The 56,240-nt window shown below is 70.0% G+C and carries 56 protein-coding genes (2 of these 56 running past the window's edge); 37 read left to right on the top strand and 19 right to left on the bottom strand.

Annotated elements, in window-relative coordinates; translation table 11 throughout:
- From rplN to ACSGDB_RS05035, 19 genes are all read left to right on the top strand, one after another.
- A protein-coding gene (gene rplN, locus ACSGDB_RS05125; RefSeq protein ID WP_026549116.1) for a 50S ribosomal protein L14 crosses the window boundary here: on the top strand, positions 1-172 show its 3' end. Its footprint begins 197 nt before the window's first position; the window shows 172 of its 369 coding nt (coding positions 198-369); its start codon lies beyond the left edge, outside the window; its stop codon occupies positions 170-172.
- Between the two features lie 3 nt (positions 173-175).
- A complete protein-coding gene (gene rplX, locus ACSGDB_RS05120; protein ID WP_434993365.1) occupies positions 176-550 on the top strand; it encodes a 50S ribosomal protein L24 in 375 nt (124 codons plus the stop codon).
- Positions 550-1,125, top strand: a complete 576-nt coding sequence (gene rplE / locus ACSGDB_RS05115; RefSeq protein WP_434993364.1) for a 50S ribosomal protein L5 — start codon at positions 550-552, stop codon at positions 1,123-1,125. Before rplX ends, rplE begins: the two co-directional genes overlap by 1 nt.
- Before the next feature lie 87 nt (positions 1,126-1,212).
- Positions 1,213-1,611 carry a 30S ribosomal protein S8 gene (rpsH, locus tag ACSGDB_RS05110; protein ID WP_043440638.1) on the top strand — a complete coding sequence of 133 codons (399 nt, stop codon included), beginning with the start codon at positions 1,213-1,215 and terminating at the stop codon, positions 1,609-1,611.
- A gap of 18 nt (positions 1,612-1,629) precedes the next feature.
- Positions 1,630-2,166, top strand: coding sequence for a 50S ribosomal protein L6 (rplF, locus tag ACSGDB_RS05105; protein ID WP_434993363.1), 537 nt, complete (start codon positions 1,630-1,632; stop codon positions 2,164-2,166).
- 2 nt (positions 2,167-2,168) lie between these two features.
- Positions 2,169-2,552, top strand: coding sequence for a 50S ribosomal protein L18 (rplR, locus tag ACSGDB_RS05100; RefSeq protein ID WP_434993361.1), 384 nt, complete (start codon positions 2,169-2,171; stop codon positions 2,550-2,552).
- A gap of 29 nt (positions 2,553-2,581) precedes the next feature.
- The gene (gene rpsE / locus ACSGDB_RS05095) at positions 2,582-3,301 is read left to right on the top strand and encodes a 30S ribosomal protein S5 (RefSeq protein WP_434993562.1); all 720 of its coding nucleotides are present in this window, start codon (positions 2,582-2,584) and stop codon (positions 3,299-3,301) included.
- Entirely contained in the window at positions 3,301-3,519 is a 219-nt protein-coding gene (gene rpmD, locus ACSGDB_RS05090) for a 50S ribosomal protein L30 (RefSeq protein ID WP_104166365.1), read from the top strand. The genes rpsE and rpmD overlap by 1 nt, the downstream gene beginning before the upstream one ends.
- A complete protein-coding gene (rplO, locus tag ACSGDB_RS05085; protein WP_434993360.1) occupies positions 3,519-4,010 on the top strand; it encodes a 50S ribosomal protein L15 in 492 nt (163 codons plus the stop codon). The genes rpmD and rplO overlap by 1 nt, the downstream gene beginning before the upstream one ends.
- Positions 4,011-4,234: 224 nt before the next feature.
- Positions 4,235-5,545, top strand: a complete 1,311-nt coding sequence (gene secY / locus ACSGDB_RS05080; RefSeq protein ID WP_434993359.1) for a preprotein translocase subunit SecY — start codon at positions 4,235-4,237, stop codon at positions 5,543-5,545.
- Between the two features lie 5 nt (positions 5,546-5,550).
- Positions 5,551-6,114: an adenylate kinase gene (locus tag ACSGDB_RS05075; RefSeq protein ID WP_434993560.1), complete on the top strand. Its 564-nt coding sequence runs from the start codon at positions 5,551-5,553 to the stop codon at positions 6,112-6,114.
- A 10-nt stretch (positions 6,115-6,124) separates the two neighbouring features.
- Positions 6,125-6,952: a type I methionyl aminopeptidase gene (map, locus tag ACSGDB_RS05070; RefSeq protein WP_434993358.1), complete on the top strand. Its 828-nt coding sequence runs from the start codon at positions 6,125-6,127 to the stop codon at positions 6,950-6,952.
- Between the two features lie 283 nt (positions 6,953-7,235).
- The gene (infA, locus tag ACSGDB_RS05065) at positions 7,236-7,457 is read left to right on the top strand and encodes a translation initiation factor IF-1 (RefSeq protein ID WP_019481515.1); all 222 of its coding nucleotides are present in this window, start codon (positions 7,236-7,238) and stop codon (positions 7,455-7,457) included.
- Between the two features lie 21 nt (positions 7,458-7,478).
- Positions 7,479-7,592, top strand: coding sequence for a 50S ribosomal protein L36 (rpmJ, locus tag ACSGDB_RS05060; RefSeq protein WP_043440658.1), 114 nt, complete (start codon positions 7,479-7,481; stop codon positions 7,590-7,592).
- A 163-nt stretch (positions 7,593-7,755) separates the two neighbouring features.
- On the top strand, positions 7,756-8,133 hold the full coding sequence (rpsM, locus tag ACSGDB_RS05055; protein ID WP_434993357.1) for a 30S ribosomal protein S13: 378 nt from the start codon (positions 7,756-7,758) through the stop codon (positions 8,131-8,133).
- Positions 8,134-8,285: 152 nt separating this feature from the next.
- Complete coding sequence (gene rpsK / locus ACSGDB_RS05050; RefSeq protein WP_043440662.1) at positions 8,286-8,687, top strand: 30S ribosomal protein S11; 402 nt, start codon at positions 8,286-8,288, stop codon at positions 8,685-8,687.
- A gap of 149 nt (positions 8,688-8,836) precedes the next feature.
- Entirely contained in the window at positions 8,837-9,847 is a 1,011-nt protein-coding gene (locus ACSGDB_RS05045) for a DNA-directed RNA polymerase subunit alpha (RefSeq protein WP_434993356.1), read from the top strand.
- Between the two features lie 67 nt (positions 9,848-9,914).
- Positions 9,915-10,538, top strand: a complete 624-nt coding sequence (gene rplQ, locus ACSGDB_RS05040) for a 50S ribosomal protein L17 (protein WP_434993354.1) — start codon at positions 9,915-9,917, stop codon at positions 10,536-10,538.
- A 22-nt stretch (positions 10,539-10,560) separates the two neighbouring features.
- Entirely contained in the window at positions 10,561-11,547 is a 987-nt protein-coding gene (locus ACSGDB_RS05035; protein ID WP_434993352.1) for a tRNA pseudouridine synthase A, read from the top strand.
- Here ACSGDB_RS05035 and ACSGDB_RS05030 read toward each other — a convergent pair.
- Positions 11,544-12,167, bottom strand: coding sequence for a prepilin peptidase (locus ACSGDB_RS05030; protein ID WP_434993351.1), 624 nt, complete (start codon positions 12,165-12,167; stop codon positions 11,544-11,546). The genes ACSGDB_RS05035 and ACSGDB_RS05030 overlap by 4 nt on opposite strands.
- A complete protein-coding gene (locus ACSGDB_RS05025) occupies positions 12,168-13,856 on the bottom strand; it encodes a sensor histidine kinase (protein WP_434993350.1) in 1,689 nt (562 codons plus the stop codon).
- A gap of 194 nt (positions 13,857-14,050) precedes the next feature.
- Here ACSGDB_RS05025 and ACSGDB_RS05020 point away from each other — a divergent pair, with 194 nt between their 5' ends.
- A complete protein-coding gene (locus tag ACSGDB_RS05020; RefSeq protein WP_434993349.1) occupies positions 14,051-14,824 on the top strand; it encodes a response regulator transcription factor in 774 nt (257 codons plus the stop codon).
- Positions 14,825-14,836: 12 nt separating this feature from the next.
- On the opposite strand, the gene ACSGDB_RS05015 is transcribed toward ACSGDB_RS05020, so the two are convergent.
- From ACSGDB_RS05015 to ACSGDB_RS04975, 9 genes are all read right to left on the bottom strand, one after another.
- The gene (locus ACSGDB_RS05015) at positions 14,837-15,214 is read right to left on the bottom strand and encodes an Hpt domain-containing protein (RefSeq protein ID WP_434993347.1); all 378 of its coding nucleotides are present in this window, start codon (positions 15,212-15,214) and stop codon (positions 14,837-14,839) included.
- Positions 15,215-15,282: 68 nt separating this feature from the next.
- On the bottom strand, positions 15,283-16,164 hold the full coding sequence (locus ACSGDB_RS05010) for a type II secretion system F family protein (RefSeq protein WP_434993345.1): 882 nt from the start codon (positions 16,162-16,164) through the stop codon (positions 15,283-15,285).
- 10 nt (positions 16,165-16,174) lie between these two features.
- Positions 16,175-17,110, bottom strand: a complete 936-nt coding sequence (locus ACSGDB_RS05005; protein WP_434993344.1) for a type II secretion system F family protein — start codon at positions 17,108-17,110, stop codon at positions 16,175-16,177.
- Between the two features lie 4 nt (positions 17,111-17,114).
- The gene (locus tag ACSGDB_RS05000; RefSeq protein ID WP_434993343.1) at positions 17,115-18,554 is read right to left on the bottom strand and encodes a CpaF family protein; all 1,440 of its coding nucleotides are present in this window, start codon (positions 18,552-18,554) and stop codon (positions 17,115-17,117) included.
- Complete coding sequence (locus ACSGDB_RS04995; protein ID WP_434993342.1) at positions 18,551-19,747, bottom strand: AAA family ATPase; 1,197 nt, start codon at positions 19,745-19,747, stop codon at positions 18,551-18,553. Before ACSGDB_RS04995 ends, ACSGDB_RS05000 begins: the two co-directional genes overlap by 4 nt.
- Positions 19,744-20,508, bottom strand: coding sequence for a Flp pilus assembly protein CpaB (cpaB, locus tag ACSGDB_RS04990; RefSeq protein WP_434993341.1), 765 nt, complete (start codon positions 20,506-20,508; stop codon positions 19,744-19,746). Before cpaB ends, ACSGDB_RS04995 begins: the two co-directional genes overlap by 4 nt.
- Before the next feature lie 20 nt (positions 20,509-20,528).
- Positions 20,529-21,563, bottom strand: a complete 1,035-nt coding sequence (locus tag ACSGDB_RS04985) for a pilus assembly protein TadG-related protein (RefSeq protein WP_434993340.1) — start codon at positions 21,561-21,563, stop codon at positions 20,529-20,531.
- Positions 21,551-21,937, bottom strand: a complete 387-nt coding sequence (locus ACSGDB_RS04980) for a TadE family protein (RefSeq protein WP_434993339.1) — start codon at positions 21,935-21,937, stop codon at positions 21,551-21,553. The genes ACSGDB_RS04985 and ACSGDB_RS04980 overlap by 13 nt, the downstream gene beginning before the upstream one ends.
- A gap of 81 nt (positions 21,938-22,018) precedes the next feature.
- On the bottom strand, positions 22,019-22,258 hold the full coding sequence (locus tag ACSGDB_RS04975; RefSeq protein ID WP_434993338.1) for a Flp family type IVb pilin: 240 nt from the start codon (positions 22,256-22,258) through the stop codon (positions 22,019-22,021).
- Between the two features lie 239 nt (positions 22,259-22,497).
- On the opposite strand from ACSGDB_RS04975, the gene ACSGDB_RS04970 reads away from it, so the two are divergent.
- The 4 genes from ACSGDB_RS04970 (at position 22,498) to glmM (ending at position 27,692) form a co-directional block, all read left to right on the top strand.
- Positions 22,498-25,005, top strand: coding sequence for a putative bifunctional diguanylate cyclase/phosphodiesterase (locus tag ACSGDB_RS04970; protein WP_434993337.1), 2,508 nt, complete (start codon positions 22,498-22,500; stop codon positions 25,003-25,005).
- A 237-nt stretch (positions 25,006-25,242) separates the two neighbouring features.
- Entirely contained in the window at positions 25,243-25,686 is a 444-nt protein-coding gene (rplM, locus tag ACSGDB_RS04965) for a 50S ribosomal protein L13 (protein WP_043440690.1), read from the top strand.
- 40 nt (positions 25,687-25,726) lie between these two features.
- Positions 25,727-26,224 (top strand): 30S ribosomal protein S9, encoded by a 498-nt coding sequence (gene rpsI / locus ACSGDB_RS04960; protein WP_043440692.1) that lies wholly within the window; start codon positions 25,727-25,729, stop codon positions 26,222-26,224.
- A gap of 112 nt (positions 26,225-26,336) precedes the next feature.
- Entirely contained in the window at positions 26,337-27,692 is a 1,356-nt protein-coding gene (gene glmM, locus ACSGDB_RS04955) for a phosphoglucosamine mutase (RefSeq protein WP_434993334.1), read from the top strand.
- 83 nt (positions 27,693-27,775) lie between these two features.
- Here glmM and ACSGDB_RS04950 read toward each other — a convergent pair whose 3' ends face one another.
- The 3 genes from ACSGDB_RS04950 to nirD form a co-directional block, all read right to left on the bottom strand.
- Positions 27,776-28,453 carry a M23 family metallopeptidase gene (locus tag ACSGDB_RS04950; RefSeq protein WP_434993333.1) on the bottom strand — a complete coding sequence of 226 codons (678 nt, stop codon included), beginning with the start codon at positions 28,451-28,453 and terminating at the stop codon, positions 27,776-27,778.
- Positions 28,454-28,579: 126 nt separating this feature from the next.
- The gene (locus tag ACSGDB_RS04945; protein WP_434993332.1) at positions 28,580-29,401 is read right to left on the bottom strand and encodes a sirohydrochlorin chelatase; all 822 of its coding nucleotides are present in this window, start codon (positions 29,399-29,401) and stop codon (positions 28,580-28,582) included.
- A gap of 18 nt (positions 29,402-29,419) precedes the next feature.
- Entirely contained in the window at positions 29,420-29,779 is a 360-nt protein-coding gene (nirD, locus tag ACSGDB_RS04940; RefSeq protein WP_434993331.1) for a nitrite reductase small subunit NirD, read from the bottom strand.
- 225 nt (positions 29,780-30,004) lie between these two features.
- Here nirD and nirB point away from each other — a divergent pair, with 225 nt between their 5' ends.
- Genes nirB through ACSGDB_RS04925 form a run of 3 tightly spaced genes read left to right on the top strand, consistent with a single transcriptional unit; the run spans position 30,005 to position 34,851 of the window.
- Positions 30,005-32,686, top strand: coding sequence for a nitrite reductase large subunit NirB (gene nirB / locus ACSGDB_RS04935; RefSeq protein WP_434993330.1), 2,682 nt, complete (start codon positions 30,005-30,007; stop codon positions 32,684-32,686).
- 3 nt (positions 32,687-32,689) lie between these two features.
- Positions 32,690-33,733, top strand: a complete 1,044-nt coding sequence (gene cobA / locus ACSGDB_RS04930) for a uroporphyrinogen-III C-methyltransferase (RefSeq protein WP_434993329.1) — start codon at positions 32,690-32,692, stop codon at positions 33,731-33,733.
- Positions 33,730-34,851 (top strand): uroporphyrinogen-III synthase, encoded by a 1,122-nt coding sequence (locus ACSGDB_RS04925; protein WP_434993328.1) that lies wholly within the window; start codon positions 33,730-33,732, stop codon positions 34,849-34,851. Before cobA ends, ACSGDB_RS04925 begins: the two co-directional genes overlap by 4 nt.
- Before the next feature lie 34 nt (positions 34,852-34,885).
- Here ACSGDB_RS04925 and ACSGDB_RS04920 read toward each other — a convergent pair whose 3' ends face one another.
- The 3 genes from ACSGDB_RS04920 to ACSGDB_RS04910 are packed head-to-tail and all read right to left on the bottom strand — an operon-like array spanning position 34,886 to position 40,029.
- Positions 34,886-36,454, bottom strand: coding sequence for an FAD-dependent oxidoreductase (locus tag ACSGDB_RS04920; protein WP_434993326.1), 1,569 nt, complete (start codon positions 36,452-36,454; stop codon positions 34,886-34,888).
- Entirely contained in the window at positions 36,451-38,613 is a 2,163-nt protein-coding gene (locus ACSGDB_RS04915) for a molybdopterin oxidoreductase family protein (RefSeq protein ID WP_434993325.1), read from the bottom strand. The genes ACSGDB_RS04920 and ACSGDB_RS04915 overlap by 4 nt, the downstream gene beginning before the upstream one ends.
- Positions 38,614-38,616: 3 nt before the next feature.
- Positions 38,617-40,029 (bottom strand): MFS transporter, encoded by a 1,413-nt coding sequence (locus ACSGDB_RS04910; RefSeq protein ID WP_434993324.1) that lies wholly within the window; start codon positions 40,027-40,029, stop codon positions 38,617-38,619.
- 177 nt (positions 40,030-40,206) lie between these two features.
- On the opposite strand from ACSGDB_RS04910, the gene ACSGDB_RS04905 reads away from it, so the two are divergent.
- Positions 40,207-40,941, top strand: coding sequence for an SDR family NAD(P)-dependent oxidoreductase (locus ACSGDB_RS04905; RefSeq protein ID WP_434993323.1), 735 nt, complete (start codon positions 40,207-40,209; stop codon positions 40,939-40,941).
- Between the two features lie 32 nt (positions 40,942-40,973).
- On the opposite strand, the gene ACSGDB_RS04900 is transcribed toward ACSGDB_RS04905, so the two are convergent.
- Positions 40,974-41,531 carry a M15 family metallopeptidase gene (locus tag ACSGDB_RS04900; RefSeq protein WP_434993322.1) on the bottom strand — a complete coding sequence of 186 codons (558 nt, stop codon included), beginning with the start codon at positions 41,529-41,531 and terminating at the stop codon, positions 40,974-40,976.
- 282 nt (positions 41,532-41,813) lie between these two features.
- Positions 41,814-42,776 carry a type I pantothenate kinase gene (coaA, locus tag ACSGDB_RS04895; protein ID WP_434993559.1) on the bottom strand — a complete coding sequence of 321 codons (963 nt, stop codon included), beginning with the start codon at positions 42,774-42,776 and terminating at the stop codon, positions 41,814-41,816.
- Between the two features lie 76 nt (positions 42,777-42,852).
- Here coaA and glmS point away from each other — a divergent pair, with 76 nt between their 5' ends.
- From glmS to mgrA, 9 genes are all read left to right on the top strand, one after another.
- Complete coding sequence (gene glmS, locus ACSGDB_RS04890) at positions 42,853-44,793, top strand: glutamine--fructose-6-phosphate transaminase (isomerizing) (RefSeq protein ID WP_434993321.1); 1,941 nt, start codon at positions 42,853-42,855, stop codon at positions 44,791-44,793.
- A gap of 54 nt (positions 44,794-44,847) precedes the next feature.
- Positions 44,848-45,219 (top strand): holo-ACP synthase, encoded by a 372-nt coding sequence (locus tag ACSGDB_RS04885; protein WP_434993320.1) that lies wholly within the window; start codon positions 44,848-44,850, stop codon positions 45,217-45,219.
- Between the two features lie 44 nt (positions 45,220-45,263).
- Positions 45,264-46,826: a bifunctional ADP-dependent NAD(P)H-hydrate dehydratase/NAD(P)H-hydrate epimerase gene (locus ACSGDB_RS04880; protein ID WP_434993319.1), complete on the top strand. Its 1,563-nt coding sequence runs from the start codon at positions 45,264-45,266 to the stop codon at positions 46,824-46,826.
- 141 nt (positions 46,827-46,967) lie between these two features.
- Positions 46,968-49,154 (top strand): glycogen debranching protein GlgX, encoded by a 2,187-nt coding sequence (gene glgX / locus ACSGDB_RS04875; protein ID WP_434993318.1) that lies wholly within the window; start codon positions 46,968-46,970, stop codon positions 49,152-49,154.
- Between the two features lie 52 nt (positions 49,155-49,206).
- Positions 49,207-51,519, top strand: coding sequence for a malto-oligosyltrehalose synthase (treY, locus tag ACSGDB_RS04870; protein WP_434993317.1), 2,313 nt, complete (start codon positions 49,207-49,209; stop codon positions 51,517-51,519).
- Positions 51,516-53,270 (top strand): malto-oligosyltrehalose trehalohydrolase, encoded by a 1,755-nt coding sequence (gene treZ, locus ACSGDB_RS04865; protein WP_434993315.1) that lies wholly within the window; start codon positions 51,516-51,518, stop codon positions 53,268-53,270. The genes treY and treZ overlap by 4 nt, the downstream gene beginning before the upstream one ends.
- A gap of 153 nt (positions 53,271-53,423) precedes the next feature.
- The gene (locus ACSGDB_RS04860) at positions 53,424-54,635 is read left to right on the top strand and encodes a GGDEF domain-containing protein (RefSeq protein ID WP_434993313.1); all 1,212 of its coding nucleotides are present in this window, start codon (positions 53,424-53,426) and stop codon (positions 54,633-54,635) included.
- A gap of 243 nt (positions 54,636-54,878) precedes the next feature.
- The gene (locus ACSGDB_RS04855) at positions 54,879-55,646 is read left to right on the top strand and encodes an EAL domain-containing protein (RefSeq protein WP_434993312.1); all 768 of its coding nucleotides are present in this window, start codon (positions 54,879-54,881) and stop codon (positions 55,644-55,646) included.
- Positions 55,647-55,673: 27 nt separating this feature from the next.
- Positions 55,674-56,240, top strand: the 5' portion of a protein-coding gene (mgrA, locus tag ACSGDB_RS04850) for an L-glyceraldehyde 3-phosphate reductase (RefSeq protein ID WP_434993311.1). 480 nt of this gene lie beyond the right edge of the window; only the first 567 of its 1,047 coding nucleotides appear in the window; it begins with the start codon at positions 55,674-55,676; the stop codon falls past the right edge of the window.

Here is a 56,240-nt window from a genome sequence, read left to right as displayed (position 1 = left end):
GAAGGAACGCCGCCGCGCGGACGGGTCCTACATCAAGTTCGATGAGAACGCAGCAGTGATCCTGAAGAACGACGGCGACCCTCGCGGCACCCGTATCTTCGGCCCTGTCGGTCGCGAGCTCCGCGACAAGCGTTTCATGAAGATCATCTCGCTGGCGCCGGAGGTGCTGTAGTCCATGGCACAGAAGACAAAGCTCAAGATCAAGAAGGGTGACCTCGTCCAGGTCATCACCGGGGGCAAGCAGGAGCGCGGCGGAGACCGCGGCAAGCAGGGCAAGGTCCTCAAGGTGTTCCCCGAGACCAACCGCGTCCTCGTGGAAGGCGTCAACCGGATCACCAAGCACACCAAGGTCGGACAGTCGCAGCGCGGCACCACGACCGGTGGCATCGAAGTCGTCGAGGCACCCGTGCACATCAGCAACGTGGCCGTCGTCGATCCCGAGACCAAGAAGCCGACCCGCGTCGGATACCGCACCGAGACCGTCGAGCGCGACGGCCGCGAGCGCGTCGTCCGCATCCGCGTCGCCAAGTCATCAGGGAAGGATCTGTAATGACTGTCGAATCCACAGAAGCCAGGGTTCTTCCCCGCCTGAAGGCGCGCTACGCGTCCGAGATCAAGGGCGCCCTGCAGGAACAGTTCAACTACGCGAACGTCAACCAGGTCCCGCGCCTGGTGAAGGTCGTCGTGAACATGGGTGTCGGTGACGCCGCCAAGGACTCCAAGCTGATCGACGGGGCCGTCAAGGACCTCACCGCGATCACGGGCCAGAAGCCCCAGGTCACCAAGGCCCGCAAGTCCATCGCGCAGTTCAAGCTCCGCGAGGGAATGCCCATCGGCGCCCACGCCACCCTGCGTGGCGACCGCATGTGGGAATTCACGGACCGCCTGGTGTCCCTCGCCCTGCCCCGTATCCGCGACTTCCGCGGCCTCAACGGCAAGCAGTTCGACGGCAACGGCAACTACACCTTCGGTCTCACGGAGCAGTCCATGTTCCACGAGATCGACCAGGACCGGATCGACCGTGTCCGCGGTATGGACATCACCGTCGTCACCACTGCCAAGACCGACGCCGAGGGCCGCGCGCTCCTCAAGGCGCTTGGCTTCCCGTTCAAATCCGAAGATTAATCTAACTACGTTGCAGGTCCGCTCCAGCCGGCACCCCGTGTGCCGACCGGAGACCGGAAACCGTTTCGAGGAAGGGCAAGAGCCCACATGACAATGACAGATCCTGTCGCAGACATGCTCACGCGTCTGCGCAACGCCAACTCGGCTTACCACGATTCCGTGTCCATGCCGTACAGCAAGTTGAAGGCCCGCGTCGCGGACATCCTGAAGGCCGAGGGCTACATCGCCGGCTGGAAGGAAGAGGAAGCGGAGGTCGGCAAGAAGCTGACCATCGACCTCAAGTTCGGACCGGACCGCCAGCGTTCCATCGCCGGCATCCGCCGTATCTCCAAGCCGGGCCTGCGCGTGTACGCGAAGTCCACGAACCTGCCCCACGTGCTTGGCGGCCTCGGTATCGCCATCCTGTCCACGTCCTCCGGTCTGCTCACGGACCGCCAGGCATCCAAGAAGGGTGTAGGTGGGGAAGTCCTCGCCTACGTCTGGTAACGGGAAAGGGAAAGAAACATGTCACGTATTGGACGTCTCCCCATCACCGTTCCCGCGGGTGTCGAGATCAAGGTCACCGGTCAGGAAGTCTCCGTGAAGGGCCCGAAGGGCGAGCTGGCCCACACGGTCCCCAGCCCCATCGAGGTCTCCCTCTCCGAGGGCACGCTCACGGTCACTCGACCCAACGACGAGCGCGAGTCGCGCTCGCTGCACGGCCTGACCCGCACCCTCGTCTCCAACATGATCGTCGGAGTCACCGAGGGCTACAAGAAGAACCTCGAGATCGTGGGCACGGGTTACCGTGTCCAGGCCAAGGGCAGCGACCTGGAGTTCGCTCTGGGCTACAGCCACCCGGTGGCCGTCAAGGCTCCCGAGGGCATCACGCTCACCGTCGACAGCCCCACCAAGCTCTCGGTCGCAGGCATCAACAAGCAGCAGGTCGGCGAGGTCGCTGCAACCATCCGCAAGCTGCGCAAGCCCGACCCGTACAAGGGCAAGGGCATCCGCTACGCAGGCGAGATCATCCGCCGCAAGGTCGGAAAGGCTGGTAAGTAACCATGGGTCTGAGCATCAACAAGAAGCGCAGCTCGAAGAGCAAGGCCGCCTCCCGCGGACGCCGGCACCTCCGTGTACGCAAGCGCGTCTCGGGTACCGCCGTCCGTCCCCGCCTGGTCGTCAACCGTTCGGCCCGCCACGTATTCGTGCAGGTCGTCGACGACACCAAGGGCGTGACCGTCGCCTCGGCCTCCACCCTCGAAGCGGACCTCCGTGCATTCGACGGTGACAAGACCGCCAAGGCGAAGCGCGTCGGCGAGCTCGTGGCACAGCGTGCCAAGGCCGTCGGCGTCGAGGCAGTCGTGTTCGACCGCGGTGGCAACAAGTACCACGGTCGCGTTGCAGCAATCGCAGACGGCGCACGTGAAGGTGGGCTGGCACTGTGACCGAGGAGAACAAGGCAAAGGAAGCCCCATTGAATACGGCTACAGAGCAGCCCGCGGCCGAAGCTCCGGCCACAGGCGCAACGGAGACCGCGTCGGCTGACGCGAACCGTGGCAACGCCCGCGGTGGCGAGCGTGGCGGCAACGCCCGCGGTGGCGAGCGCGGCGGCAGCGCCCGCGGCGGCGAGCGTGGCGGCCGTGGCGGTCGCGACGGCGGTCGCAACGACGACAAGGACAAGTTCATCGAACGCGTCGTCACCATCAACCGTGTCGCGAAGGTCGTCAAGGGCGGCCGGCGCTTCAGCTTCACCGCCCTCGTGGTGGTCGGAGACGGCAACGGCATGGTCGGCGTCGGCTACGGAAAGGCGAAGGAAGTTCCTTCGGCGATCCAGAAGGCCGTCGAGGAAGCCAAGAAGACGATGTTCCGCGTTCCGCGCATCGGCGGCACCGTCCCGCACCTGGTGCAGGGTGAGGCAGCCGCAGGCGTCGTCCTGCTCCGTCCCGCCTCCCCGGGTACCGGCGTCATCGCCGGCGGTCCGGTGCGTGCGGTCCTGGAGTGCGTCGGCATCCACGACGTCCTCTCCAAGTCGCTCGGTTCCGCGAACGCCATCAACATCGTTCACGCGACCGTTGACGCGCTGAAGCGCCTCGAGGAGCCCCAGGCAGTCGCGGCCCGCCGTGGCCTGCCCCTCGACGAGGTCGCATCCCACCAGATGCTGCGCGCAATCGCAGCTCAGAAGGCAGGTGCGTGATGACCGCGATCACCCCGAAGAAGGTGCCCGTGAGCTCCGCGAAGCTCTCGATCACCCAGATCAAGTCCGCCATCGGCGGCAAGCAGAACCAGCGCGACACGCTGCGGTCGCTCGGTCTGAAGCGGATCGGCCACACCGTGGTCCGTGAAGCCGACGCCGTCACCGTCGGCATGATCAACACGGTTCCGCACCTCTTGAAGGTTGAGGAGGCCAACTAATGGCAGAGAAGAACAGCACGGCTCCGGCCGAGGCAAAGGCAGAGCGCGTGCATGCGTTGAAGGTGCACCACCTGCGTCCCGCACCCGGGGCCAAGACGGCGAAGACCCGTGTCGGCCGTGGTGAGGGTTCGAAGGGCAAGACCGCGGGCCGTGGTACCAAGGGCACCGCAGCGCGCTACCAGGTGAAGGCAGGATTTGCCGGCGGCCAGCTGCCGCTGCACATGCGCCTTCCCAAGCTGCGCGGCTTCAAGAACCCGTTCCGCGTCGAGTTCCAGGTCGTGAACCTGGACAAGCTGTCCGAGCTCTACCCCGACGGCGGCGACGTCACGGTGGAGAGCCTGGTGGCCAACGGTGCCGTCCGCAAGAACCAGCCCGTGAAGGTGCTGGGGACCGGCGAGATCACCGTTGCCGTGAACGTCTCGGCCGACGCCTTCTCCGCCTCCGCTGCGGAGAAGATCGCCGCAGCAGGCGGATCCGTCACCGAACTGTAGGTCGTCCGCCGACCCGCTCCCGGTACCGCCGGGGGAGGGTCGGCTGTGATCCACGGCATCAAGGAACTAGACTTCTGGTGGGCAGGGCTGAATCAGCCCACCAGGAGTCTTTTTTCGGCTTACGCCACCCACCATCGGCGGGAAGTCCCGCATCCATGACCAACCGTTAGACTCGGTTGTTGTGTACGGTCCGCGCCAGGACCAACAGACCTTCAGGAGGACGCTTGCTAAGCGCTATTGGCCGGGCATTCCGGACGCCAGACTTGCGGCGCAAGCTGTTGTTCACGCTGGGAATCATCACCATCTTCCGCCTCGGGGCGTTCATCCCCGCACCAGGCGTCGACTACGGCAACGTCCAGGAGTGCCTGGCCCTCGGTAACACCGAGGGGGGTCTGTACCAGTTCGTCAACCTCTTCAGCGGTGGAGCGTTGCTCCAGGTCTCGATCTTCGCCCTGGGCATCATGCCCTACATCACCGCGAGCATCATCACCCAGCTCCTTCGGGTGGTCATTCCCCGCTTCCAGGAGCTGCACCAGGAAGGCGCGCAGGGGCAGTCCCAGCTGACCCAGTACACGCGCTACCTGACGATCGCGCTCGGTCTCCTCAACGCGACCACCCTCGTCTCGCTGGCCCGGTCGGGCGCGCTGCTCGGCAACTGCCCGGTGCCCATCATCCCGGACGACTCCCTCGTCACCATCCTGCTGCTCATCATCACGCTGACCGCGGGAACCGGCCTCATCATGTGGATGGGTGAGCTCATCACCGAGCGCGGTGTCGGCAACGGCATGTCCCTGCTGATCTTCACGGCGATCGCTGCCGGCTTCCCCACCTCGCTGGGCGAGATCTTCCGCACCCAGGGGGCCATGGTCTTCGCGTTCGTCCTGCTGATGGGCGTCGTCGTCGTCGCCCTCGTGATCTTCGTGGAGCAGTCGCAGCGCCGCATCCCGGTCCAGTACGCCAAGCGCATGGTCGGGCGCCGCACCCTCGGCGGCAGCAGCACCTACATCCCGATCAAGGTCAACATGGCCGGCGTCATCCCCGTGATCTTCGCGTCCTCGATGCTGTACCTGCCCAGCCTGATCGCTCAGTTCAACACGCCGCAGGACGGCACCGCCCCCGCCGGGTGGGTCAACTGGATCTCCACCTACCTGACCAGCGGCGACCACCCGCTGTACATGCTGATGTACTTCCTGCTGATCGTGTTCTTCACCTACTTCTACGTCGCCATCACCTTCAACCCGGACGAGGTGTCGGAGAACATGAAGAAGTACGGCGGCTTCATCCCGGGTATCCGGGCGGGTCGTCCGACGGCGGAGTACCTGCAGTACGTGCTCTCACGCATCACGCTGCCGGGCGCCATCTACCTCGGGCTCGTCGCCCTGATCCCGCTGATCGCCCTCGTGGCCATCGGCGCGAACCAGAACTTCCCGTTCGGGGGCACCTCGATCCTCATCATGGTGGGCGTGGGCCTCGAGACGGTGAAGCAGATCGACGCTCAGCTCCAGCAGCGTCACTACGAAGGGTTGTTGCGTTGACGAGAATGCTGATCATCGGTCCCCCCGGTTCCGGCAAGGGAACCCAGGCCGCCCGGATCTCCGAGCGTCTCGGGGTGGTGGCCATCTCGACCGGCGACATCTTCCGCGACAACGTGCGGCGTGAGACGCCGCTCGGGCTCGAGGCGAAGAAGTTCATGGACGCCGGCGACTTCGTCCCGGACAGCGTCACCAACAGCATGGTCCGGGACCGGCTCGCCGCCGACGACGTCCAGGAGGGGTTCCTCCTCGACGGCTACCCCCGCACCGCCTCCCAGGTCGCGGAACTGGACGACATCCTGCGCGAGCACGATCTCGCCCTCGACGTGGTCCTCCAGCTCACCGCCGACGACGAGGAGCTCGTGAAGCGGCTGCTCGGCCGGGCGAAGCTGGACGGGCGGTCGGACGACAACGAGCAGGTCATCCGCCACCGCCTCGGTCTGTACCACGACCAGACCGCGGTGGTCGTGGCACGGTACGACGAGCGCGGCATCGTCACCCGGGTGGACGGCATCGGGACCATCGACGAGGTCACCGAGCGCGTCATGACAGCCCTCAAAGTAGCAAGCTAGGACGTTCGCGATGTTCCGCCAGCCCAAGGTCGAATACAAGACCACCGAGCAGATGCTCGTCATGCGCGACGCCGGACAGGTGCTGGCGAAGGCGCTCGACCGCACGGTCGCCGCCGCCGCGGTCGGGGTGACGACCGCCGAACTGAACACGGTGTTCGAGGCGGTCCTCCGCGAGGAGGGCGCGACGTCGAACTTCCTCGGGTACCACGGCTTCCCCGCGAGCATCTGCACCTCGGTCAACGCCGAGGTGGTCCACGGCATCCCGGGTGATCACGTGCTGGAGGACGGGGACATCCTCTCCATCGACGGCGGGGCGGTCGTCCGTGGCTGGCACGCGGATTCCGCCCGCACTGTCATCGTCGGGACACCACGTCCGGAGGACGTGCGCCTCTCCGAGGTGACGGAGGAGGCGATGTGGCGGGGGATCGCCGCCCTGGCCTCGGCCCGCTTCGTCGGGGACATCGGCGCGGCGATCGACGACTACGTGACCTCGGTCCCCGGACCCGCACTCGGCATCCTCGAGGACTATGTGGGACACGGCATCGGCACGCAGATGCACCAGGCACCGGACGTCCTCAACTACCGCAGCGCCAACCGCGGCCCGAAGGTTCGCCCGGGGCTGTGCCTGGCGATCGAACCCATGCTCGTCCAGGGCGGCCTCGAGACCGCGGTGCTGGACGACGACTGGACGGTGGTCACGACCGACGGCAAGCGTGCCTCCCAGTGGGAGCACAGCGTCGCCGTCCACGACGGCGGCATCTGGGTCCTCACGGCAGCGGACGGCGGAGCGTCCCGGCTCGGGCCGCTCGGTGTGACGCCGGCGCCCCTGGGCGGATGACCGCGGGCCCTCCGCCCGGAACAGCACCGTCGGCACGACGGACAGCGAAGGTCCCCCACTCCCGGTGGGGGACCTTCGTCCGTTCCGCGCCGGATATGGTATCGGCCGATTTAACTATCGCGGGGCCGTAGCGTATCGTTGTCTGTTGGTTGTCTCTGCTTTCCATGCCCAATGGGCCGTGGAGACCTGCCCGCAGCGGAGCTCCGGCTCCCGCGGGGTCAGGCAATCAAAACCCCAAACCAGCCCGCCGTGCAAGTGGTGGGCACAGACGTTAGCGGAGGATATGGCCAAGAAAGACGGTGTCATTGAGATTGAAGGCACTGTGAACGAGGCGCTGCCCAACGCGATGTTCCGCGTTGAGTTGGCCAACGGTCACATTGTTCTCGCCCACATCTCGGGAAAGATGCGCCAGCACTACATTCGAATCCTTCCTGAGGACCGGGTAGTAGTGGAACTCAGCCCGTACGACCTCACCCGGGGCCGTATTGTCTACCGCTACAAATAAGAATCAACTCGAAGGAAAACCATGAAGGTCAACCCGAGCGTGAAGCGGATCTGCGAGAAGTGCCAGGTGGTTCGCCGCAAGGGCAACGTTCTCGTCATCTGCGAGAACCCGCGCCACAAGCAGCGCCAGGGCTGAGAACCTCTTCCGAGGCTTCTCCCCGCGCGTAGAAGTATATTCAACGGCAGAACGGCACCCCTGAAGGGGTGCACACCCCCGGCTCGGAGGCCGGGGACCGGAGCACCGACTCCGCGATCGTTCTGCTCCACACCTCCGGCAACACCAAAGGAGCACCGCCACCATGGCACGTCTCGCTGGCGTAGACATCCCCCGCGAAAAGCGGGTAGTCATTGCGCTTACCTATATCTACGGCGTGGGCAAGACCCGTGCAGAGAAGACGATCGTCGACACGGGGATCTCCCCGAACACGCGCGTCAAGGATCTCACCGACCTCGAGCTGGTCCAGCTCCGCGATTACATCGAAGGCAACTTCAAGGTAGAGGGCGACCTCCGTCGCGAGGTCGCAGCCGACATCCGCCGCAAGGTCGAGATCGGCAGCTACGAAGGCATTCGGCACCGCCGCGGCCTTCCCGTACGTGGACAGCGTACGAAGACGAACGCCCGTACCCGCAAGGGCCCGAAGCGTACGGTCGCAGGCAAGAAGAAGGTCGGACGCTAGTCCCTAATGGCACCCTAACCGGACTCGCTAGCGCTCGCCCGGCCAGGGAACCCGGCCATCAGGGGCCCATCCGCAGGTTGGTCGATCCAATCAGCGGTACAGCTCCGATCAGCTGATCACATGCTTTACCCAATACCTTCGTAGGAGAAGTAATGCCCCCCAAGACTCGTGGAGCGGTGCGTAAGCCGCGTCGCAAGGACAAGAAGAACATCACCCTCGGCCAGGCGCACATCAAGAGCACCTTCAACAACACCATCGTGTCCATCACGGACCCCAGCGGAGCAGTCATCTCCTGGGCCTCCGCCGGTGAGGTCGGATTCAAGGGATCACGCAAGTCCACGCCGTTCGCGGCGCAGATGGCCGCCGAAGCCGCGGCCAAGCGTGCACAGGAGCACGGCGTCAAGAAGGTCGACGTCTTCGTGAAGGGCCCGGGCTCGGGACGCGAGACTGCGATCCGCTCGCTGCAGGCCACCGGCCTCGAGGTCGGCTCCATCTCGGACGTCACCCCGAGCGCGCACAACGGCTGCCGTCCGCCCAAGCGCCGCCGCGTCTAATCAGCTTCCCGGTCACCGTGCCGCCTTGCAGGAACCCAGGTTCCGGCAGGGCGGTTCGGTGCCGTTCCAGTAGCTATCGAGCCGGCTGACCAGCAGTCCCGCCCATTTGGAAGCGTCATATAGCGGATGCTTCCCGAAAGGAAATGTAAGTGCTTATTGCACAGCGCCCCACCCTGACTGAAGAAGTAGTCGCCGACAACCGTTCGCGGTTCGTCATCGAGCCGCTCGAACCCGGCTTCGGCTACACGCTCGGCAACTCGCTCCGCCGCACGCTCCTGTCCTCGATCCCCGGTGCCGCCGTCACCAGCATCCGCATCGACGGCGTCCTGCACGAATTCACCACGGTCCCCGGGGTGAAGGAGGACGTCACCGAGATCATCCTGAACATCAAGAACCTCGCCGTCTCCTCGGAGCACGACGAGCCCGTCGTCGCCTACCTGCGCAAGCAGGGACCCGGCGTCGTCACCGCTGCCGACATCGCGCCCCCGGCCGGCGTCGAGTTCCACAACCCGGACCTCCACATCGCGACCCTCAACTCGAAGGGCAAGTTCGAGCTCGAACTGACCATCGAGCGCGGCCGCGGCTACGTCTCGGCGTCGCAGAACAAGGCCGGCGACTCGGAGATCGGCCGCATCCCGGTCGACTCCATCTACTCGCCGGTCCTCAAGGTGACCTTCCGCGTGGAGGCCACCCGTGTGGAGCAGCGCACCGACTTCGACAAGCTGATCGTCGACGTCGAGACGAAGGACGCCATCGCCCCGCGCGACGCCGTCGCCTCCGCCGGCACCACCCTGGTGGAACTGTTCGGCCTCGCCCGCGAGCTGAACACCGCGGCCGAGGGCATCGAGATCGGCCCGTCGCCGACGGACGCAGCGCTTGCTGCGGACATGGCGCTGCCGATCGAGGACCTCGAACTGACGGTCCGCTCGTACAACTGCCTCAAGCGCGAGGGCATCCACTCCGTGGGTGAACTCGTTGCACGCTCCGAGGCCGATCTCATGGACATCCGCAACTTCGGCGCGAAGTCCATCGACGAGGTCAAGGCGAAGCTCGTGGAGCTCGGTCTGTCCCTGAAGGATTCCCCTCCAGGCTTCGACCTTGCCGCCCGCGCCGCAGCCATCGAAGAGGACGACGCCCCCTTCGGCGACGAAGAGGTCTAACACGCTATCCGTCCGCCCCACCGCCCGCCCGGGCGGCGGGACGGACACCTAATGAGGAGAAAGAATCATGCCCACACCTACAAAGGGCCCACGCCTCGGTGGCGGTCCGGCGCACGAACGCCTGATGCTCGCCAACCTGGCCGCCTCACTGTTCGAGCACAAGCGGATCACCACCACGGTGACCAAGGCCAAGCGCCTTCGCCCCTACGCCGAGCGTCTCATCACGTTCGCGAAGAAGGGCGATCTCGCATCGCGTCGCCGCGTCCTCGGCGTCATCAGCAGCAAGAGCATCGTCCACGAGCTGTTCACGGACATCGCACCTGCCGTTGCGAACCGCGAGGGCGGCTACACCCGCATCACGAAGATCGGCAACCGCAAGGGCGACAACGCCCCCATGGCGGTCATCGAACTGGTGCTGGAGCCCCTGTCCGCCAAGCAGTCCGTGGTCGCCGAGGCCGAGCAGGCCAAGGCACCCGCCGCTGCAGCAGCGCCCGTCGAGTCCGCTGACTCCGTCGATTCCGTGGATTCGCCCGATTCGGTCGACTCACCCGAGTCCGTGGATTCGGCCGAATCAGCCGAGTCCGCAGCGTCCGCCGACGAGGTCGCCGCCGAGGACACCACGATCGATGCCGAAGCCGGCACCGACGAGGTCGTCGTCGTCGAGGGCGACGTGGAGGACGAGAAGAAGTAATTCTTCCCGCCCGACGCACGCCATGACCACGCACGAGCCCGCCGTCCCCTCGAGGGACGGCGGGCTCCTGCGTGTCCGGCTCGACCTGGCCTACGACGGCTCCCTGTTCTCCGGCTGGGCCCTCCAGCCGGGGCTGACGACCGTCCAGGGCGTGCTCGAGGACGCCCTCTTCACGCTCCTGCGCCGGCAGGCCCGCCTCACGGTGGGCGGGCGGACCGACGCCGGCGTCCATGCCCGCGGCCAGGTGGCGCACGTGGACCTCGCCCGGCACGAATGGGAGTCGATGGCTCGCGGCAGGGACATGGATCCCTCGGAGGCCTTCCTCCGGCGCCTCACCGGCACGGTCAACCGCGTGCTGACGGAGGGCATCACCGGGCGCGGCCGGTCGGTCCGGAACTCGGTGCCCGCCGTCGTCGTCCGGGCGGCGACCCCGGCGCCGGCGGGGTTCGACGCACGGTTCTCGGCGCTATGGCGCCGCTACAGCTACGCCATCGCGGACACGGCAACCGGGCAGGACCCGCTGGGCCGCCACACCACGCTCTGGTACCCCGGCTCCCTCGACGTCGCGCTGCTCAACGAGGGTGCCGCGCAGCTGCTGGGCATGCAGGACTTCGCCGCCTTCTGCAAGCCCCGCGAAGGCGCCACGACCATCCGCGAACTCCAGCGGTACGAGTTCGTGCGCGGGCAGGACGGCGTCATCGCGGCGACCGTGCAGGCGGACGCGTTCTGCCACAACATGGTGCGCGCGCTGATCGGTTCCACCCTGCGCGTCGGCTCCGGCGAGATGCCCCCGGTGTGGCTGGGGGAGCGGCTGGCGGCCCGGCTGAAGGACGCCCGGTCCATCCTGGCCGCGCCCCACCCGCTCGTGCTGGAGGAGATCGCCTATCCGGGCCACGACGAGCTCGGGGAACGGGCCGGGCTCACGCGCGCTCGGCGGAACGCCGGACACCTCGCCCGTCCCGGGGAGCCCGGGCCACCGGCCACCGGTGAGGACGGCCTGCGCGCTTAGGCCAGCAGGACGAAGCTCGCGAACGCGGCGAGCAGCATGCCGGGACCGAAGGGGAAGGTGGAGCCGCGCGAGCCGCGGCGGAACAGCAGCACCCCGACCCCGGCCAGGCCCCCGAGCAGGAACCCGCCGAGGAGCGTGCCGAGCCAGGCGGAAGCGCCCGCCCAGCCCCCGAAGAGACCGAGCACGGCGGCCAGCTTCACATCCCCCATCCCCATGCCCGCAGGGTTGATGAGCGCGAGGACGAAGTAGACGGCGAACAGTGCGGCCGCGCCCGCAGCGGCGCCGAGCAGCCCGGCCCATGATCCGCCCGCCCCGGCCGCCAGCAGGAGCAGGGGGATCGTCACTGCGGTGAAGCGCACGAGGACCGCGTTCGGCAGCAGCTTGGCGCGCGCATCGATGGCGCCGAGGAGGACGCCGAAGGCCGCGAGGCAACCCACGAGTGGCAGCGTCCACCCGTCGGCCGTGACGGAGCCTCCCGCACCCGCGAGGACACCCGCGAGCAGCGCGAGCGGCAGACGTGCGCGCTCCGGCAGCACGGTCCGCGGATCCCGGCCGGCAAGGGCGAACAGCGCGTACGACACCGCGGCGGCGGCCAGCGCCGTGATCAGGACGGCCACCACCTAGACGGAGTCCTCCAGGGTGTCCTGCGGCGACCGGCTGACGCCTCCGTCGACCGGCAGCGTCACCGTGAAGCGGCTCCCCTTGCCGGGCGAGCTGGTGCAGCTGATGGTGCCGCCGTGGCTCTCGACGATGGACTTGGTGATCGCCAGCCCCAGCCCGGCTCCGTCGATGTCCGCCCGGCGCGCTGAGGGCGTCCGGTAGAAGCGGGAGAAGACCTGGCGGGCCTCCTGCTCCGTCATGCCCATGCCGCGGTCGTCCACGTGGAGGTTGATCTCCGACTCGGTCTCCTCCGCGCGCACGATCACGAGGCCGCCCTCGGGGGAGTACTTGATGGCATTGGACAGCAGGTTGTCGAGCACCTGGGAGATCCGCAGCGGATCGATGAGCGTCCAGAGCGGACTCAGGGCGTCGGTCCGCAGCCGCACCCCGTTCTTCTGCGCGCGGAGGCGGTTGGACCGGACGCTCATCTCGATCACGGCCGCGAGGTCCACGGGCCGCGGATGCACCCTCACGCGGTCGCCCGCGGTGGAGAGCAGATCCGCGACGAGGTGGAGCACGCGTTCGGCGTTGCGGCCCGCGACGTCGACGTAGCCGGCGAGGTGCGCGGGCAGGCAGTGGTCGTCCTCGAGGACGAGTTCGAGGTAGCCGAGCACCGAGGTCAGCGGCGCGTGGAACTCGTGCGAGATGTTGGAGATGAAGATGTCCTTGGCGTTCACCGCCTCGACCAGTTCGGTGATGTCGCTGCAGGCGACGAGGGCGCCGGTGATGCCGCCGTCGGCGTTCTTGATGGGGCGCGCCGCGGTCGAGAGGGCGCGCTGTGCGTCGCCGTCGCCGACCCACACCAGTTCGTCCGCGAAGGTCTCGCCCGTGAGGGCCCGGTGCACGGGCCGCCGGTCCGGAGGCAGTGGCGTGACGCGGTCCGGGCCGAAGAAGAGGGTGTCCGGCCCTTCGCCGTCGTGGCCGGCCGCGAGGCGGTTGAACAGCTCCTGCTGCCGGTTCGTCAGGGTGGTGTTGCCATACGCATCGACGGCGGTGAGGCCGACGTCGACCGTGTTGAGGATCGCGGTCAGCACCCGCTCGCGGTCGATGGCAGCCTTCAGGAGGTCCTTGAGCTCGCTGTCCTTGCGGGCAATCTCCGCATCCCTGGCTTCGGCACCGGCGCTCAGGAAGTGGATGGTGACGCCGATGCACAGCATCACGAGGGGCAGCAGCAGGGCACCCGCGTACGTGGCCAGCCGGCTCGGATCGAAGGACCCGAGGAGGGGCCACGCGGTGATGAGCAGCGAACCGGCCACCGTGCAGGCGAGGGCCGCCCAGATGGGCAGGGAGGACCGCATGAGCCAGAGGACGGGGAAGAGGGCGAGGACGCCGAGCCCCGGCTGGATGTCCGTGCCGCCCGTCCGAAGCAGGGCGATCGCGACGAAGTCGAGGAGCGGGATGGCGAGCACGACGTCGCGGGGCAGTTCGTTCCAAGGGACGACGACGCAGAGTGCGAGCAGCACGAGGATCAGCCAGAAGCCCAGTTCGTACGTCGGGTTGGACATCAGCCCGGGGCGCAGGACCGGTGCGGTGACGGACAGGACGACGACGATCAGCGTGAGGGGGACCTGGCAGAGGATACCTTCGCGGCCGATGGTCATTCTCGACGCCGCGGCGTGCGGCCAGGACGCGCTGGACCCCCTAGCCATGCACGTTCCTTGGGGCGTGAGAACTCCACATACTGAATGTCTTTCCGACGCTGAGACCTACGTACTGCCTTCATTATGTCGCTCTCCCCGCGTTTTGCACGCCTATCCGACGCATTTTCTGCAGACGAACGGCAGAATGGTTGCCAGGACGAATTGACCCGGCGTGACCGCTGGTCGGATGGGGGTTGGACGGAATGAGCGATCCGGGAGTGGCCGTCGTCATCGAGGACGACGCCGATGTGCGGAATCTGGTCGGGGCGGTGCTGCGGCAGTCGGGCTTCGACGTCAAGGTGGCGCCGAGCGGCAAGGACGGCGTCGAACTGGTGCGAGCGCACGACGCCGCCGTGGTGACGCTCGATGTCGGGCTGCCCGACATCGACGGGTACGAGGTGCTGCGGCGCATCCGCGGCTTCAGCAACTGCTACGTGGTGATGCTGACCTCGCGGGGCGACGAGCTGGACACCCTGACGGCGCTGCAGTCGGGCGCCGACGACTACCTGACGAAGCCGTTCCGGCCCAGGGAGCTGCGCGCGCGCATCGCGGCGATGCTGCGGCGGCCGCGGGCGGTCCCGGAGGAGGCGGCCGCGGTTCCCGGACCGACGGCAGCGCCCGCCGCGCCGGCCGCGGCCGAGGCCTCGCCGGTGGTGGAACACAACGGGCTGGCCCTGAACGCGTCCGCCCGGACCGTCGTGGTCGACGGACGCGACCTCCCGCTGACGCGCAGCGAGTTCGACCTCCTCAACGAGATGTTGAGGAGTAGTGGCGCGGTGAGGACGAAGGCGGATCTGGTGCGGGTCGTCCGGGGGGACTACTACGGCGAGGACACCTACATCAGCGATTCCGACGAGCGGGCGATCGAGGTGCACATCGGCAACCTCCGGCGGAAGCTCGACGAGGATCCGAAGAACCCGCGCTGGCTGCAGACCGTGCGCGGCGTCGGCTACCGGCTGACCCCGGTGCGCGCCTGACCCACCGCATTCTCAGACGGAGTCGAGATACCGGGCTTCGAGTTCCTCGATCGTCGCGAACCCGCACTGCTCGATGTCCGGCAGTGAGCGGCGTGCGGCGTCGAGGTCCGCCGCGGTGACGGCCGCCTCGAAGGACGAGGCGAGGGCCGCAAGGCGTTCGGCACCGACCATGATCGACGAACTGCGGAGGCTCAGCGCGGCCTCGACGGCGGCGGGCAGGTCCTCGTCGGCGACGGAGCGCGCGAGCCGGAGGTGGCGGTCACCGAAGCCCGCGATGAAGTCGCGGGCGAAGGCCCGGGCAGGCCCGGGGTCGTTCAGTTGCCGCTCGAGGTCGGCGAGGACCGTGAGGTCCACGAGCGGCGGGATGTCCGGGAAGGCGTTCGGGGGCACCCCTCAAGCCTACGGCGGGGTCCTCACGATCAGCCGGGAGCCGTCGGCGGACAGCGGAGCCCCGGGCGTCACGGCCCGGCGAACGTGTCCATGACGTTGAGCGCGGCCGGACCGAGGATCACGATGAACAGCACCGGGAAGATGAACAGCAGGAGCGGGAAGAGCACCGCGACGGGGAGCTTCATCGCCTTCTCCTCCGCCCGCTGGCGCCGCTTGACGCGCATGACCTTGGCCTGGGTCCGCAGGACACCCGACAGGGCGATGCCGTAGGCGTCCGCCTGGACGATGGCCTTCACGAAGCTGCGCAGCTCCGGGATGCTGCTCCGGTCCGCCATGGCGAGGTACGCCTCCCGCCGGCTGCGCCCCACCTGCATGTCCTGGAGCGTCCGCACGAGCTCGTCCGCGAGCGGCCCCTTGCCTGTCTCGCCCGCGCGCTGCATGGCGCTCTCGAACCCCAGGCCGGCCTCCACGGAGATCAGCATCTGGTCCAGGGTGTTGGCCAGTTCCAGGGCCATGGCCTTCTGGCGTTCCTGCCCCTTGCTGTAGAGGAGCAGATCGGGAACGAAGTAGCCGAGGAGCGTGACGAAGAGCGAGAGCAGCACGAAGACCCTGCTGGGGTTCGACTGCAGGAGCAGCAGGCCGGCCAGTCCACCGGCGAGACCGAGCAGGGGCTTGGCGGTCAGGACCTTGGCCAGCGGCATCGAGGCAGGCCGGCCGGCGAGGGCCAGCAGGTGGTCCAGCTTCACGACGTAGGCCTGCGGGGTGAGGCGGCGGCCGAGCCGCAGCAGGGGATTCGGCCGGTCCGCCGCGGCGGCGACCCCGGCCATGCCCTGGGTGAGGTTCCGCTGCACGGTCCGGTGCATCCGGGCGTCCGAGGTGAGCAGGGACCAGGTGAAGTAGCCGATGGGCGCCGAGGTGAGCAGGAGCGAGGCGAGCAGGGTGGGGTCCATGACGGTGTCCTCAGAATTTCAGGTCGATGAGCTTGCGCAGCCAGAGCCCGCCGATGGCCATCATGACCGCGGCGGCTCCGAGCATCACCCAGCCCAGCGGCTTGGTGAACAGCGGGTCGACGTAGCCCGGGCTGACCACGGTGAGGATCAGCGCGATGCCGAAGGGCAGTGCGGCGAGGATGTAGGCGGAGAACTTGCCCTCCGCGGCGAGGGCCCTGATGTGGCCCTTGATCTCCGTGCGCTCGCGGATCGTGTGCCCGACCTGGTCGAGCACGTCCGCGAGGTCCCCGCCGACCTCGCGGTTGATCTGGATGGCCTGCGCGATCCAGGCGAAGTCCTCGTTCCGCATGCGGTGCGAGGCGTCCATGAGCGCGGCGAGGAGATCCTTGCCGAGGCTCGTCTCGGCGACGATCCGGCGCATCTCCTCCGACGTCGGGCTGTCCGCCTCCGTGGCCGCGGCGTCGATCGCGCGCAGGATGCTGTGCCCTGCCCGCAGGCCGCCGGTGAGCAGCTGCAGCGTGTCACCGAGTTGGGTGTCGAAGCGGCTGCGCCGGCGTCCGGTCCGGAAGGAAACCACCAGGTGCGCGACGGCGGGGGAAAGCAGGAACAGGAGGATGCCGACGACGGGCGCGAGCAGCACCCAGCCCAGCAGGAGCCCGGTGATGCCGCCGAGGACCACGAGCAGGTAGACCTCGGCCTGACTGATCCGGATGCCCGCCGTCTCGAGGGTGCCCTGGTCGAGGAAGCGCATCGGGTGCCGGCGCAGGTACCCGTCCATGGCGCGGCCCGCTGCCCCCGCGAAGCGGGAGAGCTGCGAGGTCTGCTGCTGGACGGGCGGCCGGCGACGGTCCAGCGGGACCGGGGACTGGGCCGGCCGGAGCGCCACGAGCACCAGGACGATCGCGCCGATCACCAGGGCGGCACCGCCGACGAGGAGGAGGGCCATGCGCCTACCGCCCGCGGGCCGGAACGGACCCGAAGACGGAGGGCGAGACGGTGATCCCCATGTCCTCGAAGCGCTCCATGAAGCGCGGGCGGATACCGGTGGGCACGGGGCGTCCGAGGAAGCGGCCCTTCTGGTCCACGCCGGCCGAGTAGTCGAAGACGAAGGCGTCCTGCAGCGTGACGACGTCGCCCTCCATGCCCTGCACCTCGGTGACGTGCGTGATGCGCCGGCTGCCGTCGCGGAGGCGCGAGATCTGCACCACGAGGTTGACCGCGGACGCCAGCTGTTCGCGGATGGCCCGCAGTGGCAGGTCCATGCCGGCCATGAGCACGAGGGTCTCCAGGCGTGCCACGGCGTCCCTCGGCGAGTTGGCGTGGACCGTGGACAGCGAGCCGTCGTGGCCGGTGTTCATGGCCTGCAGCATGTCGAGGGACTCGCCTCCTCGCACCTCGCCGATCACGATGCGGTCGGGCCGCATGCGGAGGGAGTTGCGGACGAGGTCGCGGATGCTCACGGCGCCCTTGCCCTCGGTGTTCGGCGGACGGCTCTCCAGACGGACCACGTGCTGCTGCTGGATCTGGAGTTCGACGGCGTCCTCGATGGTGACGATGCGGTCGTCCTCGGGGAGGAACGAGGACAGCACGTTGAGCAGGGTGGTCTTCCCGGTGCCCGTACCGCCCGAGACGATGATGTTGAGCTTTGCCTTCACACAGGCGTCGAGCAGCTCGGCCATCTCGGGGGTCAGCGTCCCGAAGTCGATGAGGTTCTGCACCGTCAGGGGGATCTTGCTGAACTTGCGGATGGTCAGCGACGAGCCGTTGACCGCGAGCGGCGGGATCACGGCGTTGACGCGGGAGCCGTCCTCGAGGCGGGCGTCGACGAAGGGGGAGGACTCGTCGATGCGGCGACCCACCTTGGAGACGATGCGCTCGATGACGCGCCGTAGGTGCTCCTCCGAGCTGAACCGGGATTCGCTGAGCGTCAGTTTGCCCTGCTGCTCCACGTAGATCTGGTCCATCCGGTTGACCATGATCTCCGTGACCGAGGCGTCGTCGAGGAGCCTCTGGAGGGGGCCGAACCCGAGGACGTCGTCGGCCACGTCCTGGATGAGGCGTCGCCGCTCGTCGGGGCTGAGCGGCACCTGCTCGGCGTCGATGATCTGGCTCAGTTCCTCGCGCGCGACGACCTTCAGGTCCTCCTCGGTGATGGAGGTGTCGCTCGCGCGGGTGCCCATGCGCTCGAACAGGGCTTCGGCGGCGCGCTGCTTGAGGCCCGCGAAGACGTCCACCTTCGCGCTGCCCGGCTTCTCGGGTGCGTCGCGGACGATCGCGGGGGCGAGGGTCGCCGGGCGCTGTACCGGCGCGGCGTCGCCGGACGCCAATTCGACGACGGGGGCCGGAGCGGGGGAGAGGCCCGCGGCCTGGATGCGGGCGGAGAGCGTCATCGGACGACCACGCGCCGGTGGAGCTTCCGCTGGGACTTCGCGCGCCACTCGTGGTCGAACCGCTGCACGAGTTCGGTGAGGCTCTTCGTCGCAGGATCGCGGACCTTGTCCTGGAGCAGCGGGACGCCGCGGTTGGTCGCGAGGGTGATGGCCCGCGAGCGGGGGATGGACACGTCGACGGGCGCGTTGAGGGTCGCCTCGATGTCCTCCACGGAGAGGCCCGTCTTCGTGTCGGCGAAGTTGAGGACCACGTGGCGGGTCTCGGGCATGAGGTTGAGCTGCTGCAGCACGTCGAGGCCGGTGCGCAGGCCCCGGACGCTCGGTACGTCCATGCCGGTCACCCAGACGGCGTCGGTGCATTGCTCGAGGGCGGCGAGGCTCGGCTCGGTGAGGCCGGGGCCGGTGTCGACGACGACGTACCGGAACTCCAGCGCCAGCTGCTGGATGAGGCGGGTCACCTGGGCCGAGGAGATGCGGTCGGCGTCGGCGGGATTCCGGGGGCCGCAGAGGGCGTAGATGCCCGACGGGTGCGGGGTCAGGAAGGCCTTGAGCACCATCGAGTCCTGGGTGGCGGCACCCGTGACGGCGTCCAGCACCGAGTACTCGGGATTCAGGTAGAGGCCGGTGCCCACGTCGCCGAACTGGAGGTCGAGGTCCACGATCACCACGCCCATCGGCGCCAGTCTGCCCAGGCCGACGGCCAGGTTGGTGGCGACCGTCGTCTTGCCGACGCCGCCCTTCGGGGAGAACACGCCGACGACGAGGCCGCTCTGCTGCTCGCGGGGCGGATGCGCGCCGGAACGCTGGCGCGTCGCGAAGGCCTGGCAGGCCCGCTCGAGCTGCGCTCGGATGCTCGGGACGTCCGCCAGCGGGGAGAGGATATCGCGGACGCCGGCCCGCATGGCCTGCAGGGCGATGTCCGGGTGGTCGTCGTGGACGAGCACGACGCTGATCTCCGGGAAGGTCACGTCCACCACCAGGGCGAGGCGCAGCGCTTCCTCGATGGCGATGCCCGGGCCGAAGACCAGGACCTCGGGCCGTTCCAGACCCAGCTGGTCGAGGACGGACGCCGGGTCCCCGGTCAGGACGCTCGCAGGCAGGCTCTTCACATGGCCCTGAAGCCCGCCGGCGACGGCGAGGCGGAGCTTCTGCTCGAACTCCGAACTGGGGGTGATCAGGACGAATCTGCTCATCGGTACAGTTCCTTGTTCTGGATGACGGGGGAGTCTCCCTCGACCGTCGCGGCGGTTTCCTTGCTCAGCCACAGGGAGGCGTTCTGGTTGGCGTGGACGATCTTCGTCGCCTGGGCGGTGTCGACAGCGATGGTCAGCATGAGGGAGCCGCTTGGCAGTGCCTCGGCTTCCGCGCGCGCCTGGGCCTCAGGGTCGGCAGCGGGGTCGACGGCGACGGCGGTGGGGGCGCGCTGCACGGAGGTCACGAGGATCTTGTGGAGGGCGAGTTTCGTCGTCGGGACGTCCGGCTCCTCCTCGATCCCGCCCGACTCCAGCGAGATGAAGACGCCCACGGTGTCACCCGGGGCGATCTTGCCGCCGACGGCGCGGTCGGGCTCGATTGTGAAGGACACCTCCTGCAGGCCCTCGGGTACGTCGACGCTGCCGGTCACTGCGGCGTCGTCCGGTTCGACGAGGCGTTCTGCGAGCAGCTGCTCGCCGGGCATGAGCTCGACCGCGGTGATCTTGCCGCCCGACGCTTCGAGGTCCTTGAGCGCGGTCGCCCCTACGGCGGTGGCCGGGAGGGCCTTGGTGGTGAGGAAGGGCTGGAGCTCCTCGGCCGGGGTGCCTGCAGGGATCGCGGTGGCCACCACCAGGACATCCACGGGGTCGAGGCCCTCGACGGCGCGTGCTTCCGCGCCCTGGGCGTAGCCGAACAGCATCAGCGCTCCGACGAGCGCGAGGACGACGGCGGCGACGCCGGCGAGGAGACGGGATTTCATGGTGAGACCGATCTGTGGTGTTACTGCGTGAGTTGGACGACGTTTGCGCCGTAGATCATGGGACCGCCCAGTTCGACAGCTTCATCGAGCGATACGTAGCGTACGAAGCGACCGATGAATCCGCGGTCGCTGTTGTTGTACCCATTGGTCGTGAAGTGGCTGCGAGCATCGGCGAGCATGTACTCATATCCCTGGAAGTTCCAGCCGCGGACGTCGATGGCCGCGAATGCGACAATGCGGAACTTGCCGCCGCTGCCGGTACCGGCGGTGTCGTCGAAGACCGGGAAGAGCTGTACGAGTCGCTCCCCGGCGGCAAGCTTCGCCTTCCATTCATTGAGGCGCGGTCCACAACCGTCCTTGAGGTTGTCGCCGCTGTCCGATGCGACCCAGGGGCTGCTCAGTGAGACGGTGGCCTGGCAGGATCCCGAGATGTCCTGGACGAGCCAGCCGAAACCACCCGGAATCTCGTGGCCGGACGACGTGCCGTGGCAGTTATCGCCGGTGTCGTTGAGCCCGTGAGACCGAAGGAACTGCAAGGCTCCGTCTGCGGTCCTTGTGGAATCGATCTCGCACTTCGAGAAGGCGATGGCAAACGGTGCTTCGACCTTCGACGGGCCGCCCCACGCTGCCGACGCACTCGCGGTGACGTCCGTCGATGCAACGCCGAGAACATTTGCGAAAACGAGGGAGACATGGTTGGCGCCGGTGCCGGCTTCCCGCGCCCCGGTGGTGACGGTGACGCGACCGGCGGTCTTCTGAAGGTTCGTGCTGACGATACGGGTCTTCGCGTCGAGAGCGTTCGAGTTCGCAAGGTCCTGCGCTTCCACAGACGAGGACGCGCAGTTCGTTGCATCATTCAGGTCCTTCGCGCAGCGCTGGGCAATGCCCAACGCAGCCGCGTCGGCGCCGTTCTGCAGCTGTGCTTTCTCGGAGACGAGCATGCCGACGTCGATGGCGAGAGCCGCGAAGCCCAGGAGGACCACCATGAGGAGGGCGACGAGGACGCTGACCGCGCCTCGTTCGTTCGCGGCGCCAGCCGACCTCAACCTCCGCACAGCATGACCCCTCTGCCCTTCATGGCGAAGGGGCCGGCGATGCCCGTGAGGGTACTCAGCGAGTAGGTGATGGTCACAGTGGCAGTGCTTCCCGCGGGACAGCGGTTCCCGGAGGTTGCTCCCGGAACCGAGATGGTGACATCAGAGGGCGATAAGGCGGGACGCAGCGCTCCTGCAGCATTGACGGCGGAGCTTTTCGACCGCGGTTCATCCTTCGAGATAGCAATCACCCGGACGCTTTCTCGAGCCGCATTGGTCAGCGTCACCTGAGTGTTGAATGCTCTGCCGAACTCCATGATCCCAAACAAAAGCAAAATGAGAATTGGCAGGACCAAGGCCATCTCGACTGCTGCTGCGCCGTTTTCCTTTTTCATATCTTGGCCTCCAACAACTCCGGCTGACGTGGTCTGACGTCAGCCGGAGACGGATGATGCTGCACGCGATAAGTGGTGCGATCAGACGGAGCAGCCGCCCAATGCGTTATCAACATTGGCCGCCGTGAAGGTACCACCCTTGATCGCGCAATTAGCTTGCTTGAGGGAGGTGTCGAGCCCGCCACCGAGCAGGGTGACTGCCGCGATGATGACGACGGCGATGAGCGCGACCATGATGCCGTACTCGACGGCGGTGGCGCCGTCTTCCTTGCGGACCAGACGGGGGAGGAGATGCATACGGGTGTTGGACACGAGGAACATGAGGGACTCCTGGGACGGTTCGAAGTGGCTGACCCGACGTCAGCGCTGCCAGAAAGCTAGCAACACGAACCCGTCAGAAACCGGGTTTGCCCTGATCCTGACCGAACGCTGACGAACCTGCACCGGCTCTGCACGCGCACTGCGCAGAACCTGCGCCCGCCCTGCCCCGGTCGCCCATTGCCCCTGCGGAAGCTGGCGCGTCCTGCTGCCCCGCACTGCGCTCGCCCTACACTGTCGGCATGTCCCCTCTCCCCGGCCGGTCCGGCTCCGCGCCGTCCGCGCCGTCCGCGCCGTGCGCGCTGCCCGTCGTGCCTCCGACCCTGGAGTGGCAGCAGGACGGCCGCTTCTGGGAGATCCTCGACGCCCTGCCGCTGCCCGTGGCCGTGCTCTCCGGCGAGGGCATCGTGCTCGCCGCCAACCGCCACTGGGCCGCTGGGCCGGCAGGGCTTGCCGGGGTCGGCGCATCGTGCCTCGGGCTGTGGAGGAGCGCGGCGGCGAGCGCCCCGGCGCCGGGAGACGCTGCTCGCCTCCTCGCCGGACTCGAGCAGGTCATCGACGGCCTCGTGCAGGAGGTCCAGCTCCAGCATCGCGACGCCGCCGTCCTGACCCACATCCGGCGACACGGCGCCGTCGTCGTCGTCTCCCAGGTCCGGACCACGGAGCCCGCGGACCTCGCGCACCTGCGGCGGCTCGCCGCCCTGGTGGAGGCGTCGGGTGACGCCATCATGGCAGTCGACCCGGACCGCACCATCACCAGTTGGAACCACGCGGCCGAGGCGTTGTACGGCTACAGCGCGGACCACGCGATCGGCCGCAGCGTGGAGCTACTGGCTCCGAGGGAGGTCCCCGGGATCAGGAGGGAATTTCTCGAGGCGCTCGCGGCCGGGAGGCGTGTCTCCGCGCAGCCGGCGCTCGCCCGTCACCGGGACGGCTCGCTCATCGAAGTGTCCGTGACGTTGTCCCCGGTCTTCGACAGTGCAGGCAGGGTTGCGGGGACGACCGTCGTCACGCGCAACATCACCGAGGCCGAGCAGCAGCGTGCCGCCGCCGAGCACGAGAGGGACCGCCTCACCTTCGCGCAGGAGATCGCACATGTCGGGTCGGTCGAGGTGAATATGGTGACGGGGCACCGGTGGTGGTCGGACGAGTACTTCCGGATCCACGGCCTCCCGGTGACGGAGGAGCCGACCGAGGAACTCTGGCACTCGGTGCTGCACCCCGATGACCGTGAGCGGGTGCAGCAGGTCTGGCACGACCTCGAGTCCGGGGGCCCTCCGCTGAAACTCGTCCACAGGATCCTGCGTCCCAGCGGCGAGGTCCGCTGGGTGCACACCAGGGCGGCCGCCGAACGCCGCGACGGCGTCCTGGTGCGTCTGCTCGAAACCGCCGTGGACATCACGGAGCGCAAGCTCGCCGAGGAGGCTCTCCAACGGCTGGCGTTCCACGACCCGCTGACGGGACTCGCGAACCGCGCGCTCCTGGCGCATCGCATCGAGGAGGAACTCCACGACGGCGAGCGGGCCGGGACGCAGGTGGGCGTGCTCTTCCTCGACGTGAACCGCTTCAAGGTGGTCAACGACGGTCTGGGCCACGCCGCCGGCGACAGCCTCCTCATCCAGCTCGCCGCGCGTCTGCGGAGTGCCGTGCGCCCCACGGACACCCTGGCCCGCTTCGCGGGCGACGAGTTCGTGATCGTGTGCGCCGACCTCACCCTCGCGGCCGCCCACGACCTCGCCGGGCGCATCGCCGCCGAGGTGCAGGTCCCCTTCGACCTCCTGGGCCAGGAACTCTTCGTCAGCGTCAGTATCGGCATCGCGCTCTCCTCACCGAACGCCACCGCGGAGTCGCTCCTGCACCAGGCGGATGCGGCCATGTACTTCGCGAAGGAGGCGGGCCGGATCGACGGCGTCGTCTTCGACGAGTCGATGCACCGACAGGCCGAGACGCGCCTCGATATCGGCTCCTACCTTCCGCGTGCTGCCGAACGGGGCGAACTCGAGCTCCATTACCAACCGATCCTCCGCATCGACGGCCGGACGCCCACCGGCTTCGAGGCCCTCCTGCGCTGGCGGCACCCGAAGTACGGCCTCGTCCCGCCGGCCGAGTTCATCCCGGTCGCCGAGGAGACCGGGCTGATCGTCGAACTCGGCCGGTGGGTGCTCGAGAACGCGCTCACCCAGGCGCAGGCATGGCGCGCTCAGGTGCCTGGGGCGTCCGGACTCCGAATCGCCGTGAACCTCTCCGCCCGCCAACTGCTGGATCACGGTCTGGTCGCGACCGTCGCGGAAGCCATGGAGAACGCGGGGATCGACCCCTCGGCGGTCGAACTGGAGATCACCGAATCCGCCGTGATGAAAGACGTCGAACGGTCCATGACCACACTCACGCGGCTCCGCAGCATGGGGATCGGGCTGTCGGTCGATGACTTCGGCACCGGCTACTCCTCCCTGAGCTACCTGAGCCGACTGCCCGTCACCACCCTCAAGATCGATCGGTCGTTCGTGGAGGGACTGGACGGCAGTGACGCCCACGCACGGCCGATCGTCGCCGCGGTGACGATGATGGCCGGCGCCCTCGGACTGGATGTCGTCGCCGAAGGCGTCGAGTCCGAGGACCACCTCCGGGAGCTCGAGACCCTCGGCGTCGGGCTGGCACAGGGCTTCCTCTGGGCGGAGCCGATGCCCGGCCACGAGGTGGCGCCGTGGTTGGCAACCAGCGCGGCCGGGACCCCTTTTGACCCACGGTAGAGCGGCAGGCTATCCTTGGGAGTCGTTGTGCGTGTCCCTTCTCGATACGTCTGCGCCCTTCGGAGCGGTTCAGTTGCAGAACCACCTGGCCCGGGGGCGAAGCCGAGATTCACGGGATGACTGGTCGTATTTCAGCCCTCACCTGAAGTTCCGGTAACGCATGAATAAGCTGAGCCCGCGGGTACGGACGCTTCCGTAGTCACGGGCGACACCGAAATAGAAACGAAGGCCATAACCGTGCGTACGTACACCCCGAAGCCAGGCGACATCAACCGCCAGTGGCACGTAATCGATGCAACCGACGTCGTCCTCGGCCGTCTTGCCAGCCAGACCGCAATCCTGCTCCGCGGAAAGCACAAGCCGACCTTCGCTCCCCACATGGACATGGGCGATTTCGTCATCATCATCAACGCTGAAAAGGTAGCCCTCACCGGCTCCAAGCTCGAGCAGAAGCGCGCCTACCGCCACTCGGGCTACCCGGGCGGCCTGAAGTCGACCACCTACGTGGAACTCCTGGACAAGAACCCGGAGCGCGCAGTGGAGAAGGCCATCCGTGGCATGCTCCCCAAGAACTCCCTCGCAGCACAGCAGATCGGCAAGCTGAAGGTCTACCGCGGCGCCGAGCACCCCCACGCCGCACAGCAGCCCAAGACATACGAAATCACTCAGGTCGCCCAGTAGTCCTGGCCACCAGTACTAAGAAATCACTTCAAGGAGAACCGTGGCTGAGAACACTGAAGAGCTGAACGAACCGACCGAGGAGCTCACGAGCTACACCTCGGAGTCCACCGAAGGCGGCGAGACCGCCGTCAAGGAGCGTCCCGCGCTGACCGTCGGCGGCGGAGCCGTCGGACGCCGCAAGGAAGCTGTCGCCCGCGTGCGCCTCGTCCCCGGCACCGGCAAGTGGATCGTCAACGGGCGCGAGCTCGCCGACTACTTCCCGAACAAGCTGCACCAGCAGGAAGTCAATGACCCCTTCAAGCTCCTCGAGCTCGACGGCGCCTACGACGTCATCGCACGCATCCACGGCGGCGGGCCCTCCGGCCAGGCCGGCGCACTCCGCCTCGGAGTCGCCCGCACGCTGAACGAGATCGACCGCGAGAACAACCGCCCCGCCCTCAAGAAGGCAGGCTTCCTGACTCGTGACGCCCGCGTCATCGAGCGCAAGAAGGCCGGTCTCAAGAAGGCACGCAAGGCGCCTCAGTACTCCAAGCGCTGATCCTTCACGGACACGCCAGATGCCCGTCCGGGCCTCCCGGGCGGGCATCGTGCTTTAACCTGTTCGAGGACCCGCCCGAGCGGTTCCCTGTTCTGCATTGAGGATGATCACGATGAGCAAGTTTTTCGGAACCGACGGTGTCCGCGGCCTGGCCAACGGCCTGATCACGGCGGAGCTGTCCCTGCAGCTGGCCCAGGCCGCCGCCGTGGTCCTCGGCCACAACGCCGCTGACGGACGCCGCCCCACCGCGGTCATCGCCCGCGATCCCCGCATCAGCGGCGAGTTCATCGCGGCGGCCGTCGAGGCCGGGCTCGCCAGCTCCGGCGTCGACGTGTACGACGCCGGTGTCCTGCCGACGCCGGCCGCGGCGTTCCTCGTCGCGGACCTCGGCGCCGACTTCGGCGTCATGATCTCCGCCTCCCACAACGCGGCCCCCGACAACGGCATCAAGTTCCTGGCCCGGGGCGGCAACAAGCTCAGCGACGCGCTCGAGGACGCCATCGAGGACGAGATGGCGCAGCCCAGGCTGCGTCCCGTAGCGGGTGACGTGGGGCGTATCCAACGCTTCGCCGACGCCGAGGACCGCTACCTGGTCCACCTCCTCAGGACCCTCCCACACCGCCTCGAAGGGCTGAAGGTGGTCCTCGACTGCGCCCACGGCGCGGCGAGCGGCTGCTCGCCCGAGGTCTTCCGCGACGCCGGCGCGGACATCGTGGTCATCGGTGCGGATCCCGACGGCATCAACATCAACGACGGCTACGGCTCAACGCACCTCGAGAAGCTGCAGGCCGCGGTCCTGGAGCACGGTGCGGACCTCGGCATCGCCCACGACGGCGACGCCGACCGCTGCCTGGCCGTCGACCACGAGGGCACCGTCGTGGACGGCGACCAGATCATGGCCGTCATGGCCCTCGCCATGAAGGACGCCGGGAAGCTCAAGGACGACACCCTCGTCGCGACGGTCATGAGCAACCTGGGCCTGAAGATCGCCCTGCGCGACGCCGGCGTCACCGTCAAGGAGACCGGCGTGGGGGACCGCTACGTGCTCGAGGGGATGCGCGACGGCGGGTACAGCCTCGGTGGCGAGCAGTCCGGTCACGTCATCTTCGCCGACCACGCCACCACGGGCGACGGCGTCCTGACCGGCCTCCAGCTGGCCTCCCGCATGGCCGGGACCGGCAAGAGCCTCAAGGAACTCGCAGCCGTCATGACGAAGCTGCCCCAGGTGCTCATCAACGTCAAGGGCGTGGACCGCTCCGCCGTGACCTCGGACGACGGCGTACAGGGCGCGGTCCGTGAGGCCGAGACCGCCCTCGGCGAGACCGGGCGCGTACTGCTGCGCCCCTCGGGCACCGAACCGGTGGTGCGGGTCATGGTCGAGGCGGCCGACCTCGCGACCGCCCAGCGTATCGCCGACGGCCTCGCCGCGACGGTCCAGGAGCGGCTCGCCCTCGAACCGGTCGCCTGACTCGACGGTCCAGCCCGGCCGGCGCGCACGAGTAGGACCGGTCCGCACGACCCGACGGCCTCGCTCGGCGCGTACGCGTGCGTCTAGCCGGCAGGGCCGGACGCCGCCCTCGGCACGACGACGAGCTGCGATTCGCCCGGTAGCTCGACACCCCGTGGGGTCCGGAACGCGATCGGCAGCCCCCGGGCGGTCGGCCAGTCGGTGCTGTCCGTGACCTGGACGTGCACGTGCGGCTGCGTGCTGTTCCCCGAATTGCCGCACTCACCGACCGGCCGGCCCTCCCGCACAGGCGACCCGACGCCGACGCGCAGCGAGGACCGGCGCAGGTGGGCGACCAGCACGAAGGGTCCATCCGCGCCCAGGGCGATGACCACGTGGTTGCCGGCGACGGCACCCGGGCCGTGCCGGAGGCGCTGCGCCTGCCCGGCCATGTACGGCAGGAGTGCCAGCTGGGACCGCCGCGCCGCGTGGTCCTCCTCGCCGTCGTGGGCGACGACGACGACGCCCCCGGCCGGGGCGAGCACCGGCGCACCGAATCCGACGAAGCGCTCTGCCGGTTCCGTGGCGACCAGGCTCCGCCAGCTCCTCGGGGCGGACCGGCCGCCGGCGTCCACGGGGACGAGGTCGATCGCATAGGTGGTGCCCATCAGGTCCGTCCCGTGGCTCGGGACGCGACGCGCCGGGCTGTTGCGGGCGCGGAACCTCCCCTCGAGCGGGTAGCGCAGCAGCACCGGGCCGCCGTCGTCCACGGGATCCGTCATGCGCTCCATTGTGGTCTTCGCCGGTCGCCGGGGCGAGGGCGAGACCGGGAGCGAGGCCCGGAACGGCGGAGCCCCGGAGCGGAGCGCTGCCTCCACGGCGGCAGGGCCCTGCCGCGACAGGCGCCGTCAGTCCGCGCGGGCAGCACCGCCCCGGACGCACGAGGACACCTGCGCCCGGCACGGCCGGTCGCAGTCGGCAGCGCTGCTGGAGGAACCGCGCGGCGCCCCCGCGAGCAGGCGCTCGACGGCGTCGTCGTACCGCGACAGCGCGATCTCCGCGATCAGCGGACTCGGCAGCAGGGGCGCACTCACGATGTCGGCGCCGGCCTCCGCCAACCGGTCGTGGAAGTAGCCGGGGGCCAGCAGGTAGGACGCGACCGCGACCGTCCGGTCCGACCCCGCCCGCTGGGCCTCGACGGCGTCGGGGACGGACGGGACGGCTTTCGACCCGAACCCCGCCCCTACCCGGCCCGTCCTGAGCGCGGCGAGGACGGCCTGCACCTCGGCGACGTCCTCCGCGGCACAGGCGTCGGAGGACCCCGCGGCGGCCAGCACCACGGCGTCGGCGTCGTCCACCCCTGCCTCGTCGAGCCGCTGCTGCAGCACCCGGGCGAGCCGCGGATCCGGCCCCAGCGGGAGGGCCGACACCGTTCCGGGCCGGCTCGCCGCCGCGCGGGCGATGTCCACCTTGACGTGATAGCCGACGGAGAGCAGCAGCGGCACGACGACGGCGGGGCGGCCGGCCGCAAGGGACGCCACCACGTCCACGAGGTCCGGCTCCTGCACATCGACGTACGCCTCGCGGACCTCCACCTCCGGGCGGAGCGCCATGATCCCCGCACGCACGGCGTCGATCGCGCGCCGGCCCCGGGCGTTGTCGGTGCCGTGGGAGCAGGCGATGAGGACGGGCGGGGGCCCCGGCTCCGGATTCGCGGTCATGGCTGCCATTGAAGCACCGGCCACGCCTCAGGAGGCAACGTGGACCTCGACGATGCCGTCCCTGCACCGCACCGGGTAGGCCTGCAGCCCCTCGCCGCCGGACAGGCAGGCCCCGGTCGCGAGGTCGTAGACCTCCTTGTGGAGGGGCGAGGCTATGGTGGGTGCCGTTCCCCGTGATCCGATGATGCCCCGCGCCATGACGGCGGCCCGGGTCCGTGGATCGATGTTGCCGACGGCGTGCACCCTGTCGCCGGGCAGGCGGAACAGGGCGATCTGCTCCCGGTCCACCAGCGCAGCCTCCCCCCAGCACTCCTCGAGATCGTCGATGCGGCAGACGGCGACCCAGGTACTCGAGGGCGCGGGACGCTGCAGGATGAGCTCGGTCATGGCGTTCTCCTCGGTGACGGGATGCGTTCCTGCAACGCTAGGCGGCGGACGTGTCATCGACGTCGCGGCGCCGTTGCGCCGCGGTAACGTGCGCCTCACGGCGCGGAGTCCCGCCGGTGAGCCCGAAGTTAACGTGGCGACACATCGGCGACACATCCGGGAAATTGCCTGTTCGTACCGTGGAGGGAGCAGCGGGAGCGCCCCGGTCCGGACGGAAGGCACCACATGAGCGAGACCCGATCATCCCGACCCGCCGAGGCGGACGCCGTGCCGCGGGAGCGGCGCGTCGTCGTCGTGGGCGGGGGGCCCGCCGCCCACCGCCTGGTCGAGGCTCTGTGGCGGCGCGGCATGGAGGGGCTGCACATCACGGTCCTGACCGAGGAGGCGCACGCACGGTACGACCGCGTGGCCCTGAGCACCGCGCTGACCGGCGACGTGGACCTCGGACTCGGGGAGCCGCTCATGTGGCGGGAGCCCGCGATCAGGCTCGTGACGGGCGAGCAGGCGGTCCGCCTGGACCTCGCGGCGCGGTGCGTCGAGGGCGCCTCCGGCGAGAGATACGCGTACGACGACGTCGTGCTGGCCACCGGCTCGGAGGCCGTGCGCCTGCCCCTGCCGGGGTCCGAGCACGCCGCGGTCTACCGCACCCTCGACGACGTGCAGTGGCTGCGCACCGAGACGGCCCGGCTGGCGGCCTCCCTCGGCCGGGCTCCCCGCGCCGTCATCATCGGGGGCGGGCTGCTCGGCCTCGAAGCGGCCGGCGGACTCCAGCAGCTCGGCGCCTCGTCCACGGTGGTCAACCGTGCCGGCTGGCTGATGAACGCGCAGCTCGACCAGGGCGGCGGCCAGGCGCTCGGCCGGCTCATCAGCGCCAAGGGGCTGGGTATCCACTGCGGGGGAGCGCCCGTCGCCATCGGGACGGACGACGGCGGCAGCGTCACGGACGTGACCCTGAGCGACGGCGCCGTCCTCCCGGCCGACCTCGTGGTGTTCGCCGTCGGCATCCGGCCGCGTGACGAGCTCGCCCGCGCCGCGGGACTCGACGTGGCACCCCGCGGCGGCGTGGTGATCAACGCGGCCTGCGGAACCGGGAGGCCCGGCGTCTGGGCGATCGGGGAGGTGGCGAACTACGAGGGCGTCAGCATGGGGCTGGTGGCTCCCGCGAACGCGATGGCGGAGGTCTGCGCCGACGGAATCCTCGGAGGCCACTCCGGCTTCGCCGGCTTCGACACCGCCACCAAGCTCAAGCTCTCGGGCGTCGAGGTCGCGAGCTTCGGCGACGCGCTCGCGGAGACGGACGGCAGCCTCGAGATCGTCTACGCCGATCCCGCCAGGGGGCTCTACCAGAAGCTCGTGGTCACCGACGACGCCAGGACCCTCCTCGGCGGGATCTTCGTGGGCGACGCCGCACCCTACTCCGCGCTGAGACCGCTGCTGGGGCGCGAACTGCCGGGCGAGCCCGGCGCCTACCTCTCCTCGGCCGGGGGAGGCGACGCCCCGCCGTCGGACCTGCCCGACGACGTCATCCTCTGCTCCTGCAACAACGTGACGGCCGGGGCCTGCCGGTCCGCAGTCCACGGACTCGGCCCGGACGGGTCCGCCGCGGAGCCCGCGCTCGACCTCCCGGCCCTCAAGGCGTGCTCGCGCGCCGGCACGCAGTGCGGCTCCTGCGTCCCCATGCTGAAGAAGCTGCTCGACACCGAACTCACGAAGGCGGGCCGGGCCGTCACGAAGGGCATCTGCGAGCACTTCGCGATGTCACGGCCCGAACTCTTCGAAGCCATCCAGGCCCTCGACCTCGCGTCCTTCCAGGAGATCATCCGGCGTTTCGGTGTCTCCGAGGAGGCGAGGACCGGGTACGGCTGCGACATCTGCAAGCCGGCCATCGGCTCCATCCTCGCCACGCAGCGCGGGGAATACGTGCTCGACGGCGGACGCGGGACCCTGCAGGACACCAACGACCGCGCGCTCGCGAACATGCAGCGCAACGGCACCTACTCCGTGGTGCCCCGCATCCCCGGTGGGGAGATCACGCCGCAGAAGCTCGCGGTCATCGCGCAGGTCGCCGAGCAGTTCGGCCTGTACGTGAAGCTGACCGGCGCGCTGCGGATCGACCTCTTCGGAGCCCGGCTGGAGCAGCTGCCGGAGATCTGGAAGATCCTCGTGGAGGCCGGGTTCGAATCCGGGCAGGCCTACGGCAAGGCGCTGCGGAACGTGAAGTCCTGTGTGGGGTCCACCTGGTGCCGGTTCGGTGTGCAGGACTCCGTGGCGATGGCCATCGACCTGGAGCTGCGGTACCGCGGGCTGCGGGCCCCGCACAAGTTCAAGATGGGCGTGTCGGGGTGCGCGCGCGAGTGCGCGGAGGCCCGGAGCAAGGACGTCGGCGTGATCGCCACCGACCAGGGCTGGAACCTCTACGTCGGGGGGAACGGCGGCTTCCAGCCCGCGCACGCGCAACTCCTCGCCCAGGACCTCGACGGCGAGACCCTCGTCCGCTACATCGACCGCTACCTCATGTACTACATCCGCACCGCCGACCGCATGCAGCGCACCGCGCGGTGGATGGACGATCTCGACGGGGGCCTCGATCACGTGCGCGACGTCGTCATCGGGGACTCCCTCGGCATCGCTGCGGACCTCGAGGCCGCGATGGCCAGGCACGTCGAGCACTACGAGGACGAATGGGCCGCCACCCTCAAGGACCCGGACAGGCTCCGCCGTTTCAGGTCCTTCGTCAACGCACCCGACGCCGCCGACCAGTCGATCGTCCTCGTCGAGGAGCGCGGCCAGCGCCGCCCCGCCACCCAGGCGGAGATCGACGCCGGAGCCGCCCGCGTGGGTCTGGGCGCAGTGATCCCCGTCCGCGTCCCGACGGGACCGGCAGCAGCAGAGACTCAGGAGGGCTGACCGGTGCAGCTGGAGATCGATCTGAACGGACACCGCGTGGTGGTCGTCGGCCACGCGCGGGAGGCGCGGCGGATCGTCACCCGGTACCAGGCTGCCGGAGCCGACGTCGATCGTTTCGACACGGTCGCCTCCGCCGTCGACGAACTCGACGGCGCCACTCTGGTGGTCCGGGTGGACGGCGCAGCTGCGGCACCACCGCAGGGGTCTGCGCAGGACGGCGTCCTGCGGCAGCGGTGCAGGGACGCCGGCGTGCTCCTGACCCGGGAACCGGCGGCCTCGGACACCGGGCACGTGAGCCTGGTCGGCGGCGGACCGGGCGCCCGGGGACTCCTGACCCTCGACGCGGCCGCCGCTCTCAGGGACGCCGACGTCGTCCTCTACGACCGGCTCGGGCCCACGGAGTCCCTGGCGGAGCTGGCACCCTCGGCGGAGCTCGTCGACGTCGGGAAACTGCCCGGCCATCACCGCGTACCGCAGGCCGGTATCAACGCCCTCCTGGTGCAGCACGCCCTCGCCGGACGGCACGTGGTGCGGCTGAAGGGCGGCGACCCCTTCGTGTTCGGGCGCGGGAGCGAGGAGCTCGCCGCGTGCCTCGAGGCGCGGGTGCCCTGCACCGTGCTGCCGGGCATCAGCTCGTCGATCGCCGTCCCGGCGGCCGCGGGGATCCCCGTCACGCACCGCGGCGTCAGCCACCTGTTCACCGTGGTCTCCGGGCACGCACCGCTGACCGACGACGAACACCGTCACCTCGCCGGCCTCGGCGGGACCATCGTGATCCTCATGGGCGTCTCGACGCTGCCCCAGCTCGTCGCGGGTCTCGGCAGGGCCGGGATGCGCCCCGACATGCCGGTCGCCGTCGTCGAGCGCGGCTACAGCGCATCACAGCGGACGACGTCGGGGACGCTGTCGACGATCGTCACCGCCGCGGGTGCCGCACGCTGCCAGTCGCCCGCGGTCCTGGTCATCGGCGAGGTGGTGCGGGTGGGGCTCCAGCTGCAGGGTAGCGCCGCGCACCTCGCGCGTCTGACGGAGTCGCTGGCGTCATGAACGACGCCATCCGTTCCGACGGTTCCGCCGGCCAGCTCGCCGGATTCCGCATCGGTGTGACCTCGGACCGCCGGTCCGGTGACCTGATCGACGCCCTCGAGCGGCGGGGCGCCTCGGTGTTCCACGCACCGGCACTGAAGATCGCACCGATCGCGGAGGATGTGGCACTCCTCGCGGACACCGCCGCGGTGGTGTCCGCCCGCCCGGACCTCTTCATCATCACGACCGCGTACGGGATGCGCCGCTGGTTCGAAGCGGCCGATGCCGCGGGGCTGGGCGACGACCTGCTCGACGTGCTCGGGAACGGCCGGATCCACGTCCGGGGGCCGAAGGCCAGGGGAGCGGTGCGCGCGGCCGGGCTGGACGACGTCGGCATCAGCTCCGACGAGACGACGGCGACCCTCGTGGACCAGATCCTCCGGGAGGACCTCAGGGGCCTCACGATCGCCGTCCAGCTGCACGCCTACGCCGACGAGCACCAGCTCGAACGGCTCCGGGCCGCGGGCGCCACGCTGCTCACCGTCACGCCCTACCGGTGGATCAAGCCGGAGGGTTCCGAACGGCTGCCGCGGCTCATCGAGGCCGTGTGCGCCGGGCAGCTCGACTGCGTCACGTTCACGAGCGCACCGGCGGTCGACGCCCTGTTCAGCACCGCGGCCGAGCAGGGCATGCAGGAGGACCTCGTGCACCGGTTCCGGCACGGCGTCCTCGCGGCCGCCGTCGGGCCGGTGACGGCGCAGCCCCTGCTCGACGCCGGGATCACGCCCATCGTCCCCGAGCGGTTCCGCATGGGTGCGCTGATCCGACTGGTCTGCGACCAGCTGGCCGAGCACCACGTGGAGCAGCTCTCCACGCGCTCCGGCCACGTCGAGGTGCGCGGCCGGGCCGTGCGGGTGGACGGCGTCCGGGTTGATCTCGCCCCCGCCCAGCTGGCACTCCTCAAGGCCCTGCTGGCGGCCCGCGGCGCCGTCCTCAGCCGGGAGGCACTGACCAACCTCCTCACCCCGGCCGGCGCGCCGCATGCACTGGACATGAGCGTCAACCGCCTGCGGAAGTCCCTGCCGGACCCGACCCTGATCGAGACGGTCGTCAAGCGCGGGTACCGTCTGCACCTCTGACCGGCCCCACCCCGGGATCCGGACCGGCACCGCCTCACGACGCGACCGCCGCGGCGAAGTGCCCCTCGATGACGGCCCGGATGTCGTCGTGGCATCCGCCGCACCCCGTCCCGGCCCGTGTGGCAGTCGAGACGTCCTGCACGGAGGCGCACCCGGCGGCCACGGACTCCTGCACCGACCCGCGGGTGACGCCGGCACAGCGGCACAGCGTGGCCGCCGGACCAGGAGGCGAGGCGGCCGGCAGCCCCTCCGCGCTGTCGAGCCGCAGCAGGCTGGAGCGATCCGCCGGGAGTTCGCTGCCGCGCTCGAACAGCAGGACCAGTTCGGCTCCCGTACGCGGCATCCCCACGCACACGAGGCCGGTGAGGACGCCGTCGCGCGTGACCATCCTCGCGTAGCGTCCGTGCCCCGGGTCCGCCCACTCAGCCACCGCGAGGCCCGGCTCCACGGTCCAGGGGTCCACGTCCGTCTCACCCGCGACCACGGCGTCGACGCCGCGGGCCTTCAGCACGACGACGGCATCACGGCGTCCGGCAGCACCAGCGCCCGGACCTCCGCCGGACCCGTCGCCCGGCCAGTCGCCCGGCCCGCGGGCGTCCCCGGACAGTTCCGCGGCGAAGGCTTCCCCGAGGGCATCCGCCTGCTGCCACCCCGGCCCGATGAGGCCCTGGGGTGCGGTGACGCCCGCGCACGCCGCGCAGGAGAGGCGGAGGCAGCACACCTCCGCGCAGTCGCCGATGGCCCAGATGTCCTCCGTGCCGACCGCACGCAGCGAATGGTCCACGAGGATGCCGTCCGCGACCGCCAGGTCGCTGCCCTCGGCGAGCTCCGTCCGCGGACGCACGCCGCACGCGAGCACGAGCGCGCTGCCGTGGACGCGTGTCCCGCCGTCCAGGCCGACCCCCGCGAATCGCCCGTCCTCCAGCTCGATCCCCGTGGTCGTCCCGGCCACCACGTTGATGCCGGCGTGCCGCAATGCGGCCGCCAACACCCGTGCGCCGTCCCCTAGGAGCCGTTCCATGGGGGAGCGGCCGTGGTGGACGAGGGTGATGCGCCCACCCTCCTCGGCCGCGGCGAGAGCGGCCTCGATCCCGAGGATGCCGCCGCCCAGCACGACGATCCGCTGCTGTGCGGTGAGCGCGGTGGCCACCGCCCGGGCGTCGCGGAGGTCGCGGAGGAAGCTGACCCCGGGTGGGAGCGGCGAGGTCTCGGGCCCGTCCAGGCCCTTCAGCTTCGGGCGGACGGGGCGGGAGCCGGTCGCGAGGACCAGCCGGTCGTAGTCGATGGCCTCGCCGCCGGTCAGCAGCACACGGCGGAACGGCCGGTCGATGCGTGCCACGGAGGCGCCCAGGCGCACGTCGATGCCCGAGGACCGGAGCGTGTCCGCGTCGGCGAGCCGGATGGCCGCTTCAGGGGTGCGGCCGACGGCGACATCGGCCACGAGCACCCGGTTGTAGGCGGCGTCGGCCTCCTGGCCGATCACGGTCAGGGCGACCAGCCCCGCGGCGACGAGGGGTTCGAGGTGTTCGACGAGCCGCGCCGCGACGGGTCCGAACCCGACGACGACGACGCGGCACGGGATGGAGCATTCCGGCGGTCTCATGCGACGACCTCCGGCCCGTCCGCGCGGACGCTGTCGTCCCGCGGACCCGGACGTGCCACGCGGACGGGAGTCGTCTTGAACTCCGGCATGCCCGACACCGGGTCCGTGCTGCCGCCCGTCAGCCGGTTCGCCGACCCGGCGTCCGCGAAGTGGAAGGCCAGGAAGACCGTGTCCTGGCGGATGTCGGGGGTGAGGTCCGCCAGCGCCCGGGCCTCGCCGTGGGGGCTCGTCACGACCACGCGCTCGTCCTGCGCGATGCCGAGGTCCTGGGCCGTGGAGGGATGGAGTTGCAGCCGCGGGGCCGGTTGTGCCGCGAGCAGCGCCGGGACGCGCCGGGTCTGGGTGCCGGACTGGTAGTGCTCGAGGAGCCGGCCCGTGGCCAGGAGCAGCGGGCGCGGCCGACGTGCCGCCGTCGTGGCGGTCCGCGGGACGACGGGGACCAGCACGGCACGGCCGTCGGCGTGCGCGAAGGCGTCGACGAAAAGCCGCGGTGTCCCGGTGCTGCCCGCCGGGTACGGCCAGTACGCGGGGGCGCCGGCGTCGAGCACGTCGTAGTCCAGACCCGAGTAGTCCGCGGGGCCGCCGGCGCTGGCGCGGGCGAGCTCGTCGAACATGGTGGACGGGTCCTCGCTGAACCGGGAGGGCGCGTCCAGCCGACGCGCGAGCTCCCGCATGATCCACAGCTCGCTCCGGGCACCCGGGGGCGGGTCGACGGCCCGGCGCCTCCGCAGGATCCTGCCCTCCAGGTTCGTCACCGTGCCGTCCTCCTCGGCCCACTGCAGGACCGGCAGGACGACGTCCGCGAGCGCCGCGGTCTCCGACAGGAAGAAGTCGGACACCACGAGGAGGTCGAGGGAGCGCAGGCCCGCGATGACCGTGGCGGCGTCGGGCGCGGAGACGGCGACGTTCGCGCCGTGCACGAAGAGGCAGCGCGTGCCGCCGGGCTTCCCGAGCGAGGCGAGGAGTTCGACGGCGGGCAGGCCCGGCCCGGGGATCAGCTCCTCCGGGACGTCCCAGACGGCGGCGACGTGGGCCCGCGCCGCCGGATCGGTGATCTTCCGGTAGCCGGGGAGCTGGTCGGCTTTCTGCCCGTGCTCCCGACCGCCCTGCCCGTTGCCCTGGCCCGTGAGCGTCCCGTAGCCGCTGTGGGCCGTGCCCGGGAGTCCGAGGAGCAGCGCGAGGTTGATGGCGGCCGTGGTCGTGTCCGTGCCGTCGGCGTGCTGCTCGATGCCCCGGCCGGTCAGGATGTAGGCGCCGTGGCTGCCGTCGGAGCCGCGCCTGGCCCCCGCTGCGAGGAGCCGCGCGACGGCACGCAGGGCCGCCGCAGGGACGCCCGTGATGCCCTGCACGCGTTCCGGCCACCATTGCGCGAGGCCACGGACGACGCCGTCGTACCCGCTGGTCCGGGCCTCGAGGAAGCGGTCGTCGGTCAAGCCCTCCGCCACCACGATGTGGGCCAGGCCCAGGAGCAGGGCGAGGTCCGTACCGGGGGTGGGCTGCAGGTGGATCCCCCTGCCCTGGTCGGTCAGCCGGGCGGTCGCCGACCGCCGAGGGTCGACGACGACCAGGCCGCCCGCGGCCTGGGCCCCTGCCAGGTGCTGGACGAAGGGAGGCATGGTGTCGGCGGCGTTCGAGCCGAGAAGCAGGACCACGGACGCGTCTGCGAGGTCCTCGAGGGGGAAGGGGAGGCCGCGGTCGAGACCGAAGGCCCGGTTGCCGGCGGCGGCCGCCGAGGACATGCAGAACCGGCCGTTGTAGTCGATGCGGGACGTGCGCAGCGCGAGGCGGGCGAACTTGCCGAGCGTGTAGGCCTTCTCGTTGGTGAGTCCGCCGCCACCGAACACCGCGACGGCGTCCCGGCCGTGTCCGGCCTGGATGCCCAGGACGCGGTCGCGGATGAGGTCCAGCACGGTGTCCCACGCGGTTTCCCGGAGGACGCCGTCGGCGTCGCGGAGCAGCGGCGCGGTGAGGCGGTCGGGATGCTGGAGCAGTTCCGCCGCGGACCATCCCTTGCGGCACAGCCCGCCCCGGCTGGTGGGGAAGTTGCGGCCCTCCACGCGGGCCCCGCCGCCGTGTGTCACGGACGCGGTGACCGTCATGGCGCACTGGAGGGCGCAGTAGGGGCAGTGCGTGTGCTGCCCGGTCCCTGCCTGCTGCATCGGTCAGACCTTGCCGAGGGTCGAGGAGCGGCGGAGGTAGAAGAACCAGGTGACGGCGAGCATGAGGACGTACCCTCCGACGAAGCCGTAGAACGCACCGTCGTAGCTGCCCGAGGCGCCCTTCGAGGCGTTGAGCACCTGCGGGATCAGGAAGCCGCCGTACGCGCCGACCGCCGAGATCAGTCCGAGGGCCGCGGCGGACTTGCGGCCGGTGCTCACCGACTCCCGGAGTTCGGACCCTGCTGCGGCGCCGCGCCGGGCGAAGATGACGGGGATCATCCGGTAGGTCGCCCCGTTGCCCGCACCGGCCGCCGCGAAGAGGACGAGGAACAGGCCGAGGAAGAGCCAGAAGTCGGCCAGGGGGAGTGTCCAGACGACGGCCAGGGCGACCGCGGCCATGACCGCGAAGGCGCACACGGTGATCGCTGCTCCGCCGAAGCGGTCCGCCATGCGGCCGCCGAAGGGCCGCGCGAGGGACCCCACCAGGGGGCCGAGGAACGCGAGGGACAGTGTCGCCGGTCCCATGGCGATCGTCGAGAAGGCGGGGAAGGAATCGACGATCAGCTTCGGGAAGACTCCGGCGAACCCGATGAACGAGCCGAACGTCCCGATGTAGAGCAGCGCCATGATCCACAGGTGCGGTTCACGGACGGCGGCCAGGGACCCGGCGAGGTCGCTTCGGGCGCTGGAGAGGTTGTCCATGAACTTCCAGGCGCCGAAGGCGGCGGCGAGGATCAGGGGCACCCAGATCCAGCCGGCGAGGGGGAGGTCCAGGGTCGCGGCGGCACCCAGGGCGACGGCGATGGGCACCACCAGTTGGGCGACGGCGGCGCCGAGGTTCCCGCCCGCCGCGTTCAGGCCGAGCGCCCACCCCTTCTCCCGTGCGGGGAAGAAGAACGTGATGTTCGCCATCGAGCTCGCGAAGTTGCCGCCGCCGAAGCCCGCCAGCGCTGCCACGGCGAGCATCACCCCGAACGGGGTCTCGGGGTTCGAGACGCACAGTCCGAGTCCGATGGTCGGGATCAGCAGGAGCAGGGCGGAGATGATGGTCCAGTTCCGGCCCCCCAGCCTCGGCACCATGAACGTGTAGGGGATGCGCAGCGTCGCTCCGACGAGGGACGGCATGGAGATCAGCCAGAAGATCTGCGAGGTGGAGAAGGTGAAGCCCGCCGCCGGCAGGTACACCACGACGATCGACCACAGCTGCCAGACCACGAATCCGAGGAACTCGCAGGCGATGGACCACTGCAGGTTGCGCCGCGCGATGGCCTTGCCGCCACTGTTCCACTGGAGGGTGTCCTCGGCGTCCCAGTTGTCGATCCACCGGCCGGGCCGGTGGACCAGCGCGGGCGCGCTCGTCGCCGGTGCGGGAGACGCTGTCGCCAGGGCGGCAGATGCTGCTTCGTCGATGCTCACGGAAGTCCTCCAGGGGCTGGTGCGGCTGCTTCCCCCGACGCTAGCGAGCGCGCGTTTCCGTCCCCCGCGTGCCGCGTAAACGCTCCGTGACGTTCACCTATCCACGCCGGGCCGGTACCGTGAGGTCTCGGGTGCACGCCGCGGAGCGGACACCCGATCCCACGAAGGAGGACGACCATGAGGGTCCTTGTCACCGGATCCACGGAAGGGCTCGGACGGGCGGCCGCGGAGGACCTCCTGCGGCAGGGGCACGACGTCGTCGTGCATGCCCGCACCGGGGAGCGGGCCGGCGCACTGGCACCGCTCACGGCACAGGGTGCGGGGCTCGTGGTGGGGGACTTCGGGGACCGCAGGGCGGTCCTCCGGATCGCTGCCGAGTTGAACGAGGGCGAGTCGCCCGACGCCGTCATCCACAACGCGGGACTCTGGAGCGGACCAGCGGTCATGCCCGTCAACGTGATCGCCCCCTACCTCCTGACCGCACTGCTCGAGGGCCCGCGACGCCACGTGTACCTGAGCAGCGGCTCGCACTACAGCGGGCGTCCGTCCCTGCACGGCGTGGACTGGCGGGGCCGCATGCCGGGACGCTACGGGGACAGCAAGCTCTTCCTCACCACGTTCTCCGCGGCACTGGCCCGCCTGCGCCCCGACGTCCTGAGCAACGCGGTGGATCCGGGCTGGGTCCCCACACGGATGGGCGGCCCCGACGCGCCCGACGACCTCGACCTCGGTCACCGGACCCAGGTGTGGCTCGCGACGGCCGAGGACCCCGAGGCACTCGTGACCGGTGAATACTGGTTCCACCGTGCCCGGCGGCAACCCCACGCCGCCGTGCACGACCTCGAGTTCCAGGACCGGCTGCTCGACGCCCTGGCAAAGGAGACGGGCGTCCCGCTGCCCGGGAGCCGCTGACCCCTCGAGCCGCTCAGGACGAGGGGAGCGCTTCAGTAGGACGGCGCCGGCGGGAGGCCGAAGTGCTCCTCGAGGGTCTCCGTCCCGGCCGCCTTCATGGCCAGGGCGACGTCCCTGCCCACATAGCGGAAGTGCCAGGATTCCGCCGAGAAGCCCGTGATCTCGTGGAACCCGAGCGGGTAGCGCAGGATGAACCCGAACTCGGCCGCGTTCCCCGCCGCCCACTGCGCAGCGGGCGTGTCCTTGAAGCAGAGCACCAGGGTGCAGGCGCCGTCGGCCTGCGCGATGTCGAAGGCGAGGCCGGTCTGGTGCTCCGAGTAGCCCGGACGGGCGGACACGGTGTCCGCGCCGGCCGGGCCGCCGTACTGGCCCACCCAGTACGCGTAGGTCGATTCCTGGTCCGCGAACGATCGGTACCCGCTGACCATGGTCAGGTCCACGCCGTCGGCCGCCGCCGCCGCGAACATCTCCTCCACCGCCGTCGCCGCGTCGGGGCGCAGGAGGTCGAAGCCGGTGGGGGTGGCGACGTCGGGCCGGCGCAGGTCGGCGGGCGCGTAGTCCAGGGGCGTCAGGGGCCTGCGTTTGTTCACGACGACGTCGACGGCAGCGGGGTCCGTGTGCGCGGCCGGGGCGGGGGTCGCGGCGACCGTTGCTGCCGGTGCGCTCGCGGCGGGACGGGGTGCGCGCTGGGGGGGGTGCGCGCTGGGGCGGGGCGGGCAGGTCCCCGGAGGGCATCGGGCCCGACCCCGCAGTGGTCCCCGACGAGGCGGTGGTCCCCGACGCGGGGCCGGGGGAAGCCTCGGACGCCGGGTTTGGCCCGGAGCAGGCAGAGAGCATCACGACGAGGACCACCCACGGCAGGACGCGCACGCTCAGGTCTTCCGCAGGAGCATACGCCGCACCGAGTGGTCGGCGTCCTTAGTGAGCACCAGCTGGGCCCTGCCGCGTGTGGGCAGGACGTTGGCCACGAGATTGGGCTCGTTGATGCGCTCCCAGATACCGGTCGCCGTCCGGCGGGCCTCCTCGTCGCTGAGGTCCGCGTACCGGTGGAAGTAGGACTCCGGGTTGGCGAACGCACCGGAGCGCAGGGACTGGAAGCGGTGGATGTACCACTCCTTGATATAGGCGGTCTTCGCGTCCACGTAGATGGAGAAGTCGAAGAAGTCGCTCAGCGCGAGTCCGGTGATGCCGTCGGGCCGCGGCCGCGCCGGGGCGAGGACGTTCAGCCCCTCGACGATGAGGACGTCGGGACGGCGGACCACGATCTCACGGCCCGGCACGATGTCGTAGGTGAGGTGCGAGTACGAGGGGGCGCGGACCTCGGCGGCACCGCTCTTGACCTCGCTGACGAAGCGCAGGAGCCGCCGGCGGTCGTAGGACTCGGGGAACCCCTTGCGCTGCATGAGGCCCCGGCGGTGGAGTTCCGCATTCGGGTAGAGGAACCCGTCCGTGGTGATCAGGGCCACATCGGGGGTGTCGGGCCAGCGCCGCAGGAGCTCGCGCAGCACCCTCGCCGTCGTCGACTTGCCCACCGCCACGGACCCGGCGACGCCGATCACGAAGGGCGTGCGGGTGGTGCGCTCACCGAGGAACGTGTTGGTGGCGGCGTGCAGCTGGTCGGCCGCGGCCGTGTAGAGGTTCAGCAGGCGGGAGAGGGGGAGGTAGACCTCCCGCACCTCGTCGAGGTTCAGCGCGTCGCCCAGGCCCCGCAGCCGCTGGACGTCCTCGAAGTTCAACGGACTCTTCATCTCGTGGGACAAGCGGGACCACGTCTGGCGGTCGAGTTCCACGAAGGGGGTGAAGGATTCGGCGCTGACGGCCTGCTGCGTCCCCATGCCTCTGTCGCTCACCCGATGATTCTGCCCGCTGGTCTGCGCATTAACAAACACAGCCGCAGGTACTCTGGATGTCATGTGTGGAATCGTTGGATATGTGGGCCGGGACAACGGCCAGGGATCATCGGTGCTCGACTCTGTCGCCCCGGCGTTCGATCGGGAGGCGTCCGAAGCGCAGCACGGCGCCCTCGACGTCGTGATGGAGGGCCTCCGGCGCCTCGAGTACCGCGGGTACGACTCGGCCGGGGTGGCGGTGATCACCCCCGGCGGCATCGAGTCGCGGAAGAAGGCGGGCAAGCTGACCAACCTCGTCGCCGAGCTCGAGGCCGACCCGCTGCCGCGCTCCCTGACCGGGATCGGGCACACGCGGTGGGCGACCCACGGCGGCCCGACCGACCAGAACGCGCATCCGCACCTCGCCGACGACGGCAGGCTCGCGGTGATCCACAACGGCATCATCGAGAACTACGCCGAGCTCAAGGCCGAGCTGACCGGTGAGGGGCTGTCCTTCATCTCCGACACCGACACCGAGGTCGCGGCCGGGCTCCTGGGCCAGCTGTACCGCGGACTCGTCGACAGCGGCACCGAGGGCGATCTCCTGACCCTCGCCCTGCAGCAGGCCTGCCAGCGCCTCGAAGGCGCCTTCACGCTCCTCGCCATCCACCAGGACCAGCCCGGCGTCGTCGCCGCCGGCCGCCGCAACTCCCCGCTCGTGGTGGGGCTCGGCGACGGCGAGAACTTCCTCGGCTCCGACGTCTCCGGCTTCATCGACTTCACGCGCCGCGCCGTGGAGCTCGGCCAGGACCAGATCGTCACCATCACGCCCGACGACGTCACCATCACCGACTTCTTCGGGGCCCCCGCCGAGGGCACCGAGTTCCACGTCAGCTGGGACGCCGCCGCCGCCGAGAAGGGCGGCTTCGACTCCTTCATGGAGAAGGAGATCCACGACCAGCCCGACGCCGTCGGCCAGACCCTCCTCGGCCGCTCCGGCGTCGACGGCAACCTGATGCTCGACGAACTGCGCATCGACGAGGCGATCCTGCGCTCCGTCGACAAGATCGTGGTGCTCGCGTGCGGCACGTCCGCCTACGCCGGCCAGGTGGCCAAGTACGCCATCGAGCACTGGTGCCGCATCCCCACCGAGGTGGAGCTGTCCCACGAGTTCCGGTACCGCGACCCCATCGTGAACGAGAAGACCCTCGTCGTCGCGATCTCGCAGTCCGGGGAGACCATGGACACCCTCATGGCGGTCCGGTACGCGCGGGAGCAGGGCGCCAAGGTCGTGGCGATCTGCAACACCAACGGCTCCACCATCCCGCGCGAGTCCGACGCCGTGCTGTACACGCACGCAGGCCCGGAGATCGCCGTCGCCTCGACGAAGGCCTTCCTCGCGCAGATCACCGCCGCCTACCTGCTGGGCCTGTACCTCGCGCAGCTGCGCGGCAACAAGTACCGCGACGAGATCGCCGACGTCCTCGCCGACCTCTCGACCATTCCGGGCAAGATCCAGTCCATCCTCGACGACGCCGACAAGATCAAGCAGCTCGGCACCGACATGGCCAACGCCAAGTCCGTGCTGTTCCTCGGCCGCCACGTGGGCTTCCCCGTGGCGATGGAGGGGGCCCTGAAGCTCAAGGAGCTGGCGTACATCCACGCGGAGGGCTTCGCCGCGGGCGAGCTCAAGCACGGGCCGATCGCGCTGATCGAGGAGGGCCAGCCCGTCGTCGTGGTCATGCCGTCCCCCAGCAGCCGCAATTCCCTGCACGCCAAGGTGGTCTCCAACGTCCAGGAGATCCGCGCGCGCGGCGCCGTGACGATCGTCATCGCCGAGGAGGGGGACACCACGGTCGAGGCCTACTCGGAGCACGTGTTCTACGTGCCGGCGACACCGACGCTGCTCGCCCCGCTGCTGACCACGGTGCCGCTGCAGATCTTCGCCCTGGCCCTCGCCAGCGCCAAGGGCTACGACGTCGACCAGCCCCGGAACCTGGCGAAGTCGGTCACGGTTGAGTAGTCCCCTCCAGGGGCCGCTGCGGACCCCCGCAGCGGCCCCCGGCCGGGGGCGGGCGTGATCGTCGGCATCGGCGTCGACGTGGTGGACGTCGAACGCTTCCGGCAGCAGCTCGAACGCACCCCGGCGCTCCTCGAGCGGCTGTTCGTGCCGGCCGAGCGCGCGCTGAACACGCGGTCCCTCGCTGCGCGGTTCGCGGCCAAGGAGGCCGTCGCGAAGGCGGTCGGGGCCCCCGTGGGCATGAACTGGCAGCACTGCACCATCGCGGTCGACGAGACCGGGGCGCCGTCGGTGGTCGTCGACGGGACCGTGGCGGAGGCCGCCCGGGCCCGCGGCGTCCAGACCTGGCACCTGTCCATCAGCCACGACGGCGGCCTCGCCACCGCCATGGTGGTGGCCGAGGGCAGCCCACTGATGGGCCGAGAATAGTAACCGTGCTGATTGTCGCTCGGCTTACCGCTAAGCTCGACCATATGCTTCAAGCATTTTCCGGTGGTGACGTCCGCGCTGCGGAGGCACCACTCCTCGACGCCGGCCAGGGGGACGCCCTGATGCAGCGGGCTGCCCATGCCCTGTTCGGCGTCGTCCTCGGTCTCCTCCGCGACGCCGGCCGCGGCACCTACGGGGCCACCGCCGTCGTGCTGGCCGGGAGCGGGAACAACGGTGCGGACGCACTGTACGCGGGGGAGCGGCTCCTGCGGCGGGGTGTCGGTGCCACGGCGATCCTCACCGCGGACCGGGCCCACGAGGCCGCCCTGGACGCCTTCACACGCGCCGGCGGGACGAGCGTCCGGCTGGCCGACGCCCCGGACCTCGCGGCGCTGGCAGCCCATGCGGCGTCCGCCGACGTCCTGCTGGACGGGATCCTCGGCACCGGTGCCAGCGGCGGCCTGCGCGGTCCCGCCGCGGACTTCGTCCGGGTCTTCGACGCCGCCGCCGGCCCGCGCGCCGCCCGGTCCACGCTCGTCGTCGCCTGCGACCTGCCGAGCGGCATCGGCGTGGACACCGGCCGAGTGGACGGGCCCGTCCTCTCCGCGGACGCGACCGTCACGTTCGGGGCCGCGAAAGCCGGCCTCCTGATCGGGGACGGCGCGGTGGCCGCCGGCCAGCTGAACGTCGTCGACATCGGCCTGGACTTCTCCGGCTTCCTCCCGGCGGCGCGCAGCCTCCAGGGAGCCGACGCCGCGGCCCTCCTGCGCCTCCCCGAGCCGCACGACCAGAAGTACTCGCGCGGGGTGATCGGCGTCGCTGCCGGCTCGGCCCGCTACCCGGGGGCCGCCGCCCTCGCCGTCGGTGCGGCCCTGGCCACCGGCGTCGGGATGGTCCGCTACCTCGGACCCGAGGCCGTCGTGTCCCTCGTGCACCAGCGGAACCCCGAAGTGGTCGCATCGACCGGCACGATCGCCGAGGCGCGGTCGCAGGCCTGGCTCGTGGGTCCCGGAGCCGTGGACGACGACGACCAACGGCAGCGCGCGGTCGACGCCATGGCCTCGGGACTCCCCGTCGTCGTCGACGCCGGCGCGCTGGCCGCCGTGCCCGCCCGCGTGGGCCCGCAGGTCCTCCTCACGCCCCACGCGGGGGAACTCCGCGAGCTGCTGGCGGCCCGCGGGGTCGACGTCGAGCGGGCCGAGATCGAGGCCGAGCCCGCGCGGTTCGCCCGGCAGGCCGCCGCGATCACGGGAGCGACGGTGTTGCTCAAGGGGTACACGAGCGTGATCGCCGCCCCGTCCGGCGCCCTGTTCGTCCAGGCCGACGCGACACCCTGGCTCTCCACCGCTGGCTCCGGGGACACGCTCTCCGGGATCATCGGGGCCCTCGCGGCCACGCTGGCCGAGGACGACGGCGCCGCCGACCGCGTGGGCGTCGCCCCCGCGGACCTCTGGGCGGCGACCGCAGCCGCGGGCGCACTGATCCACGGACGGGCGGGGCGGCGCGCCGCGCGGTCCGGACCGGTGGTCGTGTCGGACCTGCCGGATTCCGTCCGCGCGGTGGTCGCGGATCTCGTGGAGGAGCGCCGCCTGGCCGCAACCCCCTGAGCTGACCGACGCGGTCCACCGCGCCGACAAGAGAATGCGTTATGCATGGAGCAGGCACGCGGGGCACCGATGTCCCGCCGCCTGCGAGTACACCGTGACCGCCCATGGAGGCGGGCACGGCAGAAGATACAAGGAGAACTCATGGAACTTTGGCCCGGCGACGCTTACCCCCTGGGAGCCACCTACGATGGCACCGGGACGAACTTCGCGCTCTACAGCGAGGTCGCGGACCTCGTGGTCCTGTGCCTCTTCGACGACGACGGCACGGAGACGCGCATCGAGCTCAAGGAGGTCGACGGCTACGTCTGGCACGGGTACCTCCCGCAGGTCTCTCCCGGGCAGAAGTACGGCTACCGGGTCCACGGCCCGCACAACCCGGCCGAGGGACACCGCTGCAACCCGAACAAGCTCCTCCTCGACCCCTACGCGAAGGCCATCTCCGGCGATCTCGGCTGGGACCAGGCGCTGTTCGGCTACAACTTCGGTGACGAGCACTCCGTCAACGACGAGGACTCCGCCGCGCACATGATGCTCGGCGTCGTCGTCAACCCGTTCTTCAACTGGGACGGCGACCGCATGCCGCGCACGCCCTACCACCAGTCCGTCATCTACGAGGCGCACGTCAAGGGCCTCACCCAGCTGCACCCGGACATCCCCGAGGAGCAGCGCGGCACCTACGCCGGCATCGCCCACCCGTCGGTGATCGCCCACCTGCAGAAGCTCGGCGTCACGGCGATCGAACTCATGCCCGTGCACCAGTTCGTGAACGACAGCACGCTCCAGGAGAAGGGCCTCTCGAACTACTGGGGCTACAACACCATCGGCTTCTTCGCCCCGCACAACAAGTACAACTCCAGCGGCGACCAGGGCGAACAGGTCCAGGAGTTCAAGGCCATGGTGCGGGAACTGCACCTTGCGGGCATCGAGGTCATCCTCGACGTGGTGTACAACCACACCGCCGAGGGAAACCACATGGGCCCCACCATCTCCATGCGCGGCATCGACAACGCGTCCTACTACCGCCTGGTGGAGGACGACAAGCAGTACTACATGGACACCACGGGCACCGGCAACTCCCTCAATGTCGGGAACCCGCACTCCCTGCAGCTGCTCATGGACTCCCTGCGCTACTGGGTGACCGAGATGCACGTCGACGGCTTCCGCTTCGACCTCGCCTCGGCCCTCGCCCGCGAGTTCTACGAGGTTGACCGCCTGTCGGCCTTCTTCGAACTCGTGCAGCAGGACCCGATCGTCTCGCAGGTCAAGCTCATCGCCGAGCCCTGGGACGTCGGACCCGGCGGCTACCAGGTGGGCAACTTCCCGCCGCAGTGGACCGAGTGGAACGGCAAGTACCGCGACACGGTCCGCGACTTCTGGCGGGGCGAGCCCTCCAGCATCGGCGAGTTCGCCTCCCGCCTCACGGGGTCCGCGGACCTCTACGAGCACAGCATGCGCCGCCCCGTCGCGTCGATCAACTTCGTCACCGCCCACGACGGCTTCACGCTGCGCGACCTCGTGTCCTACAACGAGAAGCACAACGAGGCCAACGGCGAGGACAACAACGACGGCGAATCGCACAACCGTTCGTGGAACGGCGGGGCGGAGGGGCCCACCGACGACGCCGAGGTGCTCGCGCTCCGTGCCCGCCAGCAGCGGAACTTCATCGCGACGCTCCTGCTCTCGCAGGGCGTGCCGATGCTGCTGCACGGCGACGAGATCGGCCGCACGCAGGACGGCAACAACAACACCTACTGCCAGGACTCCGAGATCAGCTGGGTGCACTGGGACAAGATGGACCAGCCCCTGCTCGAGTTCACCGCCGCCGTCAACCGCCTGCGCTCGGAGCACCCCACGTTCCGCCGGCGCCGGTTCTTCGACGGACGGCCCGTGCGCCGCGGTGAGGGCGAGGTGCTGCCCGACATCGTCTGGCTGGACACCGCCGGCGAGCTCATGGCGCCCGAGGACTGGAACAGCGGCTTCGGCCGGTCGATCGGTGTGTTCCTCAACGGCCAGGGCATCCAGGGACGTGACGCCCGCGGTCAGCGGATCCTCGACGCCAACTTCCTGCTGTACTTCAACGCGCACGACGAGGCCGTCGACTTCACCATCCCGTCCGACGAGTACGGCACGTCCTGGGACGAAGTGATCGACACGGCCGGCAAGTACGCCGACTCCGCTGCCATCCCGGCCGGTGCCACGGTCTCGGTCGAGGGGAAGTCCATGGTGGTCCTGCGGGCCCACACGGAGGTCGAGGACCTCGACCACTCGGTCGCGGCGTCGCTGGCGATCCTCGCCAACGAGGTCACCGCCAAGACCGGCACCCCCTAGCATCACCCGTCCCGACAGGCACACCCACCCACCGTCCGAGGAGGACCCCCACGTGTTGACACCGAAATCGACCTACCGGCTGCAGATCCGGAGCGAGTTCGACCTGCACCGGGCCGCGGCCCTGGTGCCGTACTTGCACGACCTCGGGGTGGACTGGGTGTACCTGTCGCCGATCCTCACGGCGGAGAAGGGGTCCGGGCATGGCTACGACGTCACGGACCCCACCACCGTGGACCCCGACCGCGGCGGTCCGGACGGCCTCGCTGCCCTCAGCGAGGCCGCCCGGGCCGCGGGCCTGGGTGTGCTCGTGGACATCGTCCCCAACCACATGGGCATCGAGACCCCCGCGGACAACGCCTGGTGGTGGCAGCTCCTTAGGGAGGGCCGCGGCTCGCGCATGGCGGAGGCGTTCGACGTCGACTGGGACGCCAACGACGGGCGCCTCCGCGTCCCGGTCCTCGGCGACGGCGACGACGAGCTGGACCGGCTCGCGGTCGTCGACGGCGAACTGCGCTACTACGACAACCGGTTCCCCATCGCGGACGGCACGGCCCACCCCGGTGACACGGGAGCGGAGGTCCACGCCCGCCAGCACTACGAACTCGTGAACTGGCGCCGGGCCGACGCGGAGCTCAACTACCGCCGGTTCTTCGGCGTCAACACGCTCGCCGGCCTGCGCGTCGAGGTCCCGTGGGTGTTCCAGGAGAGCCACAGCGAGGTGAAGCGGTGGTTCGACGAGGGGCTCGTCGACGGCCTGCGCATCGACCACCCCGACGGGCTCGCCGACCCGAAGGGCTACCTGGAGGACCTCCGCACCCTGACGGGCGGCGCCTACGTGCTCGTCGAGAAGATCCTCGAGCCGGGCGAGAAGCTCCCGACCGACTGGGCGACCGAGGGCACCACCGGGTACGACGCCCTGGCGGACATCGACCGGCTGTTCACCGACCCCGCGGGGGAGCACGCGCTCACGCAGTCCGTGCCCGTGCCGCCGTTCCACGAGATGATCCACGGGACCAAGCGCGGCATCGCCGACGGCATCCTCCGCTCCGAGGTACTGCGGCTCGCGCGGCTCGTCCCGTCCGGGGCGGGGCTCGACGCCGGGGCGGCGGCCGACGCGATCGCGGAACTGCTGACCTGTTTCCCCGTCTACCGCAGCTACCTGCCCGGCGGCGCCGACCACCTCGCCGACGCGGTGCGCGACGCCCAGGTGCGCCGTCCCGACCTCGCGGACACCATCGCCGCGCTCCACCCGCTGCTCAACCCGTACCTCGAGGGCGAGGGTGAGCTCACCGAACTCGCCCGCCGCTTCCAGCAGACCTCCGGCATGGTCATGGCCAAGGGCGTGGAGGACACCGCGTTCTACCGGTACTCGCGCCTCGTGTCGCTGAACGAGGTGGGTGCGGACCCCTCCATCTTCGCGATCGACCCGCTGGAACTGCACCGGCGCCTGCTCGAACGGCAGGCCGAGAGCCCGCTGGCCATGACGACCCTCAGCACGCACGACACCAAGCGCAGCGAGGACACGCGGTCGCGGATCTCGGTCCTGTCCGAGCTCGCCGGCGAGTGGACGGGCATCCTCGACCAGCTCGAGGAACTGGCCCCCATCAAGGATCCGACGTTCGCGCCGCTGCTGTGGCAGTCGCTCGTCGGGGCCTGGCCCATCAGCCGGGAACGGGCCCACGCCTACGCCGAGAAGGCGTCGCGTGAAGCCGATCTCAGCACGCACTGGACCGCGCCGGACGAGGGGTTCGAGCGCGGCATGCACGACGCCGTCGACGCCGCCTTCGACGACGACGCCGTGGCGTCGCTCATCTCGGGTCTCGTCGCGCGGATCCAGCAGGCGGGCTGGTCCAACTCGATCGGCCTGAAGCTGCTCCAGCTCACCATGCCGGGGGTGCCGGACGTGTACCAGGGCACCGAGTTCTGGGACACCTCCCTCGTGGATCCCGACAACCGCCGCGAGGTGGACTACGACGCGCGCCGGCAGGTGCTGACGGACATCGACTTCGGGGCACTGCCCCCGGTGGACGCGGACGCCCACGCGAAGCTGCTCGTCGTCTCCCGTGCCCTCAGGCTGCGCCGTGACCGCCCGGAACTGTTCACCGGCTACACCGCGGTCACGTCCTCCGGCGCGGCGGCCGACCACGTCTTCGCGTTCGACCGGGGAGGGGCCATCACCCTCATCACGCGCCTGCCCTACGGGCTCGCGCAGGGGGAGGGCTGGGGCGACACCACGCTCGAGCTCCCCGAGGGCCGCTACACCTGCGCCCTCACGGGCACCTCGGTGAGCGGCGGGACCGTCCGGGCCGCCGACCTCTTCTCCACCTTCCCCGCAGCGCTACTGGTCCAGGAGGACGCAGCATGAGTTCGCTCTTCGAGGTCTGGGCGCCCCGCGCCACCTCCCTCACCCTCGTCGCCGATGGCGCCCGCTACCCCATGACGCAGGGTGGCGGCGGCTGGTGGCATGCCCCGGACGCTCCCACCGACACCGGGGACGTGTCCTACGGCTATCTCGTCGACGGCTCCGAGACCCCCGTGCCCGACCCCCGGTCGCGGCGCCAGCCCGACGGCGTCCACGGGCTCTCCCGGACCTTCGACCCCGCCGCCCACCAGTGGCAGGACGGCTCGTGGCAGTCCCCGGGGATGAACGGCGGCGTCATCTACGAGATGCACCTCGGCACGTTCACCCCCGAGGGGACGCTCGACGCCGCCATCGGCAAGCTCGGGCACCTGGTGGACCTCGGCGTGCAGTACGTGGAGCTGCTGCCCGTCAACGCGTTCAACGGCACGCACAACTGGGGCTACGACGGCGTCCTCTGGTACGCGGTCCAGGAGACCTACGGCGGCCCCGCCGCCTACCAGCGCTTCGTCGACGCCGCGCACCAGGCGGGCCTGGGCGTCATCCAGGACGTCGTCCACAACCACCTCGGCCCCAGCGGCAACTACCTCGGGCTCTTCGGCCCCTACCTCACCGAGGGCCTGTCCAACACCTGGGGCGACTCCCTGAACCTCGACGGCCCGCAGTCGGACGAGGTCCGCAACTACGTCGTCGACAACCTGCTCATGTGGTTCAGGGACTACCACGTGGACGGGCTCCGCCTCGATGCCGTGCACGCGCTGCACGACGAGCGCGCGGTGCACATCCTCGAGGAGTTCTCCGCCCGCACGGACGAGTGCGCGGCGGAGCTCGGCAAGCCGCTGTTCCTCATCGCCGAATCGGACCTCAACGATCCGCGCCTCATCCGGGGCCGCGACGTCGGGGGCTACGGACTCGCCGGACAGTGGAGCGACGACTTCCACCACGCGGTGCACGTCAACCTCACGGGGGAGACCGAGGGGTACTACCTCGACTTCGACTCGGTCGGAGCGCTCGCCAAGGTGCTCGAGAAGGGCTTTTTCCACAACGGGACCTACTCGTCCTTCAGGGAACGCCACCACGGCCGTGCGATCGACCCGGCCGAGATCAGCCCCCTCCAGCTGGTCGTCGCGACCCAGAACCACGACCAGATCGGCAACCGGGCCGCGGGCGACCGCATCAGCGCGACGCTGAACCCGGCGCAGCTCGCGCAGGCCGCCGTCCTGAACATCCTCGGCCCGTTCACGCCGATGCTGTTCATGGGCGAGGAGTACGGGGCGTCGACGCCCTGGCCGTTCTTCACCTCCCATCCCGAGCCGGAGCTCGGCAAGGCCACCGCGGAGGGACGCCTCAGGGAGTTCGAGCGCATGGGCTGGCGTCCGGAGGACGTCCCCAACCCGCAGGACCCGGCCACCTTCGCCTCCGCGAAACTGGACTGGGCGGAAGCGGAGCAGGGACACCACGCCGAACTCCTGTCCACCTACCGCGAGCTCATCCGCCTGCGCCGGTCACGGCCGGAACTGCGCGACCCCGACTTCCGCAGCGTCTCGGTGGACTACGACGAGGCCGACCGCTGGATCGTCCTGCACCGGGGCACCACCGCCGTCGTCCTCAATCTGGGCGACGCCATGGTGACCGTCCCGGTCGCCGGCAGCACCGCGGAGGTGCTGCTCTCCACGGTGGACGGCGTGGGGCTGCTCGAGGACTCGGTGCAGTTGCCCGCGCACGCGTCCCTGGTCCTCGACCTGAACGGGGCATAGGTCAGGACTCTGCAAGGGTTTCGACAGGAGCGGGAGTCCGCCGGCCGAAGGGTCGGTGGACTCCGGCATACTGGCCGGAGGTTCTCCCGCACGGGAGACGAGACCCCCTGAGCGCCCTGGACGGGCCCGGGAGAACGAGGCGGCAGGAACACCATGACCCTGGACATCACCACACTGCGGGTGGCCTTCGGCGCCGTCGCGATCACCCTCCTGGTGCTGTTCTACACCGTGGCGTTCCGCCAGACCCGCTCCGCCTACAGCGCGTGGTGGTGTGCGGCCATCCTGTTCTTCTGCGCCGGGTCGTCGGGCTACCTGCTCGACGGCACGCAGCACCAGGTCTGGGCTAACCCGGCGGCCAACACCCTGTCGGTGCTGGGCACGGTCAGTGTCTGGGCAGGGGCGCGGACCCTGCGGTCGAGCAGACCCGGCTGGCTCCAGCTGTCGGTGGCGCCGCTGCTCACGCTCCTGGCGTCGGCGTTGGACAGCCCGGCGACGAATGAGTGGTCCGGCGGGCCGGTACTTCTGGGCATGATGTCCGTGACCATCGGACTCGCCTCCTGGGAGCTGTGGCGCCTGCCCGGCAGCTACAGCAGGGTGCAGGCACCCCTCGCGGCCGCGTCCGGGGCGGTCGCGGTGCTGTATCTCGCGCGATGCATCGCCTTCGTCGCGGGAGGCCCCGACGGCTACCTGTTCAGGACCTTCTTCGGATCCAGCATCACGGCACTGGTGACCCTTGTCCTCCTGGTCGTCGTGTCCTTCAGCGCTGCGGCGCTGAGTGCGGAACAGATCGCCTCGGACCTGCGGGCGCGGGCCGATCGTGACGGGTTGACGGGGCTCCTGAACCGGACGGGATTCCTCGATCTCGCACACCTGCACGTCGACCGGCTGGCACGGACGGAACGGCCCGGCGCTCTGATCCTCGCCGACCTCGACTTCTTCAAGGCCGTCAACGACACCCACGGCCACGCGGCGGGTGACAGGGTGCTGGAGGCGTTCGCGCAGGCCTGTACGGAGACCGTCCGGACCACGGATCTCGTGGGCCGCTACGGCGGCGAGGAGTTCATCTTCCTGCTGCCCGGTGCCTCGGCCGCCCGGGCCGAGGACATCACGCGGGACGTGAGCCTGGCGCTGCGGGTCCAGCCCACGCCGGGCGGTTTCGCCACGCCGACGGTCAGCTTCGGCATCTCCTCGATCGGGGCGTGCGGCTACGACCTGGACGCGTCGATCGCGGCCGCCGACCGCGCGCTCTATGCGGCGAAAGCCGGAGGGCGGGACAGGGCCGTCCAGGCCGTCGGCCCGGCGGACCCGGGCGGCGGACCCTTCCCGGAGTCCCCCGACGACGCCGTCGGGGCCCGCACCGGGTAGCCGGAGGACGTTCCGCTACCCGGGTATCGGAGCGTCGTGGCGAGCACCATAGTGAGCTCGCCCGGTCGGAGCGTCGCCGACCACCTCATGGGCAGCGGCGAACTCCCCACGAGGAAGAGCGCGCGGTGGCGGACGGGTCGCCGTTCCCCTCCCGCGGCACGCGCAGAGGGACGCGGGCGTGGCAGAGCCGCCCCGCCCCACGGGTGGCCTAGGGTGGACGGGATCAGAAAGGGGACACTCAGCATGGCATGCACCGGCTGCACGGCACCGTCAGGACTCGACGTCGACTTCAGCATGGCCTTCCAGCCGATCTACGACGCGGCGGACGACCGCGTGTGGGGCTACGAGGCGCTGGTGCGCGGCGTGTCCGGCGAGGGTGCCTACGAGGTCCTGTCGAGGGTCTCGCCGGAGCAGAAATACCGCTTCGACCAGGACTGCCGGATCAAGGCCATCGAACTGGCGTCCCGGCTGTTCCCCGCGGAGGAGCAGCTGAAGCTGTCCATCAACTTCATGCCGAACGCGGTCTACGAACCAGCGGCCTGCCTCCGCGCCACGCTGGTCACCGCCGCGCGGTGCAGCTTCCCGACGTCGTCGATCATGTTCGAGTTCACGGAGAACGAGGAGGTCACGGACACCGCCCACCTCACGAACATCATCACCGAGTACCGCAGGCACGGCTTCACCACTGCCATTGACGACTTCGGGGCCGGCCACGCGGGGTTGGGGCTTCTGGTCCAGTTCCAGCCCGATCTCATCAAGATCGACATGCTGCTCGTCCGGGGAGTGGACAGCAGTCCGGCCCGCCAGGCCGTCGTCACCGGGATCGTGGGCATCGCTCGGGACCTCGGCATCACGGTGCTCGCGGAGGGCATCGAGACGGAGGCCGAATACGTGTTCCTGAAGGAGAGCGGCATCCGTCTGTTCCAGGGCTACTGGTTCGCGAAGCCCGCGTTCGAGGCACTCCCCGCGGTGCGGGTCGGGTGGACTCCGGAGGTCGGTTCCCCCGCGTGACGGCGTGCGGTCCCCTACGATGAGGGAATGACCTATCACCCTGCCGAGAACCGTTATGAGTCGATGCCGTACCGCCGGGTGGGGGCGAGCGGGCTGCATCTGCCGGCGGTGTCGCTGGGCCTGTGGCACAACTTCGGCGACGACAGGGCGTTCGGGGTGCAGCGGGAGATCCTGCGGCGGGCGTTCGACCTGGGCGTGACGCACTTCGATCTGGCGAACAACTACGGTCCGCCGTACGGCAGTGCCGAAACGAACTTCGGCCGGCACCTGAAGGACGATTTCCGGCCGTTCCGGGACGAGCTGGTGATCTCCACGAAGGCCGGGTACGACATGTGGCCGGGTCCGTACGGGAATTTCGGCTCGAGGAAGTACCTGCTGGCGAGCCTGGACCAGTCGTTGGAGCGGATGGGTCTGGAGTACGTGGACATCTTCTACAGCCACCGGCCGGATCCGGGCACCCCGCTGGAGGAGACGATGGGAGCCCTGGACACGGCGGTGCGCTCGGGGCGGGCCCTGTACGCGGGGATCTCCTCGTACTCGGCGGAGCGGACCGTGGAGGCGGCGGCGATCCTGAAGGACCTGGGGACGCCGCTG

Origin of the sequence: Arthrobacter sp. Ld5 (assembly GCF_051172775.1) — a bacterium.
Taxonomy (GTDB): Bacteria; Actinomycetota; Actinomycetes; order Actinomycetales; family Micrococcaceae; genus Arthrobacter_D.
Note: the sequence above shows the minus strand (reverse complement) of the source record. Positions and strands in the feature narration are given on the sequence as shown.

Excerpts from the sequence above, each read along its gene's own strand:
- ACSGDB_RS04905 (WP_434993323.1), top strand. The coding sequence starts at position 40,207 with ATGAGGGTCCTTGTCACCGGATCCACGGAAGGGCTCGGACGGGCGGCC.
- ACSGDB_RS04945 (WP_434993332.1), bottom strand. The coding sequence starts at position 29,401 with ATGGCAGCCATGACCGCGAATCCGGAGCCGGGGCCCCCGCCCGTCCTC.
- ACSGDB_RS05010 (WP_434993345.1), bottom strand. The coding sequence starts at position 16,164 with ATGGACCCCACCCTGCTCGCCTCGCTCCTGCTCACCTCGGCGCCCATC.
- ACSGDB_RS04980 (WP_434993339.1), bottom strand. The coding sequence starts at position 21,937 with ATGAAAAAGGAAAACGGCGCAGCAGCAGTCGAGATGGCCTTGGTCCTG.
- rplQ (WP_434993354.1), top strand. The coding sequence starts at position 9,915 with ATGCCCACACCTACAAAGGGCCCACGCCTCGGTGGCGGTCCGGCGCAC.
- ACSGDB_RS05075 (WP_434993560.1), top strand. The coding sequence starts at position 5,551 with ATGCTGATCATCGGTCCCCCCGGTTCCGGCAAGGGAACCCAGGCCGCC.
- rpsH (WP_043440638.1), top strand. The coding sequence starts at position 1,213 with ATGACAATGACAGATCCTGTCGCAGACATGCTCACGCGTCTGCGCAAC.
- ACSGDB_RS05005 (WP_434993344.1), bottom strand. The coding sequence starts at position 17,110 with ATGGCCCTCCTCCTCGTCGGCGGTGCCGCCCTGGTGATCGGCGCGATC.
- ACSGDB_RS04920 (WP_434993326.1), bottom strand. The coding sequence starts at position 36,454 with ATGAGACCGCCGGAATGCTCCATCCCGTGCCGCGTCGTCGTCGTCGGG.
- ACSGDB_RS05000 (WP_434993343.1), bottom strand. The coding sequence starts at position 18,554 with ATGACGCTCTCCGCCCGCATCCAGGCCGCGGGCCTCTCCCCCGCTCCG.
- cpaB (WP_434993341.1), bottom strand. The coding sequence starts at position 20,508 with ATGAAATCCCGTCTCCTCGCCGGCGTCGCCGCCGTCGTCCTCGCGCTC.
- infA (WP_019481515.1), top strand. The coding sequence starts at position 7,236 with ATGGCCAAGAAAGACGGTGTCATTGAGATTGAAGGCACTGTGAACGAG.
- rplR (WP_434993361.1), top strand. The coding sequence starts at position 2,169 with ATGGGTCTGAGCATCAACAAGAAGCGCAGCTCGAAGAGCAAGGCCGCC.
- ACSGDB_RS04970 (WP_434993337.1), top strand. The coding sequence starts at position 22,498 with ATGTCCCCTCTCCCCGGCCGGTCCGGCTCCGCGCCGTCCGCGCCGTCC.
- rplF (WP_434993363.1), top strand. The coding sequence starts at position 1,630 with ATGTCACGTATTGGACGTCTCCCCATCACCGTTCCCGCGGGTGTCGAG.
- map (WP_434993358.1), top strand. The coding sequence starts at position 6,125 with ATGTTCCGCCAGCCCAAGGTCGAATACAAGACCACCGAGCAGATGCTC.
- ACSGDB_RS04950 (WP_434993333.1), bottom strand. The coding sequence starts at position 28,453 with ATGACGGATCCCGTGGACGACGGCGGCCCGGTGCTGCTGCGCTACCCG.
- rplO (WP_434993360.1), top strand. The coding sequence starts at position 3,519 with ATGGCAGAGAAGAACAGCACGGCTCCGGCCGAGGCAAAGGCAGAGCGC.
- ACSGDB_RS05020 (WP_434993349.1), top strand. The coding sequence starts at position 14,051 with ATGAGCGATCCGGGAGTGGCCGTCGTCATCGAGGACGACGCCGATGTG.
- ACSGDB_RS04855 (WP_434993312.1), top strand. The coding sequence starts at position 54,879 with ATGGCATGCACCGGCTGCACGGCACCGTCAGGACTCGACGTCGACTTC.
- rpmJ (WP_043440658.1), top strand. The coding sequence starts at position 7,479 with ATGAAGGTCAACCCGAGCGTGAAGCGGATCTGCGAGAAGTGCCAGGTG.
- ACSGDB_RS04925 (WP_434993328.1), top strand. The coding sequence starts at position 33,730 with ATGAACGACGCCATCCGTTCCGACGGTTCCGCCGGCCAGCTCGCCGGA.
- ACSGDB_RS04995 (WP_434993342.1), bottom strand. The coding sequence starts at position 19,747 with ATGAGCAGATTCGTCCTGATCACCCCCAGTTCGGAGTTCGAGCAGAAG.
- ACSGDB_RS05035 (WP_434993352.1), top strand. The coding sequence starts at position 10,561 with ATGACCACGCACGAGCCCGCCGTCCCCTCGAGGGACGGCGGGCTCCTG.
- ACSGDB_RS04880 (WP_434993319.1), top strand. The coding sequence starts at position 45,264 with ATGCTTCAAGCATTTTCCGGTGGTGACGTCCGCGCTGCGGAGGCACCA.
- nirD (WP_434993331.1), bottom strand. The coding sequence starts at position 29,779 with ATGACCGAGCTCATCCTGCAGCGTCCCGCGCCCTCGAGTACCTGGGTC.
- rplX (WP_434993365.1), top strand. The coding sequence starts at position 176 with ATGGCACAGAAGACAAAGCTCAAGATCAAGAAGGGTGACCTCGTCCAG.
- glmS (WP_434993321.1), top strand. The coding sequence starts at position 42,853 with ATGTGTGGAATCGTTGGATATGTGGGCCGGGACAACGGCCAGGGATCA.
- rpsK (WP_043440662.1), top strand. The coding sequence starts at position 8,286 with ATGCCCCCCAAGACTCGTGGAGCGGTGCGTAAGCCGCGTCGCAAGGAC.
- ACSGDB_RS04860 (WP_434993313.1), top strand. The coding sequence starts at position 53,424 with ATGACCCTGGACATCACCACACTGCGGGTGGCCTTCGGCGCCGTCGCG.
- rpmD (WP_104166365.1), top strand. The coding sequence starts at position 3,301 with ATGACCGCGATCACCCCGAAGAAGGTGCCCGTGAGCTCCGCGAAGCTC.
- ACSGDB_RS04975 (WP_434993338.1), bottom strand. The coding sequence starts at position 22,258 with ATGTTCCTCGTGTCCAACACCCGTATGCATCTCCTCCCCCGTCTGGTC.
- glgX (WP_434993318.1), top strand. The coding sequence starts at position 46,968 with ATGGAACTTTGGCCCGGCGACGCTTACCCCCTGGGAGCCACCTACGAT.
- glmM (WP_434993334.1), top strand. The coding sequence starts at position 26,337 with ATGAGCAAGTTTTTCGGAACCGACGGTGTCCGCGGCCTGGCCAACGGC.
- coaA (WP_434993559.1), bottom strand. The coding sequence starts at position 42,776 with ATGGGGACGCAGCAGGCCGTCAGCGCCGAATCCTTCACCCCCTTCGTG.
- rplE (WP_434993364.1), top strand. The coding sequence starts at position 550 with ATGACTGTCGAATCCACAGAAGCCAGGGTTCTTCCCCGCCTGAAGGCG.
- ACSGDB_RS04915 (WP_434993325.1), bottom strand. The coding sequence starts at position 38,613 with ATGCAGCAGGCAGGGACCGGGCAGCACACGCACTGCCCCTACTGCGCC.
- rpsM (WP_434993357.1), top strand. The coding sequence starts at position 7,756 with ATGGCACGTCTCGCTGGCGTAGACATCCCCCGCGAAAAGCGGGTAGTC.
- ACSGDB_RS05025 (WP_434993350.1), bottom strand. The coding sequence starts at position 13,856 with ATGGCTAGGGGGTCCAGCGCGTCCTGGCCGCACGCCGCGGCGTCGAGA.
- treZ (WP_434993315.1), top strand. The coding sequence starts at position 51,516 with ATGAGTTCGCTCTTCGAGGTCTGGGCGCCCCGCGCCACCTCCCTCACC.
- nirB (WP_434993330.1), top strand. The coding sequence starts at position 30,005 with ATGAGCGAGACCCGATCATCCCGACCCGCCGAGGCGGACGCCGTGCCG.